This window comes from Thioclava sp. ES.031, assembly GCF_002563775.1.
Taxonomy (GTDB): domain Bacteria; phylum Pseudomonadota; class Alphaproteobacteria; order Rhodobacterales; family Rhodobacteraceae; genus Thioclava.
The window spans coordinates 2,347,666-2,404,771 of the sequence record NZ_PDJO01000001.1 but is presented as its reverse complement, the minus strand read 5'-3'; the positions used below and the strand labels follow the sequence as shown (position 1 = coordinate 2,404,771).

Annotated in this window: 50 protein-coding genes (2 of these 50 running past the window's edge); 35 read left to right on the top strand and 15 right to left on the bottom strand. The window is 63.7% G+C overall.

Annotated elements, in window-relative coordinates; all coding sequences use genetic code 11:
* The 5 genes from AXZ77_RS11455 to AXZ77_RS11435 form a co-directional block, all read left to right on the top strand.
* A protein-coding gene (locus tag AXZ77_RS11455) for a PotD/PotF family extracellular solute-binding protein (RefSeq protein WP_166504508.1) crosses the window boundary here: on the top strand, window positions 1-136 show its end. It extends 1,085 nt beyond the left edge of the window; 136 of the gene's 1,221 nt are visible here — the last part of the coding sequence; its start codon lies beyond the left edge, outside the window; it ends in the stop codon at window positions 134-136.
* Window positions 137-146: 10 nt separating this feature from the next.
* Entirely contained in the window at window positions 147-1,136 is a 990-nt protein-coding gene (locus AXZ77_RS11450) for an asparaginase (protein WP_098411255.1), read from the top strand.
* A 234-nt stretch (window positions 1,137-1,370) separates the two neighbouring features.
* Window positions 1,371-2,330, top strand: coding sequence for a helix-turn-helix domain-containing protein (locus AXZ77_RS11445; protein ID WP_098411254.1), 960 nt, complete (start codon window positions 1,371-1,373; stop codon window positions 2,328-2,330).
* Window positions 2,331-2,469: 139 nt separating this feature from the next.
* The gene (locus tag AXZ77_RS11440; protein ID WP_098411253.1) at window positions 2,470-4,497 is read left to right on the top strand and encodes a hydantoinase/oxoprolinase family protein; all 2,028 of its coding nucleotides are present in this window, start codon (window positions 2,470-2,472) and stop codon (window positions 4,495-4,497) included.
* A 3-nt stretch (window positions 4,498-4,500) separates the two neighbouring features.
* Entirely contained in the window at window positions 4,501-6,462 is a 1,962-nt protein-coding gene (locus AXZ77_RS11435) for a hydantoinase B/oxoprolinase family protein (RefSeq protein WP_098411252.1), read from the top strand.
* Between the two features lie 70 nt (window positions 6,463-6,532).
* On the opposite strand, the gene AXZ77_RS11430 is transcribed toward AXZ77_RS11435, so the two are convergent.
* Window positions 6,533-7,558, bottom strand: a complete 1,026-nt coding sequence (locus tag AXZ77_RS11430) for a LysR family transcriptional regulator (RefSeq protein WP_255266482.1) — start codon at window positions 7,556-7,558, stop codon at window positions 6,533-6,535.
* Between the two features lie 235 nt (window positions 7,559-7,793).
* On the opposite strand from AXZ77_RS11430, the gene AXZ77_RS11425 reads away from it, so the two are divergent.
* From AXZ77_RS11425 to AXZ77_RS11390, 8 genes are all read left to right on the top strand, one after another.
* A complete protein-coding gene (locus AXZ77_RS11425) occupies window positions 7,794-8,594 on the top strand; it encodes a LamB/YcsF family protein (RefSeq protein WP_255266481.1) in 801 nt (266 codons plus the stop codon).
* A gap of 33 nt (window positions 8,595-8,627) precedes the next feature.
* Entirely contained in the window at window positions 8,628-8,867 is a 240-nt protein-coding gene (locus tag AXZ77_RS11420; protein WP_098411250.1) for an acetyl-CoA carboxylase, read from the top strand.
* Between the two features lie 3 nt (window positions 8,868-8,870).
* On the top strand, window positions 8,871-10,268 hold the full coding sequence (locus AXZ77_RS11415) for an acetyl-CoA carboxylase biotin carboxylase subunit (protein WP_098411249.1): 1,398 nt from the start codon (window positions 8,871-8,873) through the stop codon (window positions 10,266-10,268).
* Window positions 10,265-11,137 (top strand): allophanate hydrolase subunit 1, encoded by an 873-nt coding sequence (locus AXZ77_RS11410; protein ID WP_088726402.1) that lies wholly within the window; start codon window positions 10,265-10,267, stop codon window positions 11,135-11,137. The genes AXZ77_RS11415 and AXZ77_RS11410 overlap by 4 nt, the downstream gene beginning before the upstream one ends.
* Window positions 11,127-12,101: a biotin-dependent carboxyltransferase family protein gene (locus AXZ77_RS11405; protein WP_098411248.1), complete on the top strand. Its 975-nt coding sequence runs from the start codon at window positions 11,127-11,129 to the stop codon at window positions 12,099-12,101. Before AXZ77_RS11410 ends, AXZ77_RS11405 begins: the two co-directional genes overlap by 11 nt.
* A 150-nt stretch (window positions 12,102-12,251) precedes the next feature.
* Window positions 12,252-12,527 carry a cupin gene (locus AXZ77_RS11400; protein ID WP_255266480.1) on the top strand — a complete coding sequence of 92 codons (276 nt, stop codon included), beginning with the start codon at window positions 12,252-12,254 and terminating at the stop codon, window positions 12,525-12,527.
* Window positions 12,528-14,927: 2,400 nt separating this feature from the next.
* Window positions 14,928-15,308: a hypothetical protein gene (locus AXZ77_RS11395; RefSeq protein ID WP_098411246.1), complete on the top strand. Its 381-nt coding sequence runs from the start codon at window positions 14,928-14,930 to the stop codon at window positions 15,306-15,308.
* Entirely contained in the window at window positions 15,301-16,206 is a 906-nt protein-coding gene (locus AXZ77_RS11390; RefSeq protein WP_098411245.1) for a tyrosine-type recombinase/integrase, read from the top strand. The genes AXZ77_RS11395 and AXZ77_RS11390 overlap by 8 nt, the downstream gene beginning before the upstream one ends.
* 297 nt (window positions 16,207-16,503) lie before the next feature.
* Here the strand turns inward: AXZ77_RS11390 and AXZ77_RS19590 are convergent, their stop codons facing one another.
* Complete coding sequence (locus tag AXZ77_RS19590; protein WP_176536029.1) at window positions 16,504-18,609, bottom strand: ATP-binding cassette domain-containing protein; 2,106 nt, start codon at window positions 18,607-18,609, stop codon at window positions 16,504-16,506.
* Between the two features lie 6 nt (window positions 18,610-18,615).
* On the bottom strand, window positions 18,616-19,797 hold the full coding sequence (locus AXZ77_RS11380; protein WP_176536028.1) for a sugar ABC transporter substrate-binding protein: 1,182 nt from the start codon (window positions 19,795-19,797) through the stop codon (window positions 18,616-18,618).
* Between the two features lie 442 nt (window positions 19,798-20,239).
* On the opposite strand from AXZ77_RS11380, the gene rpsD reads away from it, so the two are divergent.
* The 4 genes from rpsD to AXZ77_RS11360 all read left to right on the top strand — a co-directional run bounded on the left by rpsD (window position 20,240) and on the right by AXZ77_RS11360 (window position 23,881).
* A complete protein-coding gene (gene rpsD / locus AXZ77_RS11375; protein WP_075775099.1) occupies window positions 20,240-20,860 on the top strand; it encodes a 30S ribosomal protein S4 in 621 nt (206 codons plus the stop codon).
* A gap of 377 nt (window positions 20,861-21,237) precedes the next feature.
* A complete protein-coding gene (gene hisC, locus AXZ77_RS11370) occupies window positions 21,238-22,338 on the top strand; it encodes a histidinol-phosphate transaminase (RefSeq protein WP_078540515.1) in 1,101 nt (366 codons plus the stop codon).
* Complete coding sequence (locus tag AXZ77_RS11365) at window positions 22,335-23,261, top strand: prephenate/arogenate dehydrogenase family protein (RefSeq protein ID WP_098411243.1); 927 nt, start codon at window positions 22,335-22,337, stop codon at window positions 23,259-23,261. The genes hisC and AXZ77_RS11365 overlap by 4 nt, the downstream gene beginning before the upstream one ends.
* Entirely contained in the window at window positions 23,258-23,881 is a 624-nt protein-coding gene (locus AXZ77_RS11360) for an extensin family protein (protein ID WP_098411242.1), read from the top strand. Before AXZ77_RS11365 ends, AXZ77_RS11360 begins: the two co-directional genes overlap by 4 nt.
* Before the next feature lie 3 nt (window positions 23,882-23,884).
* On the opposite strand, the gene AXZ77_RS11355 is transcribed toward AXZ77_RS11360, so the two are convergent.
* Complete coding sequence (locus AXZ77_RS11355) at window positions 23,885-24,940, bottom strand: DUF2125 domain-containing protein (protein ID WP_098411241.1); 1,056 nt, start codon at window positions 24,938-24,940, stop codon at window positions 23,885-23,887.
* Between the two features lie 47 nt (window positions 24,941-24,987).
* On the opposite strand from AXZ77_RS11355, the gene AXZ77_RS11350 reads away from it, so the two are divergent.
* From AXZ77_RS11350 to AXZ77_RS11340, 3 genes are all read left to right on the top strand, one after another.
* A complete protein-coding gene (locus AXZ77_RS11350; RefSeq protein WP_176536027.1) occupies window positions 24,988-25,533 on the top strand; it encodes a gamma-glutamylcyclotransferase in 546 nt (181 codons plus the stop codon).
* A 62-nt stretch (window positions 25,534-25,595) separates the two neighbouring features.
* Entirely contained in the window at window positions 25,596-26,792 is a 1,197-nt protein-coding gene (locus AXZ77_RS11345; protein WP_098411240.1) for a biopolymer transporter ExbB, read from the top strand.
* Window positions 26,793-26,795: 3 nt separating this feature from the next.
* Window positions 26,796-28,187: a peptidoglycan -binding protein gene (locus AXZ77_RS11340; RefSeq protein WP_098411239.1), complete on the top strand. Its 1,392-nt coding sequence runs from the start codon at window positions 26,796-26,798 to the stop codon at window positions 28,185-28,187.
* 8 nt (window positions 28,188-28,195) lie between these two features.
* On the opposite strand, the gene AXZ77_RS11335 is transcribed toward AXZ77_RS11340, so the two are convergent.
* Window positions 28,196-29,077: a LysR family transcriptional regulator gene (locus tag AXZ77_RS11335; protein WP_098412524.1), complete on the bottom strand. Its 882-nt coding sequence runs from the start codon at window positions 29,075-29,077 to the stop codon at window positions 28,196-28,198.
* Between the two features lie 97 nt (window positions 29,078-29,174).
* Here AXZ77_RS11335 and AXZ77_RS11330 point away from each other — a divergent pair, with 97 nt between their 5' ends.
* A complete protein-coding gene (locus AXZ77_RS11330) occupies window positions 29,175-30,353 on the top strand; it encodes an MFS transporter (RefSeq protein ID WP_098411238.1) in 1,179 nt (392 codons plus the stop codon).
* A 102-nt stretch (window positions 30,354-30,455) separates the two neighbouring features.
* On the opposite strand, the gene AXZ77_RS11325 is transcribed toward AXZ77_RS11330, so the two are convergent.
* Both AXZ77_RS11325 and AXZ77_RS11320 read right to left on the bottom strand, forming a co-directional pair.
* Entirely contained in the window at window positions 30,456-31,157 is a 702-nt protein-coding gene (locus AXZ77_RS11325) for a DUF2946 domain-containing protein (protein ID WP_098411237.1), read from the bottom strand.
* A 47-nt stretch (window positions 31,158-31,204) separates the two neighbouring features.
* Window positions 31,205-33,670 (bottom strand): heavy metal translocating P-type ATPase, encoded by a 2,466-nt coding sequence (locus AXZ77_RS11320; RefSeq protein ID WP_098411236.1) that lies wholly within the window; start codon window positions 33,668-33,670, stop codon window positions 31,205-31,207.
* Window positions 33,671-33,854: 184 nt separating this feature from the next.
* Here AXZ77_RS11320 and AXZ77_RS11315 point away from each other — a divergent pair, with 184 nt between their 5' ends.
* The 6 genes from AXZ77_RS11315 to AXZ77_RS11290 all read left to right on the top strand — a co-directional run bounded on the left by AXZ77_RS11315 (window position 33,855) and on the right by AXZ77_RS11290 (window position 37,437).
* Window positions 33,855-34,250, top strand: a complete 396-nt coding sequence (locus AXZ77_RS11315; RefSeq protein WP_078540382.1) for a MerR family transcriptional regulator — start codon at window positions 33,855-33,857, stop codon at window positions 34,248-34,250.
* A 50-nt stretch (window positions 34,251-34,300) separates the two neighbouring features.
* A complete protein-coding gene (locus tag AXZ77_RS11310; RefSeq protein ID WP_098411235.1) occupies window positions 34,301-34,642 on the top strand; it encodes a hypothetical protein in 342 nt (113 codons plus the stop codon).
* 81 nt (window positions 34,643-34,723) lie between these two features.
* Window positions 34,724-35,158, top strand: a complete 435-nt coding sequence (locus tag AXZ77_RS11305) for a cytochrome c (protein ID WP_098411234.1) — start codon at window positions 34,724-34,726, stop codon at window positions 35,156-35,158.
* A 1-nt stretch (window position 35,159) separates the two neighbouring features.
* A complete protein-coding gene (locus AXZ77_RS11300) occupies window positions 35,160-36,530 on the top strand; it encodes a multicopper oxidase family protein (protein WP_098411233.1) in 1,371 nt (456 codons plus the stop codon).
* A gap of 22 nt (window positions 36,531-36,552) precedes the next feature.
* Window positions 36,553-36,990 (top strand): cytochrome c, encoded by a 438-nt coding sequence (locus tag AXZ77_RS11295; protein ID WP_176536026.1) that lies wholly within the window; start codon window positions 36,553-36,555, stop codon window positions 36,988-36,990.
* Window positions 36,991-36,996: 6 nt separating this feature from the next.
* On the top strand, window positions 36,997-37,437 hold the full coding sequence (locus AXZ77_RS11290) for a cytochrome c (RefSeq protein WP_098411231.1): 441 nt from the start codon (window positions 36,997-36,999) through the stop codon (window positions 37,435-37,437).
* A gap of 80 nt (window positions 37,438-37,517) precedes the next feature.
* On the opposite strand, the gene AXZ77_RS11285 is transcribed toward AXZ77_RS11290, so the two are convergent.
* A complete protein-coding gene (locus tag AXZ77_RS11285) occupies window positions 37,518-38,894 on the bottom strand; it encodes a dipeptidase (protein WP_078520970.1) in 1,377 nt (458 codons plus the stop codon).
* 222 nt (window positions 38,895-39,116) lie between these two features.
* Between AXZ77_RS11285 and hemA the strand changes: the two genes are divergently transcribed.
* The 4 genes from hemA (at window position 39,117) to AXZ77_RS11265 (ending at window position 43,786) form a co-directional block, all read left to right on the top strand.
* The gene (gene hemA, locus AXZ77_RS11280) at window positions 39,117-40,346 is read left to right on the top strand and encodes a 5-aminolevulinate synthase (RefSeq protein ID WP_098411230.1); all 1,230 of its coding nucleotides are present in this window, start codon (window positions 39,117-39,119) and stop codon (window positions 40,344-40,346) included.
* A gap of 108 nt (window positions 40,347-40,454) precedes the next feature.
* Window positions 40,455-41,726 (top strand): helix-turn-helix domain-containing protein, encoded by a 1,272-nt coding sequence (locus tag AXZ77_RS11275; protein WP_098411229.1) that lies wholly within the window; start codon window positions 40,455-40,457, stop codon window positions 41,724-41,726.
* A gap of 84 nt (window positions 41,727-41,810) precedes the next feature.
* On the top strand, window positions 41,811-42,932 hold the full coding sequence (gene ispG, locus AXZ77_RS11270; RefSeq protein ID WP_098411228.1) for a flavodoxin-dependent (E)-4-hydroxy-3-methylbut-2-enyl-diphosphate synthase: 1,122 nt from the start codon (window positions 41,811-41,813) through the stop codon (window positions 42,930-42,932).
* Between the two features lie 155 nt (window positions 42,933-43,087).
* The gene (locus AXZ77_RS11265) at window positions 43,088-43,786 is read left to right on the top strand and encodes a DUF1236 domain-containing protein (protein WP_098411227.1); all 699 of its coding nucleotides are present in this window, start codon (window positions 43,088-43,090) and stop codon (window positions 43,784-43,786) included.
* Between the two features lie 196 nt (window positions 43,787-43,982).
* Here AXZ77_RS11265 and AXZ77_RS11260 read toward each other — a convergent pair whose 3' ends face one another.
* From AXZ77_RS11260 to AXZ77_RS11250, 3 genes are all read right to left on the bottom strand, one after another.
* Window positions 43,983-45,728: a methyl-accepting chemotaxis protein gene (locus AXZ77_RS11260; protein ID WP_141536262.1), complete on the bottom strand. Its 1,746-nt coding sequence runs from the start codon at window positions 45,726-45,728 to the stop codon at window positions 43,983-43,985.
* A 10-nt stretch (window positions 45,729-45,738) separates the two neighbouring features.
* On the bottom strand, window positions 45,739-46,035 hold the full coding sequence (locus AXZ77_RS11255; RefSeq protein WP_098411225.1) for a hypothetical protein: 297 nt from the start codon (window positions 46,033-46,035) through the stop codon (window positions 45,739-45,741).
* Between the two features lie 184 nt (window positions 46,036-46,219).
* Entirely contained in the window at window positions 46,220-46,990 is a 771-nt protein-coding gene (locus AXZ77_RS11250; protein WP_078520963.1) for a DsbA family protein, read from the bottom strand.
* Between the two features lie 203 nt (window positions 46,991-47,193).
* Between AXZ77_RS11250 and AXZ77_RS11245 the strand changes: the two genes are divergently transcribed.
* The 3 genes from AXZ77_RS11245 (at window position 47,194) to AXZ77_RS11235 (ending at window position 52,484) form a co-directional block, all read left to right on the top strand.
* Entirely contained in the window at window positions 47,194-48,333 is a 1,140-nt protein-coding gene (locus tag AXZ77_RS11245; protein ID WP_098411224.1) for a pyridoxal phosphate-dependent aminotransferase, read from the top strand.
* A gap of 201 nt (window positions 48,334-48,534) precedes the next feature.
* On the top strand, window positions 48,535-49,749 hold the full coding sequence (locus AXZ77_RS11240; RefSeq protein WP_098411223.1) for an N-acetylmuramoyl-L-alanine amidase: 1,215 nt from the start codon (window positions 48,535-48,537) through the stop codon (window positions 49,747-49,749).
* Between the two features lie 167 nt (window positions 49,750-49,916).
* Window positions 49,917-52,484, top strand: coding sequence for a penicillin-binding protein 1A (locus AXZ77_RS11235; RefSeq protein WP_098411222.1), 2,568 nt, complete (start codon window positions 49,917-49,919; stop codon window positions 52,482-52,484).
* 129 nt (window positions 52,485-52,613) lie between these two features.
* On the opposite strand, the gene AXZ77_RS11230 is transcribed toward AXZ77_RS11235, so the two are convergent.
* From AXZ77_RS11230 to pyrC, 3 genes are all read right to left on the bottom strand, one after another.
* Window positions 52,614-54,113 carry a replicative DNA helicase gene (locus AXZ77_RS11230; RefSeq protein WP_098411221.1) on the bottom strand — a complete coding sequence of 500 codons (1,500 nt, stop codon included), beginning with the start codon at window positions 54,111-54,113 and terminating at the stop codon, window positions 52,614-52,616.
* A gap of 234 nt (window positions 54,114-54,347) precedes the next feature.
* Window positions 54,348-55,025 carry an orotate phosphoribosyltransferase gene (locus AXZ77_RS11225; RefSeq protein WP_098412522.1) on the bottom strand — a complete coding sequence of 226 codons (678 nt, stop codon included), beginning with the start codon at window positions 55,023-55,025 and terminating at the stop codon, window positions 54,348-54,350.
* 108 nt (window positions 55,026-55,133) lie between these two features.
* A complete protein-coding gene (gene pyrC / locus AXZ77_RS11220) occupies window positions 55,134-56,174 on the bottom strand; it encodes a dihydroorotase (protein ID WP_098411220.1) in 1,041 nt (346 codons plus the stop codon).
* Between the two features lie 173 nt (window positions 56,175-56,347).
* On the opposite strand from pyrC, the gene AXZ77_RS11215 reads away from it, so the two are divergent.
* Window positions 56,348-56,560, top strand: a complete 213-nt coding sequence (locus tag AXZ77_RS11215; RefSeq protein WP_098411219.1) for a hypothetical protein — start codon at window positions 56,348-56,350, stop codon at window positions 56,558-56,560.
* Window positions 56,561-56,654: 94 nt separating this feature from the next.
* On the opposite strand, the gene AXZ77_RS11210 is transcribed toward AXZ77_RS11215, so the two are convergent.
* On the bottom strand, window positions 56,655-57,106 hold the 3' end of the coding sequence (locus AXZ77_RS11210) for a phosphoadenosine phosphosulfate reductase (RefSeq protein WP_255266479.1). Its footprint extends 487 nt past the window's final position; 452 of the gene's 939 nt are visible here — the last part of the coding sequence; the start codon falls outside the window, past its right edge; its stop codon occupies window positions 56,655-56,657.

Here is a 57,106-nt window from a genome sequence, read left to right as displayed (position 1 = left end):
GCATATCGCGGTCTGGAATAGCGCCATGGACGAGCACAACTTCCTGGTGCGCCGCTGGAACAAAATAATCGAACTGGCGGAGGCGCGCCGCGCGCGCCGGCGGGCGGACTGTCCGCGTAGCGTTTCCGCGAATTGAGGATGTTGCCATGAAGAACGTCACACTTATCGCGACCGGGGGCACAATCGCTTCAACTGCCGAGCGCGCAGGCGGGCCGGTGAATGCCAACGTCGCCGCGCATCGGCTGCTGGATAGCCTGCATGAACGGCCTGATGGGATCACTGTGCAGGTCGAGGATTTCGAGGCAGTCGGCAGCTATGCGTTGGACCTGGAAACTGTGCATCGTCTGTGCACCCGGATTGGCGAGGTGCTTGCCGACGATGCCGTGGATGGGGTCGTGGTCACGCACGGTACTGACACCATGGAAGAAAGCGCGTTTCTCGCCGATCTTCTGGTCCGTTCGGACAAGCCCGTGGTCTTTACCGGCGCTCAGCGCCATGCGGGTGCGCCCGATACTGATGGGCCGCGTAACATTGCGGATGCCATCCGCTGTGCAGCCTCGGAGGGGCTGCGAGGGCAGGGTGCGGTTATCCTTTTCGAGGGGGACCTTCACGCCGCCCGCGAGGTGACGAAGGCGCACAGCTCGCGTGTCGATACTTTCCGCTCGCCCGGCTTGGGCAAGCTGGGCGAGGTTGATGATGGTGCCGTATATCTTTATCGCCGTTCGCTGGCCCGGTCCCATGTCGAGGCGCCGAGGCTCGATCCAGGGGTCGAGCTAATTCTTTTGGGACTCGGCAGCACGCCGGATTACCTCGATTACTGCGCGTCGGCGGGCAAGTCTGGCGTTGTGCTGTCCGCTTTTGGCAGGGGGAATGCCCCGAGCGGTTTCGCTGAACGTATCGCGCGCCTGACGGAGGCCGGAGTGCCGGTTGTTGTCGCCTCGCGCTGCGCCGAAGGCCGGACACTGCCCGTTTACGGTAAAGATTCGGGCGGGCGGACATTGCAGGAAGCCGGCGTAATCTTTGCGGGAAGTCTCTCGCCCATCAAGGCGCGCTTACTGTTGAGCGCATTGCTCGGGGGCGGTGCCGATGATGCCGAGATCCGCGCGGCTTTCGAAAGGGCGGGTGGTCTCGTCTGAACGGCGGTGCTGCCAACTGGGACCAGCTTGGAGCGTCGGGCGTTCGGTCGGGCGCCGCTTGACCAGCGTGCAAATGCGTGGCCCGGGCCCTGGCTAAAGGGAGCGCTGCGATGACGTGCCGTAGGATTGCAAGAATTTATGCGCAAATCGGCAAGAACGCCTGCGCGCCCTGTCACTATCCTGTCTTTAAGGGACGTGTCGGGCCCTTCAATCCAGAGGCACGAGAGACGGAAAATGATCATCAGTAGTGGAGGGTCCGCCATGCCGGGCGGACGCGATAAATGGCAGAAGATGGTGTCCGAGGCCTATTTCCCCCTCGACACGGAATGCCTCGATCGCCAAGCGTTCCGTGGCGAGATGCAGCAATGGTCGCTGGGCGTGATCGGGCTGTCCCGGATAGATTGTGACGGGGTTCTCTACCAGCGCAAGCGTCATCACTTCCTGAACGAGACCGAAAGCTCGCTCCTGATTGCTATCCCGGAAAACGATGAAGTGCAGTATTCGCAGAACCAAAGGCGGACCTGCTGCAAGCCGGGCAGCTTCATCGTCGAGCGCAGTGACGCGCCGTATGAATACTGGCATGCGCGCCGCAATATCCAGTGGGTGCTGAAGGTGCCTTCCGCCAACGTGCGCGCGCGGATCGGCCCCTCCGAGCGGCTGGGCGGGCTTATCTTCGACGGGCGGCATGGCGTGGCCGGCTATTTCCTTAGCAGCATGCGAGCCGCCATTTCCCATATTGAGCAACTCGACTATTCGGCGCGCGAGACGGCCGGAAGCCATCTGCTGGAAATGCTTTGTCTTGCGATACGCAGTGACGAGCGCGTACTCGACAGCACTACATCGACGGTGCGGGCAGCGCATCTTTACCGAGCCGAGCAGTTCATCCGCGAAAACCTGAAGGATCCGAACCTGTCCCCGCAAAGCGTTGCGCGGGCCTGCGGAATCTCTTTGCGCTACCTGCAACAACTCTTTTCTGACGCGGGCCCGTCCGTCAACGGCTATATCCGCGACCGCCGCCTGACCCGTTGCTCGGAAGAGCTGCGCGCCCAGGGAGCGGGCGCAACCGTCGCCGAGATCGCATATCGCTGGGGCTTTGCCGACCAGGCCCAGTTTTCAAGGCATTACAAGGCGAAGTTCGGATGCACGCCGACGGAAACGCGTAAGGAGGCGGGACGCCTCCGCAGGGCAATGTAATGGCCGCGCGAGCCGTGCCGGCTTGAGCCGGCCCGCTCTCCCGTCGACCGAGACGTCCAGTCAATGAAGCAAGAAGCTGCCGAGGACTCCTCTTCGGCAGACGGGCCCATCGTGTCCGCTCAAACCTGGAGGAACCAGAATGGCTAACACCCGAGTCGCCGTCGACGTTGGCGGCACCTTTACTGACATCTGTATCATGGACGAGGCGACAGGCCGGATTCGTATTGAGAAGACCGCCTCCACCCCCGATGATCCGATGCGAGCGATCATTAACGGGATCGAGCAGGGTCGCATTGACCTCTCGGATGTCTCAATGTTCTCGCATGGCACTACTGTTGCGACGAACGCGCTGATAACTCGCAATCTTCCGCGGGCTGCGATGGTCTGCACCGAGGGTTTCAGAGATGTCGTCGAAATACGGCGCGCCAACAAGGAAGACTTGTGGGACACCTACAAAGACGTGGCCAAGCCGTATATCCCGCGCCGCGACCGACTGACTGTGCGCGAACGGGTCAGCGCCGAGGGCGAGATCCTGAGCGCGTTGAACGAGGAGGATGCCTATCTGGTGGCCGAGGTGTTGAAAAAGCGCGGCGTGGCGGCGATCGCGGTCTGCTTTATGAACTCCTACGTCAACGGAACCAACGAACAACGCATGCACGACATCCTCAAGGAGGTGATGCCGGATGTGCCCGTCTCGATCTCGTCGCAGATCATGCCCGAGATTTTCGAGCATGAGCGGTTCTCGACTACGATGGCCAATGCGGTGGTGTCGCCAGTGGTGGTCGACTACGTCTCGCGGCTCGCGGATAAATTGGCAGATGGCGGTTACGCGCGCGAGCTGTTGTTGCTGCACACGGGCGGCGGTGTGATGACGACGCGCGCGGTGCGCCACTTCGCGGCGCGGCTCGCTGGTTCGGGCATCGCAGCGGGCGCGATCGCCAGCCGTTTCATTGGCAATCTCTGCGGGTTCCCCAACACCATCGGCTTCGACATGGGGGGCACGTCTACCGATGTGTCGGTCTCCTACCAGGGCGAGTCCCGGATCACCAAGGATTGGTATATCGAATACGGCTTCCCGATCCGCTTTCCTTCCATCGAGGTGCTCACAATTGGGGCTGGTGGCGGGTCTCTTGCCTGGAAGGACGAGGGCGGGTCGCTGCGCAACGGGCCGCAATCGGCTGGCGCTGATCCGGGGCCTGCCTGCTACAAGAACGGCAATACCACTGCGACTAACACGGATGCGAACGTGGTGCTTGGACGGCTTGGCAGCTCGCTTGCGGGTGGCAAGATCACCCTTGATTTTGCGCTCGCTGAAGCGGCGGTGCGCAGCACTGTGGGCGCGCCTTTCGAGATGGAGCTTCACGAGGCGGCCGAGGCGATCGTGCGTGTGGCCAACGCTAACATGGCGAACGCGGTCCGGCTGCTGTCTATCTCGCGCGGTTACGACCCGCGAGACTTCGCCCTGTGTGCTTTCGGGGGGGCCGGGGCATTGCATGGTGCGGCGGTGGCCCGCGAATTGTCGATTCCGACGGTGATCGTCCCCCCCAATCCGGGTGTGACATCCGCGCTCGGCTGTTTGCTTGTCGACATCCAACACGATTTCTCGGACAGTTTCATGGGGGCCGCGGCCGAGACCGAGCCGGCCGACCTGGAGACCGCCTTCCAGCGCATCGAGGACGAGGCACGCGCCCAGCTCAAGCGCGAGGGCGTGGCTGAAAAGGACATGATGCTGCAGCGTTCTGTCGAGATGATGTACCAAGGGCAGTGGCGCTCGCTCGAGGTGTCGGCGCCGCCCCGGATCACTGATATAGAGGCGCTGATCGCGGCGTTCCACGAGGCGCATGAGCGCGAATACAACTATGCTCTGAAAACGTCGCCCGTCTCGTTGTTTCGCGTCGCCGTCAAGGCGGTTGGGATCGTTCCCAAGGCGGAGCCGGCGAAGAACGAGGTGCGCCCTGGTACGCCGGAGCCCATTGGCCATCGCAAGGTGTGGTTCGATGGCAAGGCGCATGACGCAGCCATCTACGACCGTGATCGCCTGAGCGCAGGGGCGGCCTTTTCGGGGCCGGCAATCGTCGAGCAGTTCGACTCGACTATTGTAGTGCCGCCAAGCATGAGCGCCGAGGTGGACGCCTACATGAACATTCTTATTCACACGAAGGCCTGACCCATGGACCAAATGCTCAATGAACAACTTGACCCAGTGACCTTTGAGGTTCTGAAAAACTCCTTCATCACGTCGGTCGATCAAATGGCCGAGCAGATGCTGCGCACATGTTATTCCTTTGTGATCTATAACCGGGACTTTTCGAACGGACTCCATGACGCCGAAGGAAATTCCGTCGCGCAGGGCAACCAGGACATCGCTGTGCATGTCGGCACCCTGCATTTCACCTGCAAAGACGTGATCCGTGCCTTCGACGGCGAAATGATGCCCGGTGATGTCTATGCAATCAACGATCCCTATGCCGGCGGCACGCATTTCAGCGATGTGCGCCTCGTGCGGCCCATCTTCGACGATGACACCTTGATCGGTTTCTCGCAGTCCAACGGGCATTGGTCGGATCTTGGCGGTTCAGTGCCCGGATCCTTCGATGTCACTGCCCGCGACATGTTTCGCGAAGCGGTCCGGATCACGCCCGTGCGCCTTTTCCGCGGCGGCGAATTCTGCAAGGATGTGGCCGGGCTGATCGCCGCGAACTCGCGTGACCCAAACTCGATTATCGGCGATATTCACTCGCAGGCCCAAGCCACCCAAGTGGCCGAGCGCGAAGTCCTCCGGCTTGTGCGCAAATACGGGCGCCGTCAGGTTCTCCAAGGCATGAACGAGGTTCAGGATTACGTCGAGCGCGCCGTCCGTCAACGGATCGCGGCCCTGCCCGACGGCACGTGGGAAACGGTTGATTTCATCGACCGCGATCCCGGCGAAGGCGAAGGCATGATACCGATCCATATCAAGATGACGATCGAGGGCGATCGTATCCACTATGACTTCACCGGCAGTCACGCCACCATCGCGTCGATCTACAACTCTGCCCCCGGCGCAACGTTCTCGGCGGTGGTGGCAGGGATGAAGACTTTTTTTCCTGACCTTCCGCTGAACAGTGGGTTCTACCGGATGATCGACATCTCGGCGCCCGAAAACAGTGTTGTAAGTGCCCAATGGCCTGTCGCGGTGACCGGTTTTCTTATGCCGTTCGAGAAGATCATGAACGCCATTTTTGAAATGTGGTCCCAAATCATGCCCGAACGCGCGATCGCCTGTGCGTTCAATCTGGAATATCTGCTGGCGGGAGGGCGTGATCTTCGCTCCCCGGAAAAGCCGATGTTCATGTTCTATGAATGGCTGCCCGGCGGTTGGGGCGGACGCAATGGCAAGGACGGCTCGGACGTGACGACGGCGTGTTTCGGAACCGGGCTGATGTCGCAGCCCAACGAGGGGAACGAGCGGGTCAATCCTACGCGCACGACAGAATTCCAGATCCTGCGTGACAGTGCGGGTCCAGGAAAGTGGCGTGGAGGGGCAGGGGTGCAGAAAACTTCGATCCTTCTCGATAGCGAGGATGCGGTGATGTCCTATATCTGCGACCGTGAACGCGCTGTCGTCTGGGGGGTCGAAGGCGGTCTACCGTCGATGCCTCATGGCCTGACCATCAGGCGCAACGGCGAAAGCGAACGGAAATGGCTCGGTTCGGTCTTTTCGGATTACCCGGTTCATCCGGGCGACGAATTCGCACGCCCCACGGCCGGCGGCGGCGGCTTCGGCGATCCGCTGGAGCGCGCACCCGAAAAGGTGCGTGACGACGTGATCGACGACTATGTTTCGATCGAGAGGGCGGCACGGGACTACGGCGTCGTTCTCAAACAGATCGATGCTGACCTCGGCGAGTATGAGATAGACGAGATGGCCACCGACCGGCTTCGCGCCGAAATCCGAGCCGAACGTGTGCAATGGGCGCGGATGGACCCAGAAGAGGTCGCCGCGCTCTACAATGCGGGCGAGATCGACATGCTCGACGCGGTGCGCCGCTATGCCGTGATCCTGGAATGGGAAACGGGCGAGTTGCTGCCTAAGACGACGGCACAGTTCCGCGAGACATTCGAACGACGCACCGTGGCGCATTGGGAGTGATGCTCAGGCTCACGGAGCCGAAGCCCCCAGCGTCGCCAGCCCGCCGATGCCGGCGGCGCTGGGGGGCGGGTCACGAGGCTTCGTCGCCAAGATGCATGAATTCGCGGAACGCCGACGCGGCGCTGCCCAGCGGCACGTTGGCGGGCCATGCCAGGCCCACATCCATCGTCGGCACCTTGTCGGCCAAGGAGATAACCTCGACCCTGCGGCCGTCAAGGGACCACGGGCGATAGACCATGTCTGACAGGATCGTCACGCCCATGCCGCCGGCGACGAATGAGCGGACAGCCTCGACCGATGAGGTTCTGAAGACAGTGTTCGGCCGGTAGGCGGTCTGGTTCCAGTATCGCTGTGCAGTATTGCTGGCCTCGTCCACCGTCAGCATGATGTAGGGTTCGCGTGCGACATCGGCCAGCGTGACGTTATTCTGCGACAGCAGAGGGTGGCGCGACGCCAGCCATAGGCGGCGGCGCGACTGCATGAGGGTCTCGAATTCGAGCCCTTCCTGGTCGATGATGTTCGAGGTCAGCATCACCGCAAGGTCGAAGCTGCCCGAGGCGAGGCCATCCTCGATTCTGTCACGAGGCGCTTCCGTCAGTTCGAGCTCTACACCGGGAAAGGCGCGCTGGAAGCGTTCGATATGCGGCGGGATGTAATAACCCGCGACGGTATAGGTTATGGCAAGACGCAGGCGCCCGTTGACATCGTCGCGCTTGCGGCTGGGCGAACGCACGGCCTCGTCGACGACCGCCATGACCCGTAGTGCATGATCGAGGAAAATGTTGCCTTCGTATGTCAGTGTGACACCGCCGCCGTGACGCTTGAAAAGAGAAACGCCCACAATGTCCTCGAGCTGTTTCACCGCGTTGGTAAGGGCTGATTGCGAGACATTGAGCTCTTTGGCCGCGCGCGAAACCTGTCCGGCATTGGCCACGGCCGTGAAGTAGCGGATCTGTCGAAGCGACGGCTCTTTCATCTTTTGAATATCTTCTTTTTTATTTTCGAATTTCAACTCCTCAAAGTAACCACTGCGCTGGCGCGCTGCAAGCAATGCTTCGGAGCGGGGCTGCCAGGCAAGGCAACGAATATATTGCATAAAATTAGCTAAGTGGCCAGTAATGTGCCGCCATGGTCTGGACCGGCGCGCGCGAGGCGATGGGTGTTGTGGTATAAAATAAAGTAATAAATGAGCGCTGATATTCGTATTTTACAACTTCCATTCCTGGCCTCTAAACTTTCTGGCGAGGTGCCGCGAGGTTCGAGCGGAATACTTGGTGACATGCCGCTGCGACCGAGGAGGGGCGCTATCATCGGCGGGAGCTTGGGGGTGTATGTCGGTGCAGGCCGGTAGACGCTTACGCCACTTCGGCTGGTACGATTGCGGGAATGAAGGAGGAGAGCCCATGCGGGCGGAGATTAACTGTGACATGGGCGAGAGTTTCGGCCTTTACCGGATGGGCAATGACGCAGAGATCATGCCCCATATCACGCAGGCGAACGTGGCCTGCGGGTTTCATGCATCCGACCCAGGCCATATGCACCAGACGGTGGCATTGGCCAAGGCCCACGGGGTAAAGGTGGGCGCCCATGTCTCATTGCCCGATCTGCCCGGTTTTGGCCGGCGCGAGATGAAAATCGAGCGCGAGGAAATGGCGAACATAATCCTTTACCAAATCGGGGCGCTTAGTGCGTTCCTAAAGCAGGCGGATGTCGCGCTTAGCCATATCAAGCCCCATGGCGCGCTTTACGGCATGGCGGCGCGCGAGCCGCATATCGCCGAAGCGGTGGCCGACGCGGCGCTCGTCTACGGGGTTCCGGTTACTGGACTTTCCGGCACTCTGCATGAAAAGGTCTATACCGAGCGCGGCGTTACCTTCCTGCCGGAGTTCTTTGCCGACCTCGATTATGATGACAAGGGGCGGCTTATCATCACCCGTGAGCACGAGGCGGTGTCTCCCGACCTTGCTGCCAGCCGGGTTGTGGCGGCGGTGCGCGACCGCACTCTGACGACCGTGGGTGGCAAGACGCTGCCGGTGAAAGCCGAGACTATTTGCATTCATTCGGACACGCCGAATTCGGTCGAGATCGCCCGCGCGGTGCACGAAGCGCTGGGGCAACTCAAAACGTCTTGATCGGTCGCAACCAACAAGAACAGGAGAGACGACATGGCGAAACACGAAATCAAGAGCCCGATCCCGGGAACCTTCTATCGCAAGCCCTCGCCGGACGAGCCGCCCTTCAAGGAGCCGGGCGACAAGGTCACAAAGGGCGACACCATCGGGCTGGTAGAGGTGATGAAGACCTTTCACGAGATCAAGGCGGATGCCGAGGGGACGATCACATCTTTCCCTGTCGATGATGGCGAGCCCATCACCGCAGGCCTGACCATCGCCGAACTGGATTGACGCATGGCAGAAGATCTTCCGATTAAGACGATCCTGATTGCCAACCGGGGCGAGATTGCCTGCCGGGTGAACCGCGCGGCGAAGGAGCTGGGTCTGCAGGTCGTGCAGGTCGTCAGCGAAGCCGACATTGACAGCCTTGCGGCCCGGCTCGCTGACGAGGTCAAGGTAATCGGCCCGCCGGCGGCAGCGAAATCCTATCTGGATACCGACGCGATCCTGGCCGCCGCGAAGGAAAGCGGCGCTGACGCCATCCATCCCGGCTATGGCTTTCTGTCGGAAAGCGCCGACTTTGCAGATGCGGTTGAGGCCGCGGGCCTGATATTCGTGGGTCCGTCCGGGGACACAATCCGGCTGATGGGCGACAAGGCCGCGGCTCGGGAACAGGCGCGCAAGGTCGGTGTGCCCACCGTTCCCGGCAGCGACGGCGTGATTGCCGACATGGATGCGGCGCTGGAGCTGGCCGAGGCAGTTGGATTCCCGGTAATGATCAAGGCGACGGCTGGCGGCGGCGGTCGAGGCATCCGTATCGCCGACGACGCCGAGACCTTCCGCAAACTCGCGCCTCAAGCCGCGAACGAAGCAAAATCGGCCTTCGGCGACGGCGGCATCTACGTCGAGAAGGTCATCGAACGCGCCCGGCACATAGAGGTTCAAGTGCTGGGCGACGGCCACGATGTCGTGCATTTCTACGACCGCGAATGTTCACTTCAGCGCCGGCGGCAGAAGGTATGGGAAGAGGCGCCCTCGGCCGCGCTGGATGACGATACGCGCAAGCACTTGTGCGACGCGGCCGTCGCGCTGGCCCGTTCGGTGCGGTATCGCGGCGCAGGGACGGTGGAATTCCTTTTCGATGATCTGACGGGTGCGTTTCATTTCATCGAGATGAATACGCGCATCCAGGTTGAGCATCCGGTGACCGAGATGATCTGCGACACTGACCTCGTGGCCGCTATGATCCGGGTCTGCGCAGGCGCCCCGCTGGGACTGACGCAGGCCGATATCGCCCGGGAGGGGCACGCCATCGAAGTGCGCCTGAACGCCGAGGACCCGGCCAATGCTTTCATGCCGTTTCCAGGGGTGGTGAGCCGGCTGAAGCTGCCCAAGGGCGAGGGTATTCGCTTCGACCACATGCTCTATGAGGGCTATGCGATTCCGCCCTTCTACGACTCGCTCTTAGGCAAGCTAATAGTCTGGGCCCCGGACCGTGCGGGGGCGATCGCGCGCCTCGAGGGGGCTCTCGGCAATCTGGAGATCGATGGGCTGCCCACCACCGCCCCACTCTTCGCGGCGCTTGCGCAGGATGGGGATGTGCAATCCAACGCGGTGCACACCCGTTGGCTGGAGCTCTGGCTGGAACATGCCGCCGATACACTCACCAAGCAGGGAGAGACAACGACATGAGCCGATACACATTCGGAGGCGATGAGCATGTCTTCGTCGAGGTTGACGAGGAAATGTCGCTCGAGGCGTTCTTCACGTCATTGGCGATGACCAACGCCGTGCGAGAGGCTAATATCGACGGCGTGATCGAGATCTGCCCGGCCAACGCCTCGTTCCAAATCAAGTTCGACCCCGACAAGATCCATCCACAGAAAATGATGGATATGCTCAAAGAGATGGAGCAGACCGCCGAGAAAAAGGAGGCCAAGCTCGACACCCGCATCGTTGAGGTTCCCGTCTATTACCAGGATCCCTGGACACACGAGACCCTGATGCGGTTCCGAGAGCGTCACCAGGACCCCAACGGGACGGATCTTGATTACGCCGCACGCATCAACGGTTTCGACAGCGTTGAGGCGTTCATCAAGGCGCATCACAGCGCGCCCTGGTTCGTCTCGATGGTGGGTTTCGTCTCCGGACTTCCTTTTCTTTACCAGATGGTCGATCGCTCGCGGCAGATTCAGGTGCCGAAATATCTGCGGCCCCGCACCGATACGCCGAAACAGACGGTTGGATATGGCGGCTCGTTTTCCTGCATCTACTCCGTGCGCGGCGCTGGCGGTTACCAGATGTTCGGCATCACGCCGATGACCATTTTCGACCCCAAGCAGGAAGCGCCTTACCTGAGGGACTTCATGGTGTTCTTCAAACCTGGCGACATCGTAAAATGGCGGCCCATCAATCGCGAAGAGTACGACTCGATTAACGCAGATGTCCAGGCCGGGCGGTTCGAGCCGCGAACGAAGGACGTGGTCTTTTCGCTCGACGATTTCAATGCCGACATGGACGGCACCAACGCCAAGCTGATGGAGGCCCTCTATGCCGATTAACGTCATCTCCTCCGGCATCATGACCACGATTCAAGATCTGGGCCGGCCCGGTTATTACCATCTCGGCATTCCGATGGGTGGGGCGATGGATCGCTTGGCAATGCGCACGGCAAACTTGCTGGTGGGCAACCCCGAGGACGCCGCCGGGCTCGAATCCGTATTCGTCGGGCCGGAGTTGGAATTCACCGAGGACGCGACCGTCGCCGTTTGCGGCGCCGAGCTGCCGCCCCGTATCGACGGCGAGCAACAACCGACCTGGACTGCGCTTTCCGTGAAGAAAGGGCAGGTGCTGTCTTTCGATTTCCTTAAGGCGGGGGCGCGGGCCTATATCGCCATTTCAGGTGGGATCGACACGCCGCCACATCTGGGCAGCCGTGCCACCTATCCCATCGGGGCGCTTGGCGGTGTGGATGGTCGCGCGGTCCAGCCGGGCGACTCGCTTCCTCTGGGGAAGGCCAGCGGCAAGGCCCGCCCCGGTACTTCGGTTCCCGAAGACTACCGGCGCCTGCCCGGCGCAACGGCGAAACTTCGGGTGCTCCCCGGTCTCTATTGGCACCGGATCACGGAAGAGTCGCAACGCCGATTCTTCGAGGATAGCTGGAAAGTGGCGAACGAAGCAGACCGGATGGGATATCGCTTTCAAGGTGGGCGACCGCTGGACTTCGTGCCTCGCGAACAGCCGTTCAGCGCAGGGTCGGACCCGTCCAACATAACCGATGCCTGCTATCCCTACGGCTCGGTCCAGGTGCCCAGTGGGCAGGAGCCCATCGTATTGCACCGCGATGCGGTGTCGGGCGGGGGCTATTTCATGCTGGGTACGGTGATCTCGGCCGACATGGACTTGATTGGACAGTTGCAGCCGAACACGACAACGCAATTCGTGAAGGTGGACATGGAGGCCGCGCTTGCCGCGCGGAAGGAACGCAAGGCGCTCATTGCCGCCATCCGCGAGGCAATCTGCTGACCCCGAACAAAGCAAAGGAGAAAGGCATGACCAAAATGGCAAGCAGAAGGCCTACGCCGGCCGAGAGCATCCGGCCGGTCGTGGACACGGCGCTGAGAGGTCGCCATGTGTGAAGCTGAGAAAAGCGCGGGGAGCGCTGTGGGGAGCGTCTTGATCGAGAACGCCCGCACCCGCGTGACAGAATGGCGCTTCCCTGCCAAGGGGGACAATACCGGCTGGCATCGGCACGAGCATGACTATGTTGTGGTACCGCTTGCCGACGGGCAGCTCGAATTGCGCGAACCGGGCGAGCAGACCCGGTTCGCAGAGTTGCGCAAGGGCGTTCCCTATTTCCGCGAGAAGGGTGCGCAGCATGACGTGGTGAATTCCAATGCGTTCGAATTCGCCTTCATCGAGATTGAATTCTTGGACGGCGGCGGCAGCTGATCCCTGCCGCTCACCGCGCTATAGACCTGTGCGGCGCCCCCGGTGCCGCGCTTTTTTTTGACTGAGCTAACGGCATGAGCCGCGCTGCGCGATGGCATTTCGCTTGAAGCTATCGCTGATCTCGGTGCTGCCTATCAGAGCCTCCTTGCCTCAAAATTAGCAAAGAAGGCGTCCATAATATCCGGGGCTATTCAACTTGAATGCGCGCATTTGCCCGGCTGCCCGCCTCAAGAGAGTGAAATGGCCGATCGCGACCATTATAGGCCAATGTCAGGCACCCTCATGCCACCTGCATCGATTAACCACACTCGGCAAGGTGTACGTGCAGTTTGCCATTGCCCGGCGCAATGGAACATACCAGCCAACAGAGTGCTCAGCCGGGAGACGCCATCTTGCTTGATGCTGCCAAGGGCGCGTGAAGACTGGAGCGCGGAGCCCGTTCTGCAACTCCGCGATTCTAAGACAGAGGGTTCTTCGCCACATTCAGACCCGTCTGACGCATAATAACGATTTCATATTTATCTTGAAGTGTGGCAAATATACACCAATCTGCGCGCCCCCAAATCATCGCGGTGGACTTTGGCGCTCGCCAAAAGAGGGTAAATAGGGGAAGTCGCATCCGCTCAACGAGTGCCCATGCAAGTGCACCGGAGTGCAAATCCGTCGGTCGCATAGAGGAGAGGATTTTTTGAGAAAATCTCCGCTCTTTTGTAAATTTTGTGGGTCAAAGATCCACGGATCGCCCCTCCGGAAAAATTCAAGCAAACTGGACCTCTCACTGGGAAACGCGCTCAGCGCGCAACCACATTTTCCCAAACACACACGGAAAAAGCGAAGGGGTATCCTCGGACCAGGATCTCACTTCCTGCGTTTGCTACGGGAGTGACGCCGAAGAAACTGGCGGCCACTGAAAAAAACACTTGACGTCGAAGAGGCCACCCTTCGGCTTTTTCTCGGAGATGCAACGGCTGATGGAAAATGCGCGTTGCATCAAGCGCTCCGAGCGGCCGCCGGCAGCAGGGGTGGGTGGTTGGTGCTCTCGGCTTCGAGCGGCTTTTCGGCGTAGTCGGTTCAGGATCGCTTTTTCCCATCGGCCGCGCTCATAAAGGCCTCTTCGCGAATGGCGACTGTGGTAGTCCAGTAGCGGCACCTTTCATCCAAGGTCGGCTTCCGCGCTGAATTTCCGAGCAGCCCTTGCCGGCTGTGTCTCGTGCGGACGTTTTCTCCGGGAGGTGGGGGGAGGCCACAGACATGGCGAAGACCACGGAAGCTTCCTTCTCTCTCAGGTTCCAACTCTTCGGATGGGCTTGGAAAGCACCCGACCGTTGGCCAGCGGGTCCAGAAGCCGTGTCAAAGAGGACCAAAACACCCTTGCAGCGTTCGTCGGAAAAACGCGCCCAAAGCGTCGGAAAATTCTCGCTTCGTATTTTGCATAAGCTTCGAGCTACAGGGGAGAAAACGCGTCCAAAGCGACGGCCGCCGCCTGCTTCATTCAGTTTCCGCGTTGAAGCATTGGCAATGCAACCGAACGTACAATCCGCAGAAGGTTGGCTTCATGACGTCCCTTTCGGCGCTCGGCAGAATAGGTTGTTTTTTCCGTGCCCGAACGGAATTTCATTGGAGAGTGGAATCAGTTCCATAGAGACCGGACACGAGGGTGTAGGATTTCCAGTCTCTTCCGGTGATTTCTTTGCGATGATCGTCAAGCAAGGTTCGCGGTATCAGTGTTAGCATCGCGCAAACCGCAGAAAACCCTCCATCACGATAGACCCTGACATTGCGCGACTACGATTGGACCAATCAACTTGTCACCTTTTTCGCAGCTGTAGGAGGGTGAGACGGCTTGCGGTCGGAAATTTTCACTCGATCGTAAGGCTTCGCGAGGAGCGTCAAGTCGAAAAACCTTAAACAAACATCGTCATGTGCCCCATGCCACCAATCAACGATTTCTGGATTTGACGCATCATAGATTTCATGGCGGGATTTTCGCTGGACGTCCGCGCGGAAAATTGGCGCCAGTGATGCTCTCGGAATATAGCCCTCGCCGACGGCTTGCCAATATTGCGTCTCGCTACCATCGGTTCCTCAAGCACTCCAAGGCTGGTCTCTCTTCGAGGGCTTGCCTGCCGACCGAATTGCCTGGTCGTTTTTTCCGTCCCCCATGTCAGGAGCACCGGGTTCTTGGTGGCGCCGTCCGAAGGCCCCAAAAGCACCGTTGGAGCGACAGATTGCGCAAGCGCGTCTGCTTGAACGCTGAAGCCCCTTCAAAAGGTCGGTGCTCGAACTTTGTGTTCGTCAATGGTGATCTTGGTCGTTCAAAAATCGTCATCGTGCCGCCTTTACAGGGACGAGTGGTAGGGTCTCCTTTTGTCACGCCAATCGCAACAAAGGAACTTTTCCATGGCATACGACCATCTCGAACTCACTGCCGGAGCTTCCTCCGGCAACTTCTATCCACGTGGACCGCGAAATGCTTTAACCCAGGAGTCGCCCAAGTATCCGTTGACGACCACGGGAGCCGCAGAGGAGCTGGGCATCTCTCGCCGTGAGCTGTTCAAAACTCTCGCGCGATACGCACACTCAAAAGGCATCGTCGAGAAACATGGCCGAAAGAACCTATTCTATCGCGAAAACATCGCGATGATCAGGTCTCTACGCCGCCAGAGCGCGGCGGACAGTTCCCGTCAGCGGAATAACTCGCCGAACACCGCCGTTACCGCGGAATACGAACGGTTCGTGGCCGAGTTGCGAAAGAAGCGGAAGGGAGGTCGGGATGTTTGATTTTCCTCACGGACTCTTTGGCGACGACCGTAGGGACGAGCCGTTCTTCTGCGTGGGGACCGAATTCAAAGAGATCACCGACGATCCGCGCCCTTGGGACCGGTTGCTCGAATACGCCGGACCTTCGATCACGTTTCGTCAGACTCTCGACCCCGCGTGGCGTGCCCGAGCAATTGCAGAGCTCCATCCTGGCTGCGTGGAGAGCACGATCCAGCGCAATTTCCTCGGACCGTTGCGGTCTCTTGACAAGTACCTGACGAAAACGAGGCGCGAGAAGGGCTGTGACACGCGTCGGATGTTCTGGCTTACCCCGGAACAGGCAGAAGATCTACTGCATGTCGCCAGCACACCGGAACGCTATGGCGTCGACGATCCACAGAGGCGGATACGCACTGCCATCGCGTTTTTGCTCGGCACTGGCTGCCGGACAGGCGAGAGCTTCGTTCTGGCTGCTGAAGACATCAACTGGAACACGCGTGAATGCTTGGTCCGTGGCGAGCTCGAGGGGGCCGGAAAGACTGAGGCAAGCACGCGCCTCGTCTATCTCCCCTCGAAAGCAATCGACCACATGGAAGGGTTGCCGGATAAAGGGCCGATCATCCTCAATCGCGAGGGTAAACCGTTTACGCTCCGCTACAAGGGTGGCGGTCAGATCCGACGCGAGTTCAAGAAACTCCGAGAGGCAGCCGGCCTCCCGGAGGCATGCACGCCCCATTCTTTGCGACATTCGTTCGCCACATGGACGTATGCCGCTACAAAAGACATGAAGCTTCTGATGAGCCGCGGAGGCTGGGCAAAGCATGACACGGCACTCCGCTACACCAAGCTGGCGCCTTCGGATCTACCGATGCGACTGAAATCCTATGGCTGGGACTTTGGGAATGATTTGGACAACTGAAAGGGGGAAAGGTTCTATGGCTCTGATTATAGAGCCTTTTCCCGTATGTGTCGCTCCCTTAGCAGGGGAGCGCCTTCGACCACTCGGCCACGTCTCCGCGGACCCGTATAGGGATCGTCTCGGGGGGAGACAAGCGGTTTTTCGACGGAATTTCGGGTGGTTTGCGATTTCCCTCGCGTGGGACGGAGTGGGCGCAGGCGGGGGCGCGGGTCGGTGCGGGGCAGGGGTGACGGGCGCAATGAAAAACGCGCGCGAGATGTCTCGCGCGCGTTTCGTTTTCAAGGGGTTTCGCTTGGCTTAGCGTGTGGTCTCGCCACGCCGGCGCACCACTACGTCGACCGTGATCGATGCGAGCAGCACCGCCGCCGTCGCCATCAGCTGCACCGCCGCCGGCAGGCCCAGAAGCGCCATGCCGTTGACGATCGCCGCGATCACGACACCGCCGAGGATCGCGTGGATCGGATGGCCACGCCCGCCGAAGAGGGACGTGCCGCCGATCACCGCGGTCGCGACGACGTAGAGCACGATCGTGCCGCCGTCGAAGCTGGTGGAGATCGAGCGCAGGCGCGAGGCGTAGATGATGCCGCCCAGACCCGCCGTCGTCGCCGCCAGGGTGAAGGCTGCGGTCCGGATCAGGCGCAGGTTGATGCCCGCCCGGCGCGCGGCCTCGGCATTGCCGCCGATCGCGAGGACATAGCGGCCGAATTTCAGCCGTCCCAGCAGGAAGGACCATGCCAGCAGCACCGCGAAGACGATCGGGATCACCCACGGCATGCCCGAGAGCGGGAAGCGTGCGACGCCCCGGTTCATGTTGGAGATCGTCACCAGCACGATACCCGCGATCACGGCGGCCGCGATCTTCGCGATGGTGAGGCCCATCGGCGGCGCGACGAGGCCGCTCTGGCGGCGTTTCGCATCCTTGCGGAAGGTCATGATCGCGAAGACCAGAACCACCGCCCCGGTCATCAGCCAGCCCATCAGGGGCGTCAGCGTGCCATTGGCGAAATTGTTGATCGTGTCACTCGCGACAGGGATCGTCCCCCCGGCGCCGAGCAGTTGGATCATCAGCCCGTTGAAACCCAGAAGGCCCGCCAGCGTGACGACGAAAGAGGGCAGTTTGAGCCGCGTGATCAGCGAACCCTGGAAGATGCCCAGAACCGCCGGCACGGCCAGACCTGCCGCGACAGCCGCCCACCAGGGCCAGTCGGTGCCCGGCGCCACCAGCAGTGTCGCCACCGTCGCGCCGATCCCGGCCACGAAGCCGAGCGACAGGTCGATCTCGCCCAGCAAGAGCACGAAGACCTGTCCCATCCCGATCATCATGAAGACCGAGCCCTGCACGAGCAGGTTCACGACATTCCCCGGCGAGAGGAATTTCGGGTTCTGCAGCTGGAAGATCAGCGAGATCAGTACGAAGCCCAAAAGCACCGGCAGCACGCCGCTTTCGCCCGCCTTGATCTTCGCCCATGTGCGCGAGAGGTAGCTCGAGAAGCTCTGATCCTCGGTTGTGGCGCCCACCACGGCAGAGGGGCCGCTTTCGCCCGAGACCTCGCGTTGAGCCGCGACCTCCTTGGCGTTCTCGGCCGCGATCGAGGCGGCGGCGCGCATCGCGCCCGGCTCGACCACATGGTCGGATTTGCCCGTGGTCATCAGCTCGACCACGCGCTGGGTGTCGTATTCGTCGATCGGGCCCTGGCTGACCATCTCGCCCAGACGCAGGATCGCGATCCGGTCGGAGACCGCGAAGACGTCGTTGAGGTTGTGCGAGATCATCACCACCGCGAGGCCCTGATCGGCGAGGCGGCGCACCAGTTGCAGCACCTGACCGGTCTGGGCCACGCCGAGCGCCGCCGTGGGCTCGTCGAGGATCACCAGTTTGGAATTCCACATCACGGCCTTGGCGACCGCGATCGATTGCCGCTGACCGCCCGAGAGCGCCGAGACCGGCGCGCGGATCGAGCGCAGCGTGGTCACGCGCAGCCCTTTGAGCGTCTCTGCCGCGGCGCGCTCCATCGCGTCCTCGTCGAGCATCCCGTTGGTCAGGATTTCGCGTCCGAGGAACATGTTCTGCACGACGTCGAGATTGTCGCACAGCGCAAGGTCCTGATAGACGACCTCGATGCCCAGCTCCGCACTGTCGCGGGGCGAGCGGACGCGGACGTCATTGCCTTCCCATTCGATCACGCCGCCATCTGCTTCATGGATGCCGGCGATGGTTTTCGTCAGCACGGATTTGCCCGCGCCATTGTCACCGACCAGTGCCGTCACCTCGCCGGGGCGGACGTCGAAATCGACCCCGCTGAGCGCCTGCACTGCACCGAAGCTCTTTTCGAGACCCCGAATACGGAGGATCGCGTCGCGATCCTCCGTCAGGGACCCGGTACCGTTACCCGTGTCCATCATTGGCTATTAGTTCCCGATGCCTGCGGCCTTGCACGCGTCAGCCGCGCCGCCCGCACAGAGCTTGGAGGTGTCGACGAAGCCGTCTTTCACGACGGTGTCGGCCATGTTCTCCGGGGTGACCCAGATCGGCTTGAGCAGGATCGAGGGCACGTCCATGCCGCCCTGGCTGTCATTGACCTTGCCGTTGACGAGGCCTTCGGGCGGGTTGTCGCCTGCACGCATGTAGAGCGCGAGCGCTGCTGCCGCCTGAGCTTCGAGATAGATCGGCTTGTAGACGGTGCCGCACTGGTAACCGGTGAGCACGTTCTGCAGGCCGGTGACCGTCGCGTCCTGACCGGTGGTCGGGAAGGCTTTCGGCGGCACTTTCAGCGTCTTGAGATAGGAGATGACCGCGTTTGCGTTGTCGTCATTCGGGGTGACGACGGCGTTCATGTCCTGATGCGCGGTGAACTGCTGCTCGAAGGTGGTCCGTGCGACCGACGGGTCCCAGGTGCCCGCGGGCTCGCCCGCGTTGATGTAGCTGCCATCGTCGAATTTCGGCTTCAGCACGCTCATGTAGCCCTGCTTGAACAGCGTGGCGTTGTTGTCATCGGGCGAGCCCGCCATCACGAGGATATTCGGCTTCTCGATGTTCCAGTCGCTGAGGCATTGTTCCATGCCCTTGCCGATCAGCTCGCCGACATATTCGTTGTCGAAGCTGATATAGTAGTCGCGCGAGCCGCCAAGCGTGATCCGGTCATAGTCGATGACCGCGACGCCGTGCTCTTTCGCGTATTTCTCGACAGCCGCACCGCCGCCCGAGGAGATCGGGTCGATCAGCAGAACGGTCGCGCCCTGGCTGATATCGGTCTGCGCCTGGGTGAGCTGGTCGGCTTCCGAGCCTTGCGCGTTGGTGATGATCAGATCGTCCGCGGACAGGCCCGCCTCCTTGAAGGCTTTCTTCAGGTAGGGCTCGTCGAACGAGGTGTAGCGCGCGGAGCTGGCGGTGTCGGGCAGCAGCACGCCGACCTTGCCCTTGCCCTTGGCGGCGATGTCCTTGAGCTGGCCCATGGCGGCGAAATCAGCACCGAAGCTGTCGGCGGTGACGCCTTGGGCTTGCGCGGCACCTGCAATCAGGCCAAGCGCGAGAACGCTGGTTCCAGCGAGACGCGCGGCGGTTCCGCACGTCGAGCGACGAATGTCTTTCATTATAATCCTCCTAAGGCCGGATGGGTTCCTCCCGTGGGGTGGCATCGCCTTGCCCCAGCGCGCCGCCTGTGCCGGTTGCGGACAGAACAGCGCCGTGACGCGCATCCGGTACGCGTCCCGTTAGCGCAATCATGGCTTGAAATGTTGCTCTGAACAGGGGGGTGGCGAACACAAAACACTCACGAAACTGCGAGGGCGTGGCGTTCCGGGGCAACCAAGAAGAGTAGGGGGGACGAGCGGCTGATTTCGCGCGGCACCGATGTGGCGCCCCGAGTGGTTGACACCCGCGCGCGCCGCTGTATAAGCCCGCCATTCCGGTAACGCGAGTTGCCGGGATTATTCATTGGTGTTGGTGGACCTCGCAAGAGGAAACCTGTCGCCGGTCGCCGCAAGGCCCGGAGGAGGACAACGCCCTTCGAAACTATAATGAAGGAGATCAGCCGTGACCAAACGCACGTCTGCCAAGTACAAAATCGACCGCCGCATGGGCGAGAACATTTGGGGCCGCGCCAAGTCGCCCGTCAACCGTCGTGAATACGGCCCCGGCCAGCACGGTCAGCGCCGCAAGGGCAAACTGTCCGACTTCGGTATCCAGCTCCGCGCCAAGCAGAAGCTGAAGGGCCATTACGGCGACCTGACCGAGAAGCAGTTCCGCCGCATCTACGCCGAAGCCGAGCGTGTGAAGGGCGACACCGGTGAAAACCTGATCGGTCTGCTCGAGCGCCGCCTCGACGCGCTGGTCTACCGCGCCAAGTTCGTTCCGACCGTCTTCGCAGCGCGCCAGTTCGTGAACCACGGCCACGTGCTCGTGAACGGCAAGAAAGTGAACATCCCCTCCTACCGCCTGAAAGAAGGCGACGTGGTGGAAGTCCGCGAGAAGTCCAAGCAGATGGCTCTGGTTCTCGAAGCCGTTCAGTCGCCCGAGCGTGACGTTCCGGATTACATCGAAGCCGACCACAACAAACTGACCGCGAAATTCGTGCGCACCCCGGCCCTGTCCGACGTGCCCTTCGCGGTTCAGATGGAACCGAACCTCGTGGTCGAATTCTACGCGAAGAACTGATCTCTCAGTCTTCGCCGATCATTCGGAAAGGCCGTGCCCCCGGGGCGCGGCCTTTTTCTTTTGGGGCCGCGTCTTTGCCCGGATCAGCCGCGCAGCGGCCCGGGCAGCGCCCGACCGCCCCCTCGGGCGGGCGCTTTTCGGCCTCACCGCGCGCGGCAAGCGTATTCGGATTTTGCGAGATAAAGCATCGACCACGCAGCGAGGCGCGCCCACCCGGCGGTCGGGCGCTGCCCTGCGGCACCCTTGGGCAATACATCTCTCATCGACGTGCTATGACATCCGTTGCATCCCTGCCGCGTCTGCTATGCGGGTGATCTTCTCACTAGCCCTGTCGCGCCATGGCGGATAGAACTCGGGCCACGATTCAGGAGTGCACAATGACCACGCATATTCGCCCCCAGCCCGGTATTATGGACATCGAGCTCTATCAGGGCGGCGCCTCCCATGTGGCGGGGCGCACCGATGCCGTCAAACTCAGCTCGAACGAGAACCCGTTCGGCCCCTCTGACAAGGCCAAGGACGCGTTCGCGAAATGCGCCCATTCGATGCATCGCTACCCTCCGACCGACCATGCCAAGCTGCGCACGGCGATCGGCGAGGTGCATAAGCTCGACCCCGACCGGATCATCTGCGGCGTGGGCTCGGACGAGATCATCCACTTCCTGTGCCAGGCCTATGTCGGCGCGCGCGACGAGGTGGTGTTCACCGAGCACGGTTTCCTGATGTATCGCATCTCGACCATGGCCGCGGGCGGCACCCCGATCGAGGTCAAGGAGCGCGACCGCACGACGGATGTCGATGCGATCCTGAGCGCCTGCACCAAGAAGACCAAGCTCGTCTTCCTCGCCAATCCGAACAACCCGACCGGCACGATGATCCAGCTGGCGGAGCTGGAGCGGCTGGCGGCGGGGCTGCCGAAAGGCGCGCTGCTGGTGATCGACGCGGCCTATGCGGAATATGTCGAAGGCTATGACGGCGGGGCGGAGCTGGCGACGCGCCTGCCCAATGTCTTCATGACCCGGACCTTCTCGAAGATCTACGGTCTCGGCGGGCTGCGCGTCGGCTGGGGCTACGGCTCGCGCGAAGTGATCGACGTGCTCAACCGCATCCGTGGGCCGTTCAACCTCTCGACCGCGCAGCAGGAGACCGCAGAGGCCGCCGTGCGCGATCAGGACTGGGTCACGAAATGCCGCGATGACAACACCCGTCTGCGCGCTTGGCTGGCCGAAGCGCTGGCAGAAAAGGGCGTGCCGTCCGACACTTCTACGGCGAACTTCATCCTCGCACGTCTGGCGTCCGAGCAGGAGGCCGCCGATTGCGATACCTATCTGAAATCCGAAGGGATCATCGTGCGCCGGGTCGCGGGCTATAACCTGCCCAACTGCCTGCGCATCACCGTGGGCGACGAGCCCTCGTGCCGCCGCGTCGCGCATCTGATCGGCGTCTTCAAGGCAGGCGGGATCGAGGTGCCCAGATGAGCCAGCTCTACCAGCGGGTCGCGCTGATCGGGCTCGGCCTGATCGCCTCGTCGATGGCCCATGCGATGCGCGAAAAAGGCCTGGCGGGCGAGATCGTCGGTCATGCGCGCTCTGCCGAGACGCGCGACACTGCGCTGGAGATCGGGCTGGTCGATGCCGTCTATGAGACCGCCGCCGAGGCGGTCGCGGGCGCCGATCTGGTGGTGCTCTGTGTGCCGGTCGGCGCGATGGCGAAGATCGCCGAAGAGATCGCTCCGCATCTGGCCCCCGGCGCTACGATCACCGATGTCGGCTCGGTCAAACGCTCGGTGATCGACGCGGTCGGCCCGCATGTGCCCGAAGGCGTGCATTTCATCCCCGGCCACCCGCTGGCAGGGACCGAGCAGTCGGGCCCGCGCTCGGGCTTTGCCACGCTCTTCGCCAATCGCTGGTGGCTGTTCACGCCGATCGAGGGCCCGGATCCCGAGGCGCTGACCCGGCTGAAATCTCTGGTCGAGGCGATGGGCGCGAATACCGACGAGATGGCCCCCGATCACCATGATCTCGTGCTCTCGGTCGTGTCGCATACACCGCACCTGATCGCCTATACGATGGTCGGCGTGGCGGATCATCTTCGTCGTGTAACCCACGAGGAAGTCATCAAATATTCCGCTACGGGTTTCCGCGATTTCACCCGGATCGCGGCCTCGGACCCGACGATGTGGCGCGACGTCTTCCTGACCAACAAGGAAGCGACGCTCGACATCCTCGGCCGCTTCACCGAGGAGCTGTTCATGCTGCAACGCGCGATCCGCATGGGCGATGGCGACATGCTGCACGACTATTTCACGCGCACCCGCGCGATCCGCCGCGGCATCATCGAGGCCGGGCAGGATACGGATGCGCCCGATTTCGGGCGCGGTGCACCAAAGAAAGACACATGAGCGCCACGGGTCGCAGCAAGGCGGTCGTGTTGATCGCCTTGGCGGCCGTGGTTGCGGTGGGCTCCTGCGGGCGGGGCGAGGATCGGCGCTCTGCGCGCTATTCCTCCTCGGGCGAGCTTTGCGGCATTGCCGGGTTGGAAGGCGCGCATATCGCGCCGATCGACGGGCCGGGGCGCTGCGGCATTGCCGATCCGGTGCAGATCACCGCTGTCTCGGGCATCCGTTTGACCTCGCCGGTGCGGGTGAATTGCTCGGCAGCGAAATCCTTCAAGCGCTGGGTCGATCGCGGGATCAAACCGGCGGTGGGGCGGCGCGGCGGCGGGATCGAGGCGATCCGCATCGCGGCCTCCTATTCCTGCCGGAGTCGCAATTCTCAGCCCGGCGCGAAACTGTCCGAACATGCCAAGGGCAACGCCATCGACGTCTCGGGCGTGATCCTGCGCAACGGCGCGACGCTGAGCGTGTTGGAGGACTGGCGCCGGGGCCGGGTGATCAAGCGGATGCACAAATCAGCCTGCGGCCCGTTCGGCACCGTGCTCGGCCCGAGATCGGATCGCTTCCATCAGGACCACATCCATGTCGATGTGGCCCGCTATCGAAATGGCACTTACTGCCGTTAAACTTTATTGACGCTGGGCGACCAGTTGCGGCGCGGGTCCCAGCGGCACCGGGCCGAGGCTCATCTGCCCGTCCTTGAACACAAGCGGCACGTCTAGCGCACCATCGGGGTTCTTTGCGGCCAACATCGTGCCGATCCCGGTCACCACTTTCACCTCGTCCTTGCTGATCAGCCCCATGCTTTGCGCGATGCCGACCCAGTTGCGCCACGAGGCGGAGCGGATCGTCAGCGTGCCGTCGGGATAACCCGAGGGATCGACCGTCAGGTTGCCCTCGACCGAGACGTCGTTGCCGCCCCAGCTCAGCGACAGGTCCGAGATCGCGACGGTCATCAGTCCCGGCATGCCTGCCTCCAGCGCAGTTTGGTCGATCGGCTCGCGCGTGCCGATCAACGCGTCGAAATGAACGCGCGTGACGGTGTCGGGCAGCTCGCCCTTCGGGTCGATCCGCTCCAGCAGATCGCCCGGGAGTTTCAGCGATTTCGCCTCCGCACCCAGACGATAGGCGGCGGCGGGCATTACCAGATCGGCGGCCTGAGCCGAGGCCCCGATCGCGCCCTGCGCCTTGTCCTTGCGCTCGATCGCGAGGCGCAGCTGATCGGCCGAAACCGCGGGGGCCGTCTCGCCCGCGGGCGTCAGCACCGGCGCGGAGATCACGGCGACCGCCCGTTCCAGCGGCAGCGCGGTCGAATAGCCCACCGTCAGCGAGGCGCGCATGTCCTCTTGCGTCAGCTTGTAGCTTTGATCGCCCAGTTGCAGCGACTGGCCCGAGGGCAGATAGGCGATCACTTTATTGGGTTCGTATCCCAGAGCGAAGAGCTGGGCGAAGGGCGCGCTCCAGCGCCACAGGCCGCCCCGATCCTTCAGTTCGGGCTTGTCGAAGGTCAGATCGAAGCGCGAGGGGAAGCCCGCCAGCGAGACCGATTGCGCATCGCCCCAGCCTTCCTGCCGGGCCTGCGCGAGCATGTCGCGCGCGCCGTTTTCGATCTTGTGCGCACCGAAGAACCAGTAGCCGCAATAGGCCAGCGTCGCGACCAGCACCAGAATGATCAGTTTGCGCATCTTCGCCTCTTTGCAAATCGGGTGAACCCCATGTAAGCCCTGAGCCCATGCAGGACCAGTGCGATGACAATAGGATCTGGGTCTTCGGCTACGGCTCGCTGATCTGGAACCCCGGCTTTAATTTTGACGAGCGGATGCTCGCCCGTGCGCCGGGGTGGGAGCGCAGCTTCTGCCTGCGCTCTCTGGTGCATCGGGGCACGCCCGAAGCGCCGGGGCTGGTGCTGGCGCTCGACGAGGGGCAGGGCGGTTGCGCGGGGCTCGCCTTCGCGATCCGGCCCGGACAGGAAGACGAGGTCATGGCCTATCTGCGCGAGCGCGAGCTTGTGACCTCGGCCTATCTGGAACGTGAAATCGATGTGGAGCTCGACGACGGGCGGCGCCTGCGCGCGGTGACCTATGTGATCGACCGCCATCACGACCAGTATTGCGGCGGGCTTTCCGATGACGAGCAGGCCCGGATCATCGCCAGCGCCACCGGCGGGCGCGGTCCGAACCGCGATTATCTGTTCAATACTGCCCAGCATCTGCACGAATTGGGCATCCCCGATCCCCATCTTGATGCATTGGTGGCACGGCTGCACCACTTGTCGTGATAGGCCTTGGCGAAGGGCTGCGCCCTCGCTAGGCTCTGCGCAAACAGGCAAGAGGGGCAATAATGGAAGAGCCGATCCGGCTGGAGCCGCAATTCTCACAACCCGTGCGTCAGGTGATCCTGATGCTTCTGGTGCTCGGCTTGGTCGCTGCGGGGGGCTATTTCGCCTATTCGCGCATCTTCCCGATTTTCCTCGCCAATCCCTGGCTGAACGGGGTGATCCTCGCGGTCTTCGTCTTCGGCATCCTCGCCTGTTTCTGGCAGGTGGTGCAGCTGGTGAAGGCGGTGAACTGGATCGAAAGCTTCGCCGCGGACCGTCCCGGCCGTCCGCAGGTGCGCCCGCCGTCGATGCTGGCGCCGCTCGCGTCACTGCTGGGTTCGCGCGAGGCGCGCCGCGCGGTGTCCTCCTCCTCGGGGCGCTCGATCCTCGAATCCGTCGCGACCCGGATCGACGAGGCGCGCGACATCACCCGCTATATCGCGGGTCTGCTGATCTTCCTCGGCCTGCTCGGGACGTTCTACGGCCTCGCCACCACCGTGCCTGCGGTGGTCGAGACGATCCGCGCCCTCGCGCCGAAAGAGGGCGAAAGCGCGATAGGGGTCTTCGACAACCTGATGACCGGGCTCGAGGCGCAGCTGGGCGGCATGGGCACGGCGTTCTCCTCGTCGCTTCTGGGTCTTGCGGGCTCGCTGGTTGTGGGCTTGCTGGAACTGTTTGCAAGCCACGGTCAGAACCGGTTCTACCGCGAGCTGGAGGAATGGATTTCCTCGATCACGCGGCTCAGCTTCACCGCGCTCGAAGGGGGCGATGGCGAAAGCTCGATGGTGGCGGGCGTCCTCGATCACATGTCCGAGCAGATGGACCAGATCCAGACGCTGTTCGTGCGTTCCGATGCGGGGCGGGTGCAGACCGAGGCGCGGATCGCGCATCTGTCGAACGCGATCCACGACCTGTCGGAACGGCTCTCGGCAGAGATGGATGCGCGCAACCGTCAGCAAGGCGCGCTGCAACAGATGGCCGAGGGGCAGGAGCGGCTGATCGGCGCGCTCGATCACCTCGCGCAACGCACGGCCGAAGGCGCCCCCGAGGCGGAGGCGCTGATGGAGACCCGGATGCGGCTGCGCTCGATCGACCAGCAGATGATGCGGATGCTCGAGGAAATCAGCGCCGGACGGCAGGAAAGCATGGCCGAGCTGCGCCATGATTTCGCGGGGCTGACGCGCGCGATCCTCGGCTACAAACCGCATCGCGAGGATTAATTCATGGCTCTGGCACGGCGCGGCGGCAATCGGTTCTCGACCAATATCTGGCCGGGTTTCGTCGATGCGATGACGGCGCTTCTTCTGGTGCTGATGTTCGTCCTGTCGATCTTCATGATCGTGCAATCGGTGCTGCGCGACACGCTGAGCACCAAGGAAGGCGAGCTGATCCAACTCAACGAGCAGGTGTCGAACCTCGCCAAGGCGCTGTCGCTGCAACAGACCAAGACGCAGCAACTGACCGGCGAATTGGAAAGTGCGAAGGACAAGGCGGACCAGCAGGACTCGCTGATCGCGACGCTGACCTCGCAGCTCGACGACCGCAAGGCCGCGCTGGCCGATGCCAAGCAGAAGATCACCGAATTCGAGGCCCGCGTCGCGCAATTGGTGGGCGAGCGCAACGCCGCCCAGCAGGATGCGAGCGCCAAGGCCGACGAAATCCGGCTGAGCAAGGAAACCATCGCCGATCTGCGCGACAAGCTGACGAAATCGGGCGACGAGGTCGCGGCGATGACGCTGCAACTCGAAGAGGCGCGCAAACAGGCCGAGGACACGCTGACCAAGCTCGCCGCCGCGCAGACCGCGAAGGATGATCTGGAAAAGCAGCTCGGCAAGCAGCTGTCCGAGGCGGAGAAACAGGCCGCGCTGAAAGCCACCGCGCAGAAGGCGCTGGCCGAACAGCAGGCGATCTCGGAAGGCGCGCAGAAGAAAGTGGCGCTGCTCAATCAGCAGGTCGCGGCTTTGCGCAGCCAGCTCGCGCAGCTGCAAAACGTGCTCGACGAGGCGCAGCAGAAGGATGCCGCGGCGAAGGTGCAGCTCGACAATCTCGGCCAGCAGCTGAACGCGGCGCTGGCCCGCGCGGCCTCCGAAGAGAAGAAACGCGCCGATCTCGAAGAGCAGATGCGCAAGGAGGCCGAGGCAAAGGCGAAGGACCTGCAGAATTACCGCTCGGAATTCTTCGGCAAGCTGTCGCAGCTTCTGAAGGGCAAGCAGGGCGTGAAGGTGGAAGGCGACCGTTTCGTCTTCTCCTCCGAGGTGCTGTTTGCGCCGGCTTCGGCGACCCTGTCGGATGCGGGCCGCGCGCAGATCAAGCAGGTGACCGCGCTGCTCGATCAGCTGCGCGGGGAAATCCCCGGCGACATCCCGTGGATCATCCGCGTCGATGGCCATACCGACGACACGCCGCTGTCGGGGCAGGGCGAGTTCAAGGATAACTGGGAGCTGAGCCAGGCCCGCGCGCTGTCGGTGGTGAAGTACATGGTGGACAGCCTCGGCTTCCCGCCGGAGCGCCTCGCCGCCGCCGGGTTCGCGCAGTTCGACCCGGTGAACACCGCCGACACGCCCGAAGCGCGCGCCCAGAACCGCCGGATCGAGTTGAAGCTGACCGAGCGCTGAGGCGTCGGTCAGCTGATCTCCGACAGCCAGTCGAGAAACGCGCCGAGCCGACGCAGCCCGGCGGCGCGGGTCATGTAGACGGCCTGAACCGGCAGGGGTTCGGCGCTGAGCCTGCCCGGAAACAGCTCGACCAGCCGTCCCTCGGCAATGTCGCGCGCCACCATGAAATCGGAAAACCGCGCGATCCCGAGACCGGCGCAGACGAGCGCGCGGGCGGCCTCGCCATTCCCGGCGGTGACCGAAGGCGCGAGCGTGACCGGCTCGGGGTCGTCGTCGAAGCGCAGTTCGTTGATATGCGCGGGGCTCTGGAACCGCACCTGCCGCAGCCGCGTCAGTTCGTGCGGCGTCTCGGGGCTGCCCATGCGCGCGAGATAATCCGGCGCGGCCAAGAGCCGCCAAGCCGCGAGCCCCAAAGGGCGGCGCAGCAGCTCGCTATCGCCCAGCGTGCCCATCCGGATCGCGACATCGGCCTGCGCGCCGATCAGATCGACGACGCTGTCGGTCATCTCGATGCTGATCTCGATCTCGGGATAACGCGCGGTGAAATCGGGCAGGGCGGGGGCCAGCACATGCAGCACCCACGGCACCGGCGCGTTGATCTGAAGCGGCCCGCGCGGGGTGCCCCCTTGCGTCGCGAGATCGGCCAGCGCCTCGGTCCGGTCGACGATCTCACGCGCGGCCTCCAGAAGATCGCGCCCCTCCGGCGTCAGTTCCAGCGCCCGCGTCGTGCGACGCAGAAGGGTCACCGAAAGCTGCTCCTCCAACCGGCTCACCGCGCGGCTCAGCGTCGAAGGGGCCACGCCCCAGCGCCGCGCGGCTTCGGCGAAACCGCCCGCCTCGACGACACCCACGAAGGTCGCCAGATCGCGGGTTTGCGGCAATTCGTGCATTTTGCGCAATGATCCTTTCCAGACCTGTCTGTTCACGCAAAGGCTGACCCATGACAGATGGGATGTCGATATCCAATCCAACCAAAGGGAGATCGACATGCCTCTTGCTCTCTGGGCGCTCACGATCAGCGCCTTCGCCGTCGGCACGACCGAGTTCGTGATCGTCGGCCTCATCCCCACCATCGCGCAGTCGCTGGGTGTGCCGCTGCCCTCGGCGGGGCTTCTCGTGAGCCTCTATGCGCTTGGCGTCACCATCGGTGCGCCGGTGCTGACCGCGCTTGCCGACCGGCTGCCGCGCAAGACGCTGCTCTTGGCGCTGCTGGCGCTGTTCATCGGCGGCAACGCCTTCGCGGCGGTCGCGCCCAGCTATGGCGCGCTGATCGCGGCGCGCTTCATCACCGGCCTCGCGCATGGGGTGTTCTTCGCCATCGCCTCGACCATCGCGACGAGCCTCGTGCCGCGCGAAAAGGAATCGAGCGCGATCGCCATGGTCTTCATGGGCCTCACCGTCGCGCTGGTGACCGGCGTGCCTTTTGGTACATGGATCGGGGCGCATTTCGGCTGGCACGCGACGTTCCTCGGCGTGGTCGGGCTGGGCCTGATCGGCTTCATCGCCTCGGCGCTGCTGGTGCCGTCGAACCTGCCGCGCGGGGCGTCGCCGTCTCTGAAGCAACAGCTGAGCGTGCTGACCTCGCCGCGGCTTTTGCTCGTCTATCTGATCACGGCCGTGGGCTATGGTGGCAACTTCATCGCCTTCACCTATCTCGCGCCGATGTTGACCGAGGTGACGGGTCTCGGCGCGGGGTCGGTGAGCCTCGTGATCCTGCTCTACGGGATCTCGGTCGCGGTCGGGAATATCGCGGGCGGCAAGCTGTCGGACCGGATCGGGCCGGTGCCCGCGCTCACGCTGATCTTCGCGGGGCTGGCCGGGTCGCTTGCGCTGCTGGCGCTGAGCCTCGCCACGCCTTGGGCCGCCATCGCGGTGGTGCTGTTCTGGGGCGGGTTCGCCTTCGGCAACGTGCCGCCGCTGCAGGCCTATGTGGTCGCTATCGCACGCAACGTCGCGCCGGGGGCGGTCGATGTGGCCTCGGGCCTCAATATCGGCGCCTTCAACCTCGGCATCGCGGGCGGGGCGTGGGTCGGCGGTCTTGCGGTCGACCAGATCGGCCTGTCGGTCACGCCTTTCCTCGGCGCGGTGGTCGTTCTGGGTGGTCTGGCGCTGACTCGGCTGAGCGGGCGTCTCGCGCGCGGCAACGCGTTGCAGGCTGCGGAATGACGTCCGACAACGCGCTGATATGGCAAATGAAAAAGGCTGCCGGGTTTGGTCCCGGCAGCCTTGTCGCTTGTAAAATTTACGCCCGCAGCGGGGCGACCGGGCTCAATGCCCCACCATCATTTCACCCTTCGCCATCGCTAGATGGTGCGGCTGATGATGCGCGCCGACGGTCAGGATGCCGATGAAGCCGAGCGCGCGGATCTTCTGCGCATCCGCGCCGGTCACGGTCAGCGCGCTGCCGCCAGGGATTTCCTCGGCGCTCATCTCCCAGCCCTCGACCCCGTTCATCGTCGCGACATGGGCAGGCACCATTGCACGGATCGAGGCGGTGACCTCGGGGTCGTCGGAAGTAGTCTCGAAGCGCGCACCACCTTCGATGTCGTCCTCTTTGACCTTGGCGCGCAGGGTGACGTTGTTCATGTCGATCAGATGCTGGCGCAGACCCTCGATATTGACGCGGTTCCAATCCGTGTCGGGATCGGCGAGCAGATAGGCGACGATCTCCTGAATGGCCGCGAAGGCGGACTGGCCCGGCTCGGTGATCGCGCCCGTGTCCCCGGATTGCATGCCGGGCATCTGCGCGGTCGAGGTCATCGGCATCTGCCCGTCGACATGAGCGTCGTCGGACATCATGTGATCGTCATGGGACGCCATGTCGCCGTGATCGCCCATATCTTCATCGTCCATCATGTGATCGCCCGACATCATGTCATGCGCGCTTCCATCCGCATGGTCGTCCATCATCTGGGCGTGACCGAGCGTGGGCAACGCCACGAGGGCGAGAATAGTGAGAAAACGAGTCATGGGTCCTCCGGAGTTTTGCGTTACCCTGCCATCTTTCATCGGGGATGTCACAGCTTCAGCCTCCGCAGCCGCAACGCGTTGCCGATCACCGACACCGACGAGAAGCTCATCGCGAGCGCCGCGATTACCGGCGAGAGCAGCACGCCGAAGACGGGGTAGAGCACGCCGGCCGCGATAGGCACGCCCGCGGTGTTATAGGCGAAGGCGAAGAACAGGTTCTGACGGATGTTGCGCATCACGCCCTCGGCCAGACGGCGCGCGCGGACGATGCCGGTCAGGTCGCCCTTGACCAGCGTGAGCCCGGCGCTTTCCACCGCGACATCGGCGCCGGTGCCCATGGCGATGCCGACATCGGCAGCGGCCAGCGCAGGTGCGTCATTGACGCCGTCGCCCGCCATCGCGATTGAAGCGCCGTCCTTGCGCAGTTTCTCGACCAGCGCGGCCTTGTCCTCGGGCGAGACCCCGGCATGGACCTCGTCGATGCCCAGCTCACGCGCGACGGCCCGCGCGGTGCCTTCGCTGTCGCCCGTGGCCATGACGATCCGCAGGCCTTCCTCGTGGAGCGCGCGAATGGCGTCCGCCGTGGTCTCCTTGATCCGGTCGGCCACCGCGATCACCCCAATCACCTTGCGGTCGCGGGCGAGATACATCGCGGTTTTGCCGTCCGATTGCAGGCGCTCGACCGTCTCGGATTGAGCGGAGACATCCGCGCCGATCTGCTCCATCAGCGCCGCATTGCCGAGCGCGATCTGCGCACCGTCGACGTGGCCGGTGACGCCCTTGCCGGTCACCGCCTCGAAGCCTACGGCGTCCAGTTTGGGCGCATCTTCCGCCCCTTGCACGATGGCCTCGGCCAGCGGGTGTTCCGACCCGCGTTCCAGCGCGGCGGCGAGGGATTTGACCTCGTCCTCGGAGGCCCCGTCCGCGATCACATCGGTCAGTGCGGGCTTGCCCTCGGTCAGCGTGCCGGTCTTGTCGACGATCAGCGTGTCGACCTTGGCGAAGCGTTCCAGCGCCTCGGCGTCGCGGATCAGCACGCCTGCGCTTGCGCCGCGTCCGGTGCCGACCATCACCGACATCGGCGTGGCGAGACCCAAGGCGCAGGGGCACGCGATGATCAGGACCGAGACTGCGGCCACGGTCGCATAGCCCAGAGCCGGCGCGGGGCCGAAGGCCAGCCATGCGATGAAGGCGAGGATGGCGCAGATCACCACCGCGGGCACGAAGTAAAGCGACACACGGTCGGCCAGCCCCTGGATCGGCGCGCGCGAGCGCTGCGCCTTGCCGACCATCTCGACGATGCGCGAAAGGGTGGTTTCCGCCCCCACGGCCTGCGCCTCCATCACGAAGCTGCCCTGCTTGTTCAGCGTGCCGCCGGTGACCGGCTCGCCCTGGGTTTTCTCGACCGGGACCGGCTCGCCGGTGATCATGCTCTCGTCGATGGCAGAGGAGCCTTCCGTGACCACGCCATCCACCGGCACGGTCTCGCCCGGGCGCACGCGGAGCTTGTCGCCCGTCTGCACCTGATCGAGGGGCACGTCTTCCTCGCCATTTTCCCCCACGCGGCGCGCGGTTTTCGGCGCGAGGTCCATCAGCGCGCGGATCGCGTCACCGGTCTTCTCGCGTGCCGTCAGCTCCATGATCTGCCCGACCAGAACCAGCACGAGGATCACCGCCGAGGCCTCGAAATAGACCGACGGCAGGCCGTGCTCATTGAGCATCTCGGCGGGGAAGATACCCGGCACCAGAAGCCCCGCGAGCGAGAACAGATAGGCCGCGAGCGTACCCAAAGCGATCAGCGTCCACATGTTGGGCGAGACATTCACGACCGATTTCCAGCCGCGCACGAAGAAGGGCCGTGCGAACCACAGCACCGGGGTCGCCAGCGCGAATTGCAGCCAGAGGAAGGCTTTCGGCCCGATCCAGTCCGCGACAGGCAGCCCGATATGCGCGCCCATCTCCAGCACGAAGACGGCGGCCGCGAGCGGCCCCATGATCCAGAGCCTGCGCCGGAAATCGACCAGCTCGGGGTTCGGGCCGCTATCGGCACTGGGGCTCATCGGCTCCAGCGCCATGCCGCATTTCGGGCAATCGCCGGGCTTGTCCTCGACGATCTCGGGATGCATCGGGCAGGTATATTGCGTGCCCTCGGGCATCGCCTTGGCGGCAGGGCGAACGCCCAGATAATCCTCGGGCCGGGCTTCGAACTTGTGCTGGCAGCCTTCGGAGCAGAAATAGAACCGCTCGCCATCGAGCTTGGCCATATATTTCGCGGTCGCGCGCTCGACCGACATCCCGCAGACCGGATCGGTGGCCTTGATGTAGTCATTGGGCTTGGCCACGAACTTGTCGTGACAGCCTTGCGAGCAGAAGTGGTAGCGATGGCCGTCATGCTCGGCACTGGGCTTTTCGGCATTCGGGTCGACCGTCATTCCGCAGACCGGGTCGCGCGTGATCGCGTCCGCCGTCTCCTGCGTGTCGTGGGTCTCGTTGTGGGCGTGTTGCGATGTCATCCGTTCATCCTTTCGGCAACTTCGCTCGACCAGATAGGGCTTCCAGTAGATGGAGGGTCAAGAGATTTGCTGATCTTTTCTTCAACCCCGCACCGCGTCCCTATGTTCCCGCACGCTTCACGTGAGCGTGACTTTTGCCTCCAGTGGCTGGAAGGTTTATATTGGGCGCAGGAGGCCTATGCAGATGAATATCGGAACCGCCGCGACGCAGACCGGGCTGCCGGTCAAGACAATCCGCTATTACGAGGAGATCGGCCTCGTCACGCCGGACAGGCGCGCGAATGGCTATCGCGATTTCTCCGAGGCTTGCGTGGAGCAGTTGCGGCTTCTGGCGCAGGCGCGACACCTTGGGTTCTCGCTCGAGGAATGTCGCCGCCTGCTCAGCTTGAGCGCCGATGAGGGGCGGGCCAGTCGCGATGTGCGCGCGCTCGCGCAGCAAAACCTCGAAGCGGTGCGAGAAAAGATCGCCTCTCTCAATGCATTGGAGGCGCAACTCCAACGTCTTATCGCGCAATGTCATGGCGACGATGCCCCCGATTGTGCGATCCTCGACGACCTGATGGGGCAGCGCGGGAATTGACAGCCGCGCCAGAGCCCACCAGATAGAGGGCAGGGAGAACCGGGAGAGCCATGCGCAAAGCGCTGCATATCGTTGTCATCGGGCTGGTCTGTTTGATCGGTCTTTCGCAGTTGGGCGCGCCCGCTGCCGCGATGACCCATGCGCGTGCGATGGATGCGATGGACGCAATCACCGTCAGCGATTGTGCCGCCTGTCCCGACAGCCATCACGATGCGGGGCCGATGCAGGACAAGACCTGCCCCCATGCGCAGATGATGGTCTCGGCCACGCTGGACTTTGCGCCGGAATTCTCGCTGAGCCGGGCGGACCTGTCCGTGACGCTCCTGCCTGCGGAGACGCCCGCGCCATTGGCGCATGAGCCGCAGCTCGACCTTCCGCCACCGCGTATCTGATCGATCACACCGTCACTGGCCCCTGAGGGGGGCTCGTCTGTCGCGTCCGCCATCCGGGCGCATGATCGAACAGGATACTCCATGAAACGCTATATTCTCTCTGCCGCTGTCGTCGCGGCCCTCGCTGCGGGCGGTTGGCTCGTGATGCAGCCCGACACCGCTAGTGAGGCCGAGGCGGCCACGCCCGCCAAAGGCGATCCGCTCGTCGCCGTCACCTTGCCGACCTCCCTGACCGAACAGGCCCAGATGGGCAAACGCGCTTTCGACGCGACCTGTGCGACCTGTCACGGCGCGAATGCCACCGGCAAGATGGGCTTCGGCCCGCCCCTTGTTCATAAAATCTACGAGCCGTCCCATCACGGCGACATGGCCTTCCAGGCCGCCGTTCAGGCGGGCGTGCGCGCGCATCACTGGAAGTTCGGCAACATGCCCCCGCAGGAAGGTCTGACCCGTGGCGATGTCGCCAATATCGTCACTTACGTGCGCGAATTGCAGCGCGCGAACGGGATCGAGTGAGATGCAGAATTTCCAACTGACCCGCCGCGCGATCCTTGCCGGAATGGGGGCCACGGCGCTGACCGCGCGCATGGGCAGCGCACAGACTGCCCCGACGCCGCTGACCGCGCAGCGCGCCATGGCCCAGATCGCCCCCGAGGGCTATCCGCAAACCGAGGTCTGGTCCTATGACGGTACGTTGCCGGGGCCGCAGCTGCGGGTGCCGCAGGGCGCGCGCCTGCAACGCCGCTTCGTCAACAAGCTCGACGTGCCAAGCTCGGTGCATTGGCACGGCATCCGCATCGACAATGCGATGGATGGCGTGGCGGGGCTGACGCAGGACGCGGTGCCGCCCGGCCAGACCTTCGACTATGATTTCGTTGTGCCGGATGCGGGCACCTATTGGTATCACGCGCATACGAACTCGATGGAGCAGGTCGCGCGCGGCCTCTCCGGTGCGCTGATCATCGAGGAGTCAGAGGCGCCGGATGTCGATCGCGACGAGGTTCTGCTGCTCGACGATTGGCTGCTCGATCCCGATACCGCGCAGCTGGAGCCGGATTTCACCCATCCGATGGACCTCAGCCACGGTGGGCGCTTCGGCAATCTGGTCGGGACCAACGGGCATTACGCCCTGACCCTGAAGGCGAAACGCCACGAGCGGTTGCGGCTGCGCCTGATCAACGCCGCCAATGCGCGGATTTTCGTGCTGCGGCTGACCGGGCTCTCGGGCTGGCAGGTGGCGCTGGACGGGATGCCGCTGCCCGCGCCGGAGCCCATTCCCGACGAACTGGTCCTCGCGCCCGCGCAACGCATCGAACTGATCGTCGATGTGACCGGCGACGGGGCTCAGGCGGCGATCGAGCGGTTGGGCAATGACGACCAATGGCACAGCCAGGTCGCGTTCGAGATTTCCGGGGAGGCGAGCCGCTCGCGGCGCGACGCGCCTGCGCCTTTGCCGCCCAATCCGAACATGGCCCCGACCGATCTGACGCAGGCCCGCCCGCTGGAGATGAAGATCGAAGGCGGCGCGATGGGCCGGATGTCGCGCAGCCAGATGCAGAGCCTGATGCAGAGCGGCAATTTCTGGACGCTCGCCGGCAAGGCCGGGCCGGGGGATGCGCCGTTTGCGCGGCTGTCACAGGGCGAGCCGGTGCGGCTGCGCTTCGTCAACGACACCGCCTTCCCGCATGCGATGCACCTGCACGGGATGCATTTCCGCGAGGTGCTCGAGGATGGAAGCCTCGGCCCGATGCGCGACACGGTGCTGACCTTTGCCGGACGCAGCCACGAGGTCGCGTTCACCGCCGACAATCCGGGCAAGTGGCTTTTGCACTGCCACATGCTCGCCCATGCGGCGGCAGGCATGTCGTCCTGGATCGACGTGACCTGAGTTTCCGATGAAAGGAGTGAAGATGAGACAACCCCTGATGACGACCCTGTTCCTGCTCGGCTGGGCGCCGATGGCGCTCGCCCATGGCGGGGTGGAGGATCCGCAGGTTCTCGCACGGATGGAAGGCATGAAGCGGCTCGGGACCGAGATGAAGCTTCTGAGCACGATGGCGAAGGGCGAGAGAGACTTCGAAGCCGAGAAGGTCCGTCGCGCGATCACCCGGATCGAAGCCGAGGCCGGACAGATTCCGGTGCTCTTCGAGCCCGAGGCGCAGGACCCGAAATCCGAAGCCCATCCGTCGATCTGGGACGAATTCCATGACTTCCGCGGTCAGGCGCAGGCGCTGGAGGAAGCGGCCAACTCGCTCTCGAAGCCGATCGAGTCCCGGCAGGCGCTTGGACCTGCTCTCTTCAAGCTCGGGGTGACCTGCAAGGAGTGCCACGACGAGTATCGGGAGTGAGAGACGATGCGGATTGAGGCGATAGGTTTGGCTGCCGTGATCGCGCTCGGGGCAGGGGGCGCGCACGCCTCCAGTCTGCTCGACGGGCGCGATATCGCGGCGGGCAAGGATCTTTATGCGCAGAACTGCGCGAGCTGCCACGGAGCCAATCTCGAAGGTCAGCCGGACTGGCGCGAGGCGGGACCCGATGGCGTCCTGCCCGCCCCGCCGCATGACGAAACCGGCCACACATGGCATCACGAGACCGCCTTGCTGTTCGATTACGTCAAGCAGGGCGGGGCGGCGGCGCTGGCCGCGCGCGGGGTTGCCGACTTCCCGAGCGGGATGCCCGGTTTCGGTGGCGCGCTGAGTGACGCGCAAATCCTCGATATCCTCGGCTTCATCCGTTCGACATGGCCCGAGCGGATGCAGGCGGTGCAGGCGGCGCGCGACGAAAGCCTGAAATGAGACCGGCCATTCGCGAGCATGCGAATGGCCGGTGACAAGAGCGTCGCTATGCGAGGGGCGCGAAGCCCCCGGCGGCGTGCTTATTTCGCGATCCGGTCGAGGATGCGCGCCCAGGAGCGGATGCCCTTGTGGAAGCTTTTGACGTCGTATTTCTCGTTCGGCGAGTGGATCGCGTCGTCATCGTTGGCGAAGCCGATCAGCATCGCGTCCATGCCGAGGATCGACTTGAAGTAATAGCCGATCGGGATCGAACCGCCCATGCCGACGATCACCGCCTCGCGGTTCCACTCGTCCGAGAGCGCCTGACGCGCGGCTTCGAATTCGGGGCGCGACGTGTCCATCACGGAGGCCGGTGCGCCATCGAGATCGCCGTCCCAGGTGATGCGCGCATCGACCGGCAGGCGTGCCTCGACATGGGCGCGCAGCGCCTTGCGGACGTGGGCCGGATCCATGTCGCCCACGAGGCGGCAGGTGATCTTGCAATGCGCCTCGGCCGGGATCACGGTCTTCGAGCCCGCGCCCTGATAGCCGCCCCAGAGACCGTTGATCTCCAGCGTCGGGCGTGCCCATTGCTGCTCCAGCGCCGAATAGCCTTCCTCGCCATGCGGCACGGTCATGCCCGCGTGCTGAAGGTATTCCTTTTCGTCGAAGCCGCAGGTCTTCCACGCTTCGAGCTGCTCGGCCGGGACTTCGTGGACGCCCTCGTAGAAGCCGTCTACCGCAACGCGGCCCTGATCGTCATGGAAGCTCGCGATGATCTTGGAAATCTCGCGCAGCGGGTTCAGGGCGGGGCCGCCGTAATGGCCCGAATGCAGATCGATGCGCGGCCCGTGGAGGGTGAATTCCTCCTTCAGCATCCCGCGCAGGCTGCCTGCGATCGAGGGCACGCCGGGCGAGACCATCGAGGTGTCGCAGATCAGCGCCAGATCGGAGGTCAGCTCCTCGCGGTTGTTCTCGAGGAAGGGCACCAGCGAGGGCGAGCCCGATTCTTCCTCGCCTTCAAGAAAGATCACAAGATTGCCAGGCAGCTCGCCGTTCACGGCCTTATAGGCGCGGCAGGCCTCGATGAAGGTCATCAGCTGGCCCTTGTCGTCGGACGCGCCGCGACCGCGGATGACGCGACCGTTCTCGGTGTCCTCGATTTGCGGCTCGAACGGGGGCGTGTTCCACAGCTCCAGCGGGTCGACCGGCTGCACGTCATAGTGGCCGTAGAACAGCAGGCGCGGGCCGTCGCCCTTGGAATGCGCAACCACCATCGGATGACCCGTGGTCGGGCGCAGTTCGGCGTCGAAGCCCAGCGATTTCAATTCCTTGACGAGCCATTCCGCAGCTTCGTGGGTCTCTTCGCGATAGGCCGGATCGGTCGAGATCGAGCGGATTTTCAGCAGCTCGAAAAGACGGTCCATCGCGGCATCCAGGCCGCTATCGATTTCGGTGAGAACCTCGTTCAGTGCCATGCAGGCCTCCTTTATTTTGGCCTCAGCCTAGGGCTGCGCGCGGCACTGTCCAGAGGGGGTGACGCGAGGGCGCGACAAATTGCGAAAATTGAATGTTTGCTTTTCATGACTATTTGCGACATTTTTGCCCTTCAGGGAGAGGAATTTGACATTTATCAATGTCGCGCTTTGTGGTGCCCGGTAGGGCAGACCCAGCGAACAGTCATGCAAGGGAAGCACGAGATGGATTACGACCGCGCACTCGATCAGGCGATTGACAAGCTGCACGAGGAAGGCCGCTATCGCGTCTTCATCGACATCGAGCGCGAGAAGGGTAATTTTCCCCATGCCGTCTGGACCAAGCCGGACGGGTCGAAGCAGGACATCACCATCTGGTGCGGCAACGACTATCTGGGCATGGGCCAGCATCCGGTCGTGCTGGCCGCGATGCACGAGGCGCTGGACGCCACCGGCGCAGGTTCGGGCGGCACGCGCAACATCTCGGGCACGACGGTCTATCACAAGCGACTGGAGCATGAGATCGCCGATCTGCACGGCAAAGAGGCCGCGCTGGTCTTCTCCTCGGCCTATATCGCGAATGACGCGACGCTGAGCACGCTGCCCAAGCTGTTCCCCGGTCTCATCATCTATTCCGACGAGCTGAACCACGCCTCGATGATCGAGGGCATCCGCCGCAACGGCGGCGCCAAGCGCGTCTTCCGTCACAATGACGTCGCGCATCTGCGCGAGCTGCTGGCCGCCGACGATCCGGCCGCGCCGAAGCTGATCGCTTTCGAGTCGGTCTATTCGATGGATGGCGATTTCGGCCCGATCTCCGAGATCTGCGATCTGGCCGAGGAATTCGGCGCGATGACCTATCTCGACGAGGTGCACGCGGTGGGCATGTATGGCCCGCGCGGCGCCGGTATCGCCGAGAAACTGGGCGAGATGGACCGGATCGACATCTTCAACGGCACGCTGGGCAAAGCCTTCGGCGTGTTCGGCGGCTATATCGCGGCTTCCGCCAAGATGGTCGATGCGGTGCGCTCCTATGCGCCGGGCTTCATCTTCACCACCTCGATCCCGCCGGCGGTGGCGGCTGGCGCTGCCGCGTCGATCGCCTTCCTGAAAGGCGAGGGCGGTCAGGAGCTGCGCGACAAGCAGCAGTTGCACGCGAAGATTCTCAAGATGCGTCTGAAGGGCATGGGTATGCCGATCATCGACCACGGCTCGCATATCGTGCCCGTGATCATCGGAGATCCCAAACATACCAAGGCCTTGTCGGACATGCTGCTTGACGAGTTCGGGGTCTATGTCCAGCCGATCAACTTCCCGACCGTGCCGCGCGGCACCGAGCGTCTGCGCTTCACGCCCTCGCCGGTGCACGACACCGGTATGATCGACGGTCTGGTCAAGGGCATGGATGCGCTTTGGGCGCGCTGTGAGCTGAATCGCGCCGAAGCCAGCGCGTAAGCCACATAGGCGCGTGCGCGGCTCGCTTGCTTGTGATAAGCCTTTGTTAATCGAAGGGGCTATTGGCTCCGAATCGACGCAGGCGGGAAAACGGCAGGGACAGGCAGCATGATCGGGCGAAGGGCGAAACCTTCGACGGAGGACGGAGTCAAACCTAAAGGGTTCGACGATTTCGAACTTCGTCTTGGCGATGTGATGCGCGGCGAGCGGGCGACGCTCGCCAAATCGCTCCTAGATGTCCAACGCGAATTGCGGATCAAAGCAGCCTATATCGCGGCCATCGAAGCCTGCGACGTGGAAGCTTTCGACACACCCTCTTTCATCGCGGGCTATGTGCGCTCCTACGCGCGCTATCTCGGTCTCGACCCGGAATGGTCGTTCCAGCGCTTCTGCAACGAGGCTGGCTATTCGCCCGCCCACGGCATGTCCGAGGCCGCCTCCGGCCCGAAGCCGCAGCGCGACCCGAAGGACATGGCCGAGGCGCTCGCCAATCCCGCCTTCATTCCGCGCAAGGAATCGCTCTGGACCAAGATCGAGCCCCGTGCCGTCGGTGCGCTCTTCGTGCTGGCGCTGATCGGTGGCGGTATCGGCTATGGTGGTTGGACCGTGCTGCAGGAAGTGCAGCGCGTGCAGCTGACGCCCGTGGATCAGGCGCCCGGCGTGATGGCCGATCTCGACCCGCTCGATTCGGTCAAGGACGGGCCGGAGATGGCGCAGGCCGACGACACGCTGCCCGAGGTCAACCAACCCGAGCGTTCCGCGCGCATCTACCGTCCGGCGGCCCTCGACGCGCCGGTTCTGGTGTCGCGCGACGGGCCGATCGCATCGATCGACCCCAATGCGACCGGCGCGCTGGCCGGGCAGGGCGTGGGCGCGGCCGCTCCGGGCCTGACGCCCAATCTCATCGGTCTGACCCAGCCGAGCACCTCCCCGAACACGCCGCAGGGGACGCAGCTCGCCTCGGCGGCGGGCCCCGAGAACAATATCCAATCCGCCGTCGCCAAGGCGCTCGAAGCGGATCAGCCCGATGTCGTCGTGCTTGCCGTGCGCCCGTCCTGGGTTCGGATCAAATCCGCCGATGGCGCGACGCTGTTCGAGAAGGTCATGGATGCGGGCGAGCGTTACGTGCTGCCCAAGCTCGAAGAGCCGCCGACGATGCGCACGGGTGAATCCGGCGCGATCTATTTCGCGGTCAACGGCGTGACGCATGGCCCGGTCGGCAAGCGCGGTCAGGTCACGAAGAACATCAAGCTGTCCTCCGCCGCACTAGACGAGGAATACCCGGTCGCCAATCTCGCGCAGGACAAGGACCTCGCGAAGATGATCGCGGTGGCCGATGCGGGCGATGCCGCCGCGCCGACCCAGACCGACCAGCAATAAACCGCAGATCACGATCCGCCCCGGCCCGTTGCACCGCAGCGGGCCTTGGCGTATCAGGAGCCGAGGTCTCGAAGGAGCGTTTGCATGTCTCTCAACCCGGTCCGTCCGTGGCGCAATATCTACCGCCGCAAGTCTCGCCAGATCATGGTCGGCAAAGTCCCCGTGGGGGGCGATGCGCCGATCTCGGTGCAGACGATGACCAATACCGACAGCTCGGACGTGCGCGCGACGCTCGATCAGGTGATCCGCGCGGCCGATGTCGGCGCGGATATCGTGCGCGTCTCGACCCCGGACGAATCCAGCACGCGCGCCCTGCGCGAGATTTGCCGAGAGAGCCCGGTGCCGATCGTGGCGGACATCCATTTCCACTACAAACGCGCGATCGAGGCGGCGGAGGCGGGGGCGGCCTGCCTGCGCATCAACCCCGGCAATATCGGCGACGAGAAGCGCGTGGCCGAGGTCGTGCGCGCCGCCAAGGATCACGGCTGTTCGATCCGGATCGGCGTGAACGCAGGTTCGCTCGAGCGGCACTTGCTGGAGAAATACGGCGAGCCGTGCCCCGAGGCGATGGTCGAGAGCGCGATGGACCATATCCGCATTCTCGAGGATCACGATTTCCGCGAATACAAGATTTCGGTGAAGGCGTCGGACGTGTTCCTCGCCGCCGCTGCCTATCAGGGCATCGCCGAGGCGACCGACGCGCCGATCCACCTTGGCATCACCGAGGCGGGGGGGCTGACCTCCGGCACGGTGAAATCCGCGATCGGGCTGGGCAACCTCCTGTGGATGGGCATTGGCGACACGCTGCGCGTCTCGCTCTCGGCCGATCCGGTCGAAGAGGTGAAGGTCGGTTTCGAGATTCTGAAATCTCTGGGGCTGCGCACCCGCGGCGTGCAGATCATCTCCTGCCCGTCCTGCGCGCGGCAGGGCTTCGACGTGATCGCGACCGTGGCGGAGCTGGAAGAGCGGCTCGAACACATCAAAACTCCGATCTCGCTGTCGATCATCGGCTGCGTCGTGAACGGTCCCGGCGAGGCGCTGATGACCGATATCGGCTTTACCGGCGGTGGTGCCGGATCGGGCATGGTTTACATGGCCGGCAAGCAGGATCACAAGCAGTCCAACGCGGATATGATCGACCATATCGTTGAATTGGTTGAGAAAAAATCGGCCGAGATCGAAGCGGAGAAAGCCGCCGCCGAATAAGCGGAAAAGTGCCGCAGCGCCCCCGAAATCGGCCCTTATCACGCTGCCGTGATAGAATTTCGGGGGAACGAATTGGCGCCCCTCCACATTTCCCTCCCCACAACGGAGAGAGGCCGTCCCTCGTGGCGGTCAGGGTAATGAAGGAGGTAAGTCCAATGACCCGCAAGTTTGCAACTATCCTCGCTGCTGCCGCCAGCACCACGATGATCGCCGGTACCGCTTTTGCCGAGACCAGCCCGCCGCTGATGGCCACCGCGCAAGGCGAGTTCGATATCCACGCCGGCGTCGAGGCCTCGTCGAAAACGATCGCGACTGTCGCCGACGGCACCATCGTCCCGGTGGAAGGCTGTCTGCCCGATGGCACGATCTGTCAGGTGACTTTTGATGGCATGAATGGCTATGCGCCCGCAGGCCAGCTGGGTGTGATGGTCGACGGCCAGATGGCGCTTTTGTCGACCGGCCCGCAATCGGTCACCGTGAACCAGATCCAAGTCCCGGGCGATAACGCCAATAAGGATGGCCAGGGCGCTGCGGCGCTGACCGGTGCGGCTGCTGGTGGCGCAGCCGGTGCGGCCGTGGGTGGTCCCGTGGGCGCCGTGGTCGGCGCGCTGATCGGTTCCGCCGGGGTGGGCGCTGCGGCCAAGCCCGAGCCCACTACGATCACCTGGGTCGAGAAGCACCCCGTCGCGCCGGTTTATCTCGAGGGTGACGTCGAGACCGGCAAGGTCATTCCGGACGTGGTGACGCTGACGCCGGTGCCGGACAGCACCTATGCCTATGGCAACATCAATGACAACACAGTCTTCGTGAACCCTGATAGCCGTGCGATCGTCTACGTGGTGCCGGCCTCGTAAGGCTCGATGACAAAGACCACCAAGAAAGCCGGCGCCTCACCGCGCCGGCTTTTTTATCGCGGTAGGCATTTCGCACGCAGTCCTATCCGGTTCGCTGCCCAACGCGATCGACTTGCCGCGTCGCGGGCGTCGGCAAGCGGCATGGTCTTCGCCGCTGGCAGGTCGGGCGCTCCGGCTATTGAGCCGGGGGTAGTCGTCAGCTCGCCCGCGGAAGCGCTTCTCGGTCCTCCATCACAGCGGGAGAGGTCGAGAATTGCGTCACGGCTTCACGCAGGGCCTCGGCGAGGTCGTCGAGCATTCTGCTCGCGGCAGTGGTTTCTTCGAACATCGCGACATTCTGGCGGGTGGCGTGGTCGAGCTGTTCGACCGAGCCGTTGATCGCCGCGAGGGTGCGGGACTGTTCCTCGGACGAGCGGGCCATCTGGGCGACGCGCTGCGAAATCTCTTCGACCGATTTTACGATGCCTTCGAGCGAGGCGACGGTTTTGCTGACCAGTTCGACGCCGGTGCTGACCTGTTGGCCCGAGGCTTCGATCAGTGCGGTGATCTCTTTTGCGGAGGCGGAGGAGCGCTGTGCGAGGTCGCGCACTTCAGAGGCGACGACGGCGAAGCCGCGACCGGCCTCACCTGCGCGGGCAGCCTCCACGCCGGCGTTTAGAGCGAGCAGGTTGGTCTGGAAAGCGATATCGTCGATCACCGAGGTGATGCGCTCGATCTGCTTCGAACTGGTTTCGATTTCGTTCATCGCGCGGATCGACTCGCTGACCACCGCAGCGCTTTCCTTGGCGACGGTTTCCGCATTGCTGGCGGCACTCGCGGCCTCGGCTGCCATTTTCGCGCCCGATTGCACCGAGGAGGTCAATTCGTTGAGCGAGGCGGCCGCATCGGCAAGGGTGCCCGATTGCTTCTCGGCTCGGGTCGAGAGCGCGGCCGAGGCAGCGCTGATCTCGCCGATTTGTTGGCGGATGTCGACGCTGTGGCCGGTGACGAGGGCGATGGCGCCTTCGAGCTGCTCGATCGCCGTGTTGAAATTGACGGCCAGCCCCGCGTAATCCGCATCGACCCCGCCGAGCCGGGCCTTGAGGTCCTTGCGTGAGAGTTGTTGCAGCGCGATTTCGAGCGCTTCGACGACGCGGGTCTGGCGTGCTGTGGTTTCGGCGCGTTCCTGGGCGAGATCTTCTTCGGCCAGACGGGCGAGGCGGGTCGCTTCTTCGACCTCACGCGCGTTGCGTTCGGCATCGATGCGCAGCGCCTCTGCCTTTTGGGCGGCCTCGCTGGCGGCGTCCTGCATCTGCTGGGCGCGCGTGGTCTCCCCCTCCGCTTGGCGACGGGCTTCGTCGGCTTGGGCGGTGGCGTCGATCGCCTCTGCCATACGCTCTTCCATCGAGCTTTCCATACGGCGGCGGTTGAGCACGGCATAGACGAGCACCGCAGTTTCGATGGCGACGGTCGCGCCGTGGAAAAGCGAGCGCGTGACATTTTCCCAGATATCCGCGCTGGGATAGATCAGGCTGGGCATCAGAACCGAGAGCGCAAGGTGATGGACCACGATGGTCGCCGCCGCGAAGAAGATCGCGCGGGTGTCGACCATCACGATCAGCACGGCCATCAGTGCGAAAAACGAGAGGTGGGCATCGATTTGCCACGGATGCCCGGAGAGCGCGGCGGTGAGGGCCACGGCCTGACCGATCACCCCTTGCGCGAGGATGGTGTTGCCGCGCCGCCGGTCGCGCATCCGCCACCCGAGCAGAGCGGCTGAGGCGAAGACCCAGGCGGTCACGCTGGCTACGAGGAAGGCCGTGCCCACCAAATAGGCGGTTGCCGTGACGATCGCGGCCATGGCGACTGTCCCGAAGGCCAGCAATTTCCGCACCTGACGCATATGCGCGTCTTTTTGTGGCGCTTGCACGGTGGTCGGCCCAGCGGTGTTCCCGTCAATCATCAGAGGTTCCTCAAATCTCGGCCGCCCCGCAGAGCCAGGCCATTTTCTTGGCGTCGAGAACGACCCATGCGCCCGCCGCCCGCAGCCGGGCGAGCGTGCCCGGCGCATCTGTTGCTGCGAATTCTCCCAAGGGCGCGCGCACCGGTCCCACGGGATGCGCCCCTGCGGCGGCGATCACCTGATCGGCGGCGCGCCAGGGCGGGACCACGACGAGGTAAAGCCCCGGTCGGTCTTCTGGCAGCATGCCGAGGGCGGCGATCGGCGCGCAGAGCACCGAGAGGGTCATAAGCAGCAATTCGAGTCGCATCACAGTCCTTTTCGAGGGCAGGCTACGCCCGATCCATTAACGGCCCCCTAAGACGTGAAAACTTCGGACTCTCACGGTAAACGACATGAAAACGCCGCCCGGATCGCGATGGACCCGGACGGCGCTTTCTATCTTAAAAATCTCAATCCTAAGAAGGCCTTGTGCGGCGTTCTTCAGGCACGGATTACTCGGCGTTCCGCTCTTCTGCGACCATTTTCGCCATCGCCGCTTCCGGCGCGTAGCCGCGCAGCAGCTGTCCGCCGATCACGAAGGCCGGGGTGCCCGAAATCGCCATGCGCTGTGCCAGCTGGTAGTTCTGACGCAGCACCTCGGTCACCTTTTCATCGTTCATCTGCTTGAGGATCGGAGCGGGATCGAGGCCCTGATCCTTGGCGATCTGGCTCAGGCTTTCGACGGTGAGATTGCCGCGCGCCTTCATCAGCGTGTCGTGCATCTTCGCATAGGCGTCGTCGCCGTCGATCTGCTTCGTCGCGACCGCGAAGCGCGCCGCCAGTTCCGATTGCTGGCCGAGGATCGGGAACTCCTTGACGATGAAGCGGATATTGCCGTCCTTCGAGATCAGGTCCGAGACCTCGTCATAGGCTTTTTTGCAGTAGGTGCATTTGTAATCCATGAACTCGACGACGGTGATGTCGCCATCGGGATTGCCGCCGACCCAGCTGTAACCGTCCTCGAAGATGTCCTTCGCATTGGTCTTGATCAGCTGCTTGTCGTTATCGGCCTGCTGCGCCTGCTGCTTGGCTTCCAGCTCGTTGATCGCCTCGACCAGAACCTGCGGATTGGCCATCAGGTACTCGCGCACGGCGTCGCCGAATGCGGATTTCTGGCTGTCGGTCATGTTGGCGAAGTCGAAATCCTGCGCGGCTGCCGGGGTGAGCGGGGCGGCCGTGGCGAGCGCGGCGAAGGCGGTCGCGGCCAGAAGCGTGCGGAGCATGGGCGTATCCTTTGGATCGGGTCCTGTTGGTTCGCAAGCAACCTGACCGCTCGGGCGCGCGGGATCAAGAGGGCGTTAGCGCGCAGGGCGCGGCTTCATCGCGAGGCGCGCGCCGACAGATGCGTGCAGTGACGCCGCATTGACGCTCGGGCGGCTTCGGCCTAACCCCTTGGGCGAAATCTCAAGCGGCAAGGAGAAGGCGGATGCGGCAGTCGAAACGCGGGCAGGTGGAACCGTTCATCGCGATGGATGTGCTGCGCATGGCGGCAGAGGCGGAGGCTGCGGGCCGCGACATCGTGCATATGGAAGTGGGCCAGCCGGGCACCTCTGCGCCGAAGGCCGCCAAGCGCCGTCTGGCCGAGGCGCTGGAGAGCCAGCCGATGGGCTACACGGTGGCGCTGGGGCTGCCCTATCTTCGCGAGGGGATCGCGAAGCTCTACAAGCGCTGGTACGACATCGATCTGGATCCGGCGCGCGTGGTCATCACTTCGGGCTCTTCCGGGGCGTTCCAGCTGGCCTTTACGGCGCTGTTCGATGTGGGCGACAAGGTGGGGCTGGGCGAGCCGGGCTATCCGAGCTACCGCCAGATCCTCAAGGCGCTCTCGATCGAGCCGGTGGGCATTCCGACCGAGGCGCAGAACCGCTACCAGCCGACGCCCGAGGAAATCCCGGACGATCTTGCCGGGCTGATCGTGGCCTCGCCGGGCAACCCGTCGGGCACGATGCTGGGCAAGCCGGAGCTGCAGGCGCTGATCGAGCATTGTCAGGCCCGCGACATCGCCTTCATCTCGGATGAGATTTATCACGGGCTGCAATATGAGGGCCGCGCGGTCTCGGCGCTGGAGATTTCCGACGACGTCTTCGTGATCAATTCCTTCTCGAAATATTTCTCGATGACGGGCTGGCGCGTGGGCTGGATGGTGGCGCCGGAAAGCCATCTGCGCACGGTGGAGCGTCTCGCGCAGCATATGTTCATCTGCGCCCCTCATGCGAGCCAGGTGGCGGCTCTGGGCGCGCTGGAGAGCCTCGACGAGATGGCCGAGAATGTCGCGCGCTATGGCGAAAGCCGGCAGATGCTGCTCGAAGAGCTGCCGAAGATGGGCTTCACCCGGATCGCGCCGCCCGATGGGGCGTTCTACCTCTATGCCGACGTGTCGGAGCTGACCGAGGATAGCGCCGCTTTCGCCGCGGAAATCCTCGAGAGCGTCGGGGTGGCGGTCACGCCGGGGATGGATTTCGACCCCCATCGCGGCGCGCAGACGATCCGCTTCTCCTATGCGCAAAGCCCCGAGCGGGTCGCCGAGGGGATCAAGCGGCTGCGGAGCTTCATGGAGAACCGCTGAAGATTTGCGCTGAGGGGGGCCGGATCAAGCGGCCTTCCTGTGGAAGGACGTCCGGCGAACGCCTGTAGCGCAAGAGAAGGGCCGGACGGGCGCGGCCCGGGCTGGTCGCCCGCGCCAAGCCAGCCCCATTCGCCCTTTGCTCCGCGCGACCCCGGCCGCTATAGTGCCCGCAAAACGAAAGCGCATAAAAACGGGGCGCGTATGATCGGGCGGTTCATTCTTCTTCTCGCGATGTCTCTCGCGCTGGCTCTGCCTGCGCGGGCGCAGGACCTGTCGGCTTTGGCGCAATATGCGCCCGACCGCAGCCAGATCGCGCAAAATGGCGAAAAGATCGCGATCACGCTCGGCATCAGTCAGCCCGTGCCGTATCGCGCCTTTCTGCTGGCCGATCCCTACCGGCTCGTCATCGACTTCCGCGAGGTGAATTTCGGCGCCAACCCGCCCGAGACCCTGCTCAAGGGCAGCGATGCGATCACAGGTCTGCGCTGGGGCAAGTTCCGGCCCGGCTGGTCGCGGATGGTGGCCGAGCTGGCCCATCCGATGCGCCTCGTCACCTCTGAAGAGCGCACCAAGGGCGACCCGGAGATCGCGCTGACGCTGGCGCAGGTGCCCGCGGCGAAGTTCACCCCGCGCAAGGGGGCCGCCGATTCCGCGCTGTGGGATCTGCCGCAACCCGCGCCGACCGCCGCGCCGCATCGCCGTCAGGACGGGACGCGGCCGCTGAAGGTGGTGCTCGATCCCGGTCATGGCGGCATCGATCCGGGGGCGGAGGATGGCGGCGCGCATGAGGCAGATATCGTGCTGGGCTTCGCCCGCCAGCTGCGCGACGCGATGCGCCGGGCGGGGATGCAGGTGGTGATGACCCGCGATCAGGACGTGTTCGTGCCACTCGAGACCCGCGTGACGGTGGCGCGCGCGGCGGGGGCGGATCTCTTCATCTCGCTCCACGCGGATTCCATCGCCGAAGGTCGGGCGACCGGCTCCACGATCTACCGGCTCGCCGATCACGCCGAGACCGAGGCGACCCGCAAGCTGGTGCAGCGCCACGACCGCGACGATATCCTCGCAGGTGTCGATCTGAACGGGCAGGGCGATGCGATCACCCATATCCTCGTCGATCTGGCGCGGCGCGATACGCAGCCGCGCTCGGTCCGGCTGTCGCAGGTGCTGGCGGGCGCGATCAAGGGGGCGGGGCTGCATATGCACAAACACCCGGTGCAGGGCGCGAATTTCTCGGTGCTGAAATCGCCCGATATCCCTTCGGTCCTCGTGGAGCTGGGCTTCCTGTCCTCGCCCGCCGATCGCGCGCGGCTCAAGGACCCCGACTGGCGCGCACGGATGGCTGCGGCGCTCACCAAGGGCGTCGAGACCTGGGCGCAGGGCGATGCGGCCGAGGCGAAGCTTTTGCGCCAATAATCGCGTTTTGTTCCCGGTCTGACGCGCGGTCATCCGCGCATTGGGCGGGATTGTGACCATGCGGAGTCTTCTCGGAAGCGTGAGCGCACATTACTTTGACCGTCACGAAGGCGCGATGTATAGGCTGGCGCGATGGGGTAATCTGCCCCGAGGCAAGGGGTGTATCAGTGATCCGTTTCATTCTCGGCTCGATCGGCGGCGTGTTTTCCTGGGTTGTGACCGGGCTGTTCTTTGCCGCGCTCACCATCGGGGCGATCTTCTGGATCTATTCGCGCGATCTGCCGAGCTATGACCAGCTTGCACAATACCGCCCGAAGACCATCTCGCGCATCTATAACGGCGACGGACGTCTGATCGACGAATTCGCCGAGCAGCGCCGCCTCTTCGTGCCGATCCGCGACATTCCCGACCGGGTGAAGGGCGCGTTCGTCTCGGCCGAGGACAAGAATTTCTACATCCACCCCGGTTTTGACCCGCGCGGGATCGCGGCGGCGATGTTCACCGCCGTGAAGTCGGGCGGGCGCGACGTGCGCGGGGCCTCGACGATCACCCAGCAGGTGACGAAGAACCTGCTTCTGTCCTCGGACCGCTCGGTGGAGCGCAAAATCAAGGAACTGATCCTGTCCTCGCGCATCGAACATGTGCTGAGCAAGGACCGTATTCTCGAGCTCTATCTCAACGAGATCTATCTCGGGCAGAACTCCTACGGGGTCGCCGCTGCCGCGCAGACCTATTTCAACAAGCCGCTCGCCGATCTCACGGTGGGCGAGGCCGCCTATCTCGCGGCGCTGCCGAAGAAACCCGCCGATCTGCATCCCGTGCGCGACTACAAGACCGCCGTGGATCGCCGCAACTACGTGCTGCGCCGGATGTATGAGGATGGCCGGATCGACCGCGCCACGATGGAGGCGGAACAGAACAAGCCGCTGAAATCGGTGCAGAACGGCGATTACGCCCCGTTCCGCGCGCAGCTTCCGCCGCGCGACTATTTCACCGACGAAATCCGCCGCCAGCTGTCGAAGAGCTTCGGCGAAGAGGAATTCTTCGGCGGCGGCCTCACGATCCGCGCGACCGTGAACCCCGATCTGCAATCCCATGCGACGAAGGCGCTGCAACATGCGCTGGAGAAATACGACCGCGAGCAGGGCGTCTGGCGCGGCACCGGGGCGAAGATCGCAGAGGACAAGCTGGGCAAGGAAGCCGACTGGCGCGCCGCGCTCTCCGATGTCTCGACCGCGAAAGCCCCGCGCGACATCGACGGCTGGCACCCGGCTGTAGTGCTGGGCTTCGAGGGCGGCTCGGCCCGCATCGGCATCGAGGGGATCGAGGAAGACAAGGACGGCCACTGGATTCCGCCCGAGGATGTGACCTGGGCGCGCAAGCTGAAAGACGACGGCAAGCTCGGTCCGCGCGCGAAACAGGCGCAGGACCTGCTGGAGACCGGCGACGTGGTCGAGGTCCGTGCGATGACGAAGGATAGCGATGGCTCCTTCATCCGCTGGACCCTGCGCCAGGTGCCGAAGGTCGAAGGCGCCTTCATGGCGATGGACGTGAATACCGGCCGCGTGCTGGCGATGCAGGGCGGCTTCTCGTATCAGTCCTCGGTCTATAACCGCGCCACGCAGGCGATGCGTCAGCCGGGCTCGAACTTCAAACCCTTCGTCTATGCGGCGGCGCTGGATTCCGGCTTCTCGCCCGAGACGATCGTTGTCGACGCGCCGATCGAGATCAACACGCCCCAAGGCATGTGGCGCCCGAAGAACGCGTCGAACAAATATTACGGCCCGACGCCGATGCGCACCGGGCTCGAGCATTCACGGAACCTGATGACGATCCGGATCGCGCAGGAAATCGGCATGGAGACGGTCGCGGCCTATGCCGAGAAATTCGGCGTCTACGACCATATGCGCCAATTCCTCGCCAATGCGCTCGGCGCGCAGGAAACCACGATGTTCCGCCTGATCTCGGCCTATGCGATGTTCGCCAATGGCGGCGAGCGGGTGGAGCCGACGCTGGTCGACCGCGTGCAGGACCGCTATGGCCGCACGATCTACCGCCACGATCAGCGCAGCTGCGCCAATTGCGAGGATCCGAACCTGCCCGAGGGGCAGGGGCCGAAGATCGTCAGCCACCGCGACCAGATCATCGACCCGATCACCGCCTATCAGATGATCTCGCTGATGGAGGGCGTGGTGAAGCGCGGCTCCGGCTACGGGGTCGATCTGCCGGTTCCGATCGCGGGCAAGACCGGTACGACGAACGACGCGAAGGACGTGTGGTTCACCGGCTTCAGCTCGAACATCGTGGCCTCGTGCTACATGGGCTACGACAACCCGCGTAGCTTGGGCCGTCACGCCTATGGCGGCACGCTCTGTGTGCCCGTGTTCAACGAGTTCATGCGCGAAGCGATCAAGGAATTCGGCGGCTCGAAATTCAAGGTTCCGCCGGGCGGCACCTGGGCGAAGTTCAACCGCTATACCGGCGAGCGTCTGGACGACAGCGCCACCGGCGAATTCGTCCAAGCCGAATATCTGCGCCCCGGTCAGGATATGTCGGGCCTCGGCTCGCTGGTCGTCGATGGCGGCTTCGCGATGGGCTCGAACCTGCCGCTGTTTGCGCAGGGCGAACGCGACGATGCGGGCTCGACGACGGTCACCACCTCGACCGGTCAGCAGAAGGTCATCCCGAAGAAGAAGGCCGATTTCGGCTCGCTCTCGGCAGGCGGCCTCTACTGAGCGCGCCGCGCGTCATAACCGACCGACACTAAAAAAGGGGGGCACTGGGCCCCCCTTTTTCCGTTTCTGCTCGATTATACGTGCCAGAGCCTTCGCGGTGCGGGGGCAGCGCCCCCCCCCAAGCCCCGCTCAGAACCCTTCGTTGCCGTCGCCCTGCCAGGGCTTGGCCAGATCCGAGAAGCGCGTGAACTGGCTCTCGAAGGCCAATTCCACCGTGCCGATCGGCCCGTGACGCTGCTTACCGAGGATCACCTCGGCCTTGCCATGCACGCGCTCGGCCTTCTGCATCCATTCGGCGAATTTCGGATCGTCTTCCGGTGGCTTGAGACGCTCGTGATAATATTCGTCGCGATAGACGAACATAACCACGTCGGCATCCTGTTCGATCGAGCCGGATTCACGAAGGTCGGAGAGCTGCGGGCGCTTGTCCTCGCGGCTTTCCACCGTCCGCGACAGCTGCGACAGCGCGACCACGGGGATGTTCAACTCCTTCGCGATCGCCTTCAGGCCCATCGAGATCTCGCCGATCTCCTGCACGCGGTTATCGCCGCGACCCGAGCCGCGCAGCAGCTGCAGGTAGTCGACGATCACCACGTCGAGCCCATGCGTCCGCTTCAGACGGCGACACCGCGCGGCGACCTGACCGATCGGCAGGGCGGGCGTGTCGTCGATATAGAGCGGGCATTTCTCCAGCGCCTTCGCGGCCTCGACGAAGCGGCGGAATTCGCTCTCCGTCATGTCGCCGCGGCGGATGCGCTCCGAGGGCACTTCCGAGGCTTCCGAGAGAATACGCGCGGCCAGCTGTTCGGCGCTCATCTCGAGCGAGAAGAACCCGACCACGCCGCCTTCGATCGCGCCCTCGACCCCGTCATGGCGCATGCCCTTCTTGTAGGCCTTGCCGATATTGAAGGCGATGTTGGTCGCAAGCGAGGTTTTCCCCATCGAGGGACGCCCTGCGAGGATCAGCAAATCCGACGGGTGGAAGCCGCCCAGCTTCTTGTCGAGATCGACGAGCCCGGTCGAGACGCCCGCCAGCCCCCCGTCACGCTGATAGGCGGCGTTGGCCGATTGCACGGCCTCGGTCACCGCCGACAGGAACGAGGTCCAGCCCTTCTGCGCCTGCCCCTCTTCGGCGAGGTTGTAGAGCCGCTGCTCGGCGGAGGCGATCTGCTCCTTGGGATCGTCGTCGATCTGCGGCTTGCCCGCACGCGACGAGATATCCTGACCCAGCTCGATCAGCCCGCGCCGCACTGCCATCTCGTAGATCATCAGCGCATAGTCGCGCGCCGCATAGGCCGAGATCGCCGCCCCCGCCAGACGCGCCAGATAGGCCGGCCCGCCCAGTTCCTGAAGCCCTTCATCGTCTTCGAGATAGGCTTTCAGCGTCACCGGCGAGGCGAGCGCGTTCTTCTGGATCTTCGCCGCCGCGACCTCGTAGATGCGCTGGTGCACCGGCTCGTAGAAATGCTCCGGTTTGATGACGGAGGCGATCCGGTCGAAGATGTCGTTATTGGTGAGGATCGCACCCAGAAGCTGTTGTTCCGCTTCGATATTATGGGGCAGTGCGGTGCCCTCTGCGGGCAAATTTCCGGGCTGCCCCTCATCGGGTCGTTGTGCCTGATCGTTCATGTACCTGCCTCGGTGTCCCCATCCCGTCACCGGTCTTTTAGCCGCAGCCGGGGGAAAAGGGAATCTGGATAAGATTGGGGAAAACCCCGCTGTTTCAGCGGAGTTTTCGGAATTTATGGTGTTTGCCCGTGGGGAGCCTACCACATCTCGCGATTATTTTCGAAGCGCGAGATTCGGGGCCAAAACGCTCCCCAGAGCTTCCACAGGATCATCCACAGGAATCTCCGGGCTGTTTCAGCCCTTGCGCGCGTCCTGCCACGGGCGCGGATCGCTCAGGAAGGCTTCGACCTCGTCGAGCGTTTCCTTCGAGAAACTGCCCTGTGCGCGCGCCTCGGCCAGCACGTCCCACCAGGTGCACAGGTGATGCAGCTCGACGCCATGTTCGCGCAGGTTCGGCACGGTCTCGGGGAAGATCCCGTAGTAGAAAATCACCGCCGTATGGCCGCAGCTCGCGCCGGTGTCGCGGATCGCGTCGACGAAGCTCAGCTTCGAGCCGCCATCGGTGGTCAGGTCCTCGACCAGCAGCACGCGCTGGCCTTCGGTCATTGCGCCCTCGATGCGCGCGTTGCGCCCGTAGCCCTTCGGCTTCTTGCGCACATAGGTCATCGGCAGGGCCAGACGCTCGGCCACCATCGCGGCGAAGGGAATGCCCGCCGTCTCGCCGCCCGCGATATTGTCGAAGGCCTCGAAGCCCGCCTCGCGCATCACCGTCACGGCGAGGAAATCCATCAGGGTCGAGCGGATACGCGGGAAGGAGATCAGCTTGCGGCAATCGATATAGGTCGGCGAGGGCAGGCCGGAGGCGAGCGTGAAGGGCTCGTCGGCGTTGAAATGCACCGCTTCGATTTCCAGAAGCATCTGCGCGGTCAGGCGGGCGATTTCTTCTTTGCTGGGGAAGGAGCTGGGGATCATCATCTCGTCCTTATCAAGGCTGGTTTCGGCTTGGTCTAAATATCCCCCGCGGAGCGTCCGTCGGCAGGCATGGGAGCCTCCGGCGGGGATATTTCGAGCAGTTGGAAATCAGCGTTTTACATGCCAATGGACCGGGAAACCCGGATCGAAGAGGGTGACGGGGCCCGCGCCGGTCTCGATCTTGGCGGGCCAGCTGTTGGGCTGGTCGGTCTTCTCGAGCGTCAGCGTCGCCTCGTTGACCGGCAGGCGGTAGAAGGCGGGGCCATTGCGTGAGGCAAACCCTTCGAGCTTGTCGAGCGCGCCTTCGGCTTCGAACACATGCGCCAGAAGCGGCATCGTATGGGTCGCGGTGAAGCAGCCCGCGCAGCCGCAGGCGGTTTCCTTGGCGGCGTCCACATGCGGTGCAGAGTCGGTGCCGAGGAAGAAATGCGGATTGCCCGAGGTTGCGGCCTCGACCAGCGCCAGCCGATGCGTCTCACGTTTGGCCACCGGCAGGCAGTAGTAATGCGGTTTGATCCCGCCCACGAGGATATGGTTGCGGTTGATGATCAGGTGATGCGTGGTGATCGTCCCGCCCATGTCGTCATCCTGCGCGGCCACGTAATCCACACCGTCTTTCGTGGTGATATGCTCCATCACCACGCGTAGGCCGGGGGTCTTGCGGCGGATCGGGTCCAGCACAGTCTCGATGAAGACGGCCTCGCGGTCGAAGATGTCGACCTCGGGGCGGGTCACCTCGCCATGCACGCAAAGCGGCAGGCCGATCTCGGCCATCTTCTCCAGAACGCCGCGCACCTTGTCGAAATCGCGCACGCCCGAGTCCGAGTTCGTCGTGGCGCCCGCCGGATAGAGCTTCACCGCCTTGACCAGACCGGAGGCGGCGGCCTGCGCCACATCCTGCGGGTCGGTCTTCTCGGTCAGGTAGAGCGTCATCAACGGCTCGAAATCGCTCCCCTCGGGCAGCGCCTTCAGGATGCGCTCGCGATAGGCGGCGGCATCGTCTCCGCGTACCACGGGGGGCACGAGGTTCGGCATGATGATCGCACGGGCGAAATCACGGGCGGTTTCTGGGGCGACACCTTCCAGCATCGCGCCATCGCGCAGATGCAGGTGCCAATCGTCGGGGCGGGGAAGGGTGATCGTGCTCATGAGAAAAGTCCTTAGCCCGAGGCTGCGTGCAAATCCAGAGGGAGTGCGCATGCCGCGCTGCAGCATTTGCATGGCGGGGATGCGGAGATGGCGGTACTACTGGCAGCAAGGCTGACCTAAATTCAGTGTCAAGGGAGAAAACGACCTGAACGCTGAACCTCAGGAGGTTTCCAATGGCATTCGTTACCACCGCCCATGGCGGACAATCGATCTTCGCCCGTATGGGCCACGCAATCGCACAAGGCCTCGTCGCCTATATGGAGCGCCAGTCGCGCCAGGAGCAGATCCGTGCGCTCGACGCGAAAAGCGACGCCGAGCTGGCCGCGATGGGTCTGACCCGCGACGGCATCGTGCGCCACGTGTTCCGCGACCGCTTCTACATCTGATCGCGGTCCGGGGCGCCCGGGCGTCTCGCATTGAAAAAGGGCGTGCCCCCAGCCGGGGCGCGCCCTTTTTACGTTCCAGTCTCTCAATCGGGGCTCAGGCCGCGCCAGCGCGTTCTTGTGGCTCCGGCAACTCGATTCCCTGCTCGGCGAGCTTCTGGGCGAGCGCCTCATAGCGGTTGCGGAATTTCGGGCGGTTCTGGCTCGTCCCGACTGCGCGGCACAGGATCGCCTCCAGCACCGGGCGGCGCGCTCGGCGCAGGTGGTCGACCAGCCGGATCACGTAGCGTTTCGAGAGCCGCCGGGCGCGGAAGAAGGTCCAGAACAGGGACGGGGTCAGCTTGCCTGCGCCCGCAGCGATCAGAACCTCGTCGAGAATATCCATGTCGAGCAGCCCCGCCGCCGGGTCCGGGCCGATATGCCGGCACGGCATCAGCGACACGCAGGGTCGTGCAAACAGCGCCGCGTGCATCGCGTCGAGCCGCTCGAACGGGTCATAGAAGACGAAGGCCCGCTCCGCGCCGTCGAGCATCTCGGGCGCGAAGCCGT

Bases quoted from the DNA above. Each gene is read 5' to 3' on its own strand.
- AXZ77_RS11450 (WP_098411255.1), top strand. From the start codon at position 147: ATGAAGAACGTCACACTTATCGCGACCGGGGGCACAATCGCTTCAACT.
- AXZ77_RS11445 (WP_098411254.1), top strand. From the start codon at position 1,371: ATGATCATCAGTAGTGGAGGGTCCGCCATGCCGGGCGGACGCGATAAA.
- AXZ77_RS11440 (WP_098411253.1), top strand. From the start codon at position 2,470: ATGGCTAACACCCGAGTCGCCGTCGACGTTGGCGGCACCTTTACTGAC.
- AXZ77_RS11435 (WP_098411252.1), top strand. From the start codon at position 4,501: ATGGACCAAATGCTCAATGAACAACTTGACCCAGTGACCTTTGAGGTT.
- AXZ77_RS11430 (WP_255266482.1), bottom strand. From the start codon at position 7,558: ATGCAATATATTCGTTGCCTTGCCTGGCAGCCCCGCTCCGAAGCATTG.
- AXZ77_RS11425 (WP_255266481.1), top strand. From the start codon at position 7,794: ATGTCGGTGCAGGCCGGTAGACGCTTACGCCACTTCGGCTGGTACGAT.
- AXZ77_RS11420 (WP_098411250.1), top strand. From the start codon at position 8,628: ATGGCGAAACACGAAATCAAGAGCCCGATCCCGGGAACCTTCTATCGC.
- AXZ77_RS11415 (WP_098411249.1), top strand. From the start codon at position 8,871: ATGGCAGAAGATCTTCCGATTAAGACGATCCTGATTGCCAACCGGGGC.
- AXZ77_RS11410 (WP_088726402.1), top strand. From the start codon at position 10,265: ATGAGCCGATACACATTCGGAGGCGATGAGCATGTCTTCGTCGAGGTT.
- AXZ77_RS11405 (WP_098411248.1), top strand. From the start codon at position 11,127: ATGCCGATTAACGTCATCTCCTCCGGCATCATGACCACGATTCAAGAT.
- AXZ77_RS11395 (WP_098411246.1), top strand. From the start codon at position 14,928: ATGGCATACGACCATCTCGAACTCACTGCCGGAGCTTCCTCCGGCAAC.
- AXZ77_RS11390 (WP_098411245.1), top strand. From the start codon at position 15,301: ATGTTTGATTTTCCTCACGGACTCTTTGGCGACGACCGTAGGGACGAG.
- AXZ77_RS19590 (WP_176536029.1), bottom strand. From the start codon at position 18,609: ATGATGGACACGGGTAACGGTACCGGGTCCCTGACGGAGGATCGCGAC.
- AXZ77_RS11380 (WP_176536028.1), bottom strand. From the start codon at position 19,797: ATGAAAGACATTCGTCGCTCGACGTGCGGAACCGCCGCGCGTCTCGCT.
- hisC (WP_078540515.1), top strand. From the start codon at position 21,238: ATGACCACGCATATTCGCCCCCAGCCCGGTATTATGGACATCGAGCTC.
- AXZ77_RS11365 (WP_098411243.1), top strand. From the start codon at position 22,335: ATGAGCCAGCTCTACCAGCGGGTCGCGCTGATCGGGCTCGGCCTGATC.
- AXZ77_RS11360 (WP_098411242.1), top strand. From the start codon at position 23,258: ATGAGCGCCACGGGTCGCAGCAAGGCGGTCGTGTTGATCGCCTTGGCG.
- AXZ77_RS11355 (WP_098411241.1), bottom strand. From the start codon at position 24,940: ATGCGCAAACTGATCATTCTGGTGCTGGTCGCGACGCTGGCCTATTGC.
- AXZ77_RS11350 (WP_176536027.1), top strand. From the start codon at position 24,988: ATGCAGGACCAGTGCGATGACAATAGGATCTGGGTCTTCGGCTACGGC.
- AXZ77_RS11345 (WP_098411240.1), top strand. From the start codon at position 25,596: ATGGAAGAGCCGATCCGGCTGGAGCCGCAATTCTCACAACCCGTGCGT.
- AXZ77_RS11340 (WP_098411239.1), top strand. From the start codon at position 26,796: ATGGCTCTGGCACGGCGCGGCGGCAATCGGTTCTCGACCAATATCTGG.
- AXZ77_RS11335 (WP_098412524.1), bottom strand. From the start codon at position 29,077: ATGCACGAATTGCCGCAAACCCGCGATCTGGCGACCTTCGTGGGTGTC.
- AXZ77_RS11330 (WP_098411238.1), top strand. From the start codon at position 29,175: ATGCCTCTTGCTCTCTGGGCGCTCACGATCAGCGCCTTCGCCGTCGGC.
- AXZ77_RS11325 (WP_098411237.1), bottom strand. From the start codon at position 31,157: ATGACTCGTTTTCTCACTATTCTCGCCCTCGTGGCGTTGCCCACGCTC.
- AXZ77_RS11320 (WP_098411236.1), bottom strand. From the start codon at position 33,670: ATGACATCGCAACACGCCCACAACGAGACCCACGACACGCAGGAGACG.
- AXZ77_RS11315 (WP_078540382.1), top strand. From the start codon at position 33,855: ATGAATATCGGAACCGCCGCGACGCAGACCGGGCTGCCGGTCAAGACA.
- AXZ77_RS11310 (WP_098411235.1), top strand. From the start codon at position 34,301: ATGCGCAAAGCGCTGCATATCGTTGTCATCGGGCTGGTCTGTTTGATC.
- AXZ77_RS11305 (WP_098411234.1), top strand. From the start codon at position 34,724: ATGAAACGCTATATTCTCTCTGCCGCTGTCGTCGCGGCCCTCGCTGCG.
- AXZ77_RS11300 (WP_098411233.1), top strand. From the start codon at position 35,160: ATGCAGAATTTCCAACTGACCCGCCGCGCGATCCTTGCCGGAATGGGG.
- AXZ77_RS11295 (WP_176536026.1), top strand. From the start codon at position 36,553: ATGAGACAACCCCTGATGACGACCCTGTTCCTGCTCGGCTGGGCGCCG.
- AXZ77_RS11290 (WP_098411231.1), top strand. From the start codon at position 36,997: ATGCGGATTGAGGCGATAGGTTTGGCTGCCGTGATCGCGCTCGGGGCA.
- AXZ77_RS11285 (WP_078520970.1), bottom strand. From the start codon at position 38,894: ATGGCACTGAACGAGGTTCTCACCGAAATCGATAGCGGCCTGGATGCC.
- hemA (WP_098411230.1), top strand. From the start codon at position 39,117: ATGGATTACGACCGCGCACTCGATCAGGCGATTGACAAGCTGCACGAG.
- AXZ77_RS11275 (WP_098411229.1), top strand. From the start codon at position 40,455: ATGATCGGGCGAAGGGCGAAACCTTCGACGGAGGACGGAGTCAAACCT.
- ispG (WP_098411228.1), top strand. From the start codon at position 41,811: ATGTCTCTCAACCCGGTCCGTCCGTGGCGCAATATCTACCGCCGCAAG.
- AXZ77_RS11265 (WP_098411227.1), top strand. From the start codon at position 43,088: ATGACCCGCAAGTTTGCAACTATCCTCGCTGCTGCCGCCAGCACCACG.
- AXZ77_RS11260 (WP_141536262.1), bottom strand. From the start codon at position 45,728: ATGATTGACGGGAACACCGCTGGGCCGACCACCGTGCAAGCGCCACAA.
- AXZ77_RS11255 (WP_098411225.1), bottom strand. From the start codon at position 46,035: ATGCGACTCGAATTGCTGCTTATGACCCTCTCGGTGCTCTGCGCGCCG.
- AXZ77_RS11250 (WP_078520963.1), bottom strand. From the start codon at position 46,990: ATGCTCCGCACGCTTCTGGCCGCGACCGCCTTCGCCGCGCTCGCCACG.
- AXZ77_RS11245 (WP_098411224.1), top strand. From the start codon at position 47,194: ATGCGGCAGTCGAAACGCGGGCAGGTGGAACCGTTCATCGCGATGGAT.
- AXZ77_RS11240 (WP_098411223.1), top strand. From the start codon at position 48,535: ATGATCGGGCGGTTCATTCTTCTTCTCGCGATGTCTCTCGCGCTGGCT.
- AXZ77_RS11230 (WP_098411221.1), bottom strand. From the start codon at position 54,113: ATGAACGATCAGGCACAACGACCCGATGAGGGGCAGCCCGGAAATTTG.
- AXZ77_RS11225 (WP_098412522.1), bottom strand. From the start codon at position 55,025: ATGATCCCCAGCTCCTTCCCCAGCAAAGAAGAAATCGCCCGCCTGACC.
- pyrC (WP_098411220.1), bottom strand. From the start codon at position 56,174: ATGAGCACGATCACCCTTCCCCGCCCCGACGATTGGCACCTGCATCTG.
- AXZ77_RS11215 (WP_098411219.1), top strand. From the start codon at position 56,348: ATGGCATTCGTTACCACCGCCCATGGCGGACAATCGATCTTCGCCCGT.